Genomic DNA, 57671 nt, shown 5'->3' on the forward strand with positions numbered 1-57671 from the left:
CCGCCATCGGGACTCGGGTCGCCGTGGAGACCGGGCGGGCCGGGGCCTGGGGGCAGCTTGTGCAGGCGCTTGGGGTGGGGCCCAGTGGGATGGCTGTGCATGATGTGGGGCGGGTGCCGCCGCAGGGGGCCTCGGCCGGGAGTCCCGTGCTCGTGGTGCGGGACTGCGGGATGCGGCCGCCTCGGGGGCGGGTCGTGGCGGGGCCCTGGCAGTCGGTGCTGACGGTGCTGCCCTATCTCAGTCCTGTCGCTCCCCGGCTGATGCGGCAGGCCCGGCTTGTGGGGGTACAGCGGGTTTCGCCTGATGAAGCCACGCTGATCGGGCGGGAGCTGGGACTGCCGGGCGGGGACGTGGATTCGCTGCCGACCCTCGCCGACGGCGTGACGCTGTGGTGCGCCGATCGCGATCGGCAGTACGTGATGACGCAGGCCACCGATGCCGAGACCGGATTGTTGGGTGCCGCCCGGCGGATGGACTGAGGCCGGGCGGAGGCCGACTTCGCGGTGAAATCAGCGCGCTCCATCCCCCGTTGGGTGATTTGTCCGTCACGGTGTGGCGTACGCGGATCAGTTTCGGGCGGGGCGTGACGCAATGGACAGCGTGGGCGGGGTGGGCTGCCCTGCCGTGCCGGTGGTTTTGGTGATTAGTCTGGGGCAGGGCGCGACGCCAGAAACCCGCGAGCGGGTCGTGCGCGTCCTCAACGGGGAGAGCCAGGCGGATCGGACGACAGGAACGGTCGCCCCCCACCACGGCACGAGGGTGCTCGACCACACCAGGAGGCATTGTGAACAGCGATCGGGACGAGATCCGCGGGGGCTGGGACTCACCCGTCGATGATCAGTCCGACGCGGAGTCCGCCGCCGAGACGACGGGCGAGTTCACCATCGACTATGCGCCGCCCGCCTGGTATACGCAGAACGCTTCGGGTAGCGCCGGGGAGACGCCTTCTGTGTCGGGGGCGTCGGGGGCGTCGGTGGCGTCGGCGGGTTCCACTCCGCCTGTCTCTACGCCGCCTGTATCTACGCCGCCTGTATCTGCTCCGGCGGTGTCGGCCCCGCCGGTAACGCCTCCGGTCGGTTCGGATGGTGCCGGGTCCGACTCCACTGCGGATGTTCCGTCCGCTCCGGCCATGCCTTCCTTCGCTGCGCCGCCCGCCCCCATCGCCCCGCCCTCGGGGCCCGTTCCACCTGTGCACGCGGCTCCGGCTGAGCCTGCCGAGGCGCCGGCGGAAGCGTCCTCCAACTCCGTTCCCGGCGTGGTGCCGAAGCTGCCGGTGGGCAGTGGGTTCCATCCGGCGGCTCGCGGTGAGGAGACTGGAGAGACAGGACAGAGGGCGAAGACGGAGGAGGCGGAGGAGACGGACTCCGAGACCGTTTCTTCCGTGGCGTCCGGCGGTGGGGCCACCGACTGGAGCGCCGCTCTTGCCGGGCCCGCCGCCTCCGTCCACGTGACCGGTGTCGTACCGAAGAACGAGGTTGACGCCCTCGCCGAAGCCAAGTCCGAAGCGGATGCGGAAACGCATGCGGCCGCGGATGCGGATGCGGATGCGGAGACTCAGGCTGAGTCTGAGGCTGAGGCTGAGGAGGCGGCGTCTGGTTCTGGCTCCGGTGGCTTGTCTGAGGTTGGTTCGGAGGAGCCTGAGGGTGACGCTGAGGTCGCCGAGCCTGATTCGGGGAGTGGTGACCTTGAGAGTGGGGCCACCATGCGGTTCTCCGCCCGGGCCCTCCAGCGGGAGATCGAGGAGCGTGCCGCAGCCTCGGCGCCGGAGCCGGAGTCAGAGCCGGAGCCGGAGTCAGAGCCCAAGGCTGTGGCCGAGGCCGAGTCCGACGTAGTGGCCGCTGATGAGGCGCGTGACGAGGAGCCGGTCGCCTCCGCGTCCGCCGTCGTGGAGGAAGACGCGCCTCAGGACGCCGTGCCCACCGCCGCGGCCGCCGCCGATGACGTGCAGGACTCCGTGCCGGCCTCCTGGGCTCCGCCGCCCGCGCCGCAGAGCGGAATTCCGCCGTTGCCGCCCGCCTACCAGCCCGCGGCTCCGGCCTCGGCGCCGCAGTGGCCCGCGCCGACGCAGGGTGCCCCGGCCGCGCAGCCGGTGCAGGCCGCGCCCACCTCTGCCCCTGCCCCTGCCCCCGAACCCGTACAGGCGCAGACTCCGCCGCCCGCGGCGGTGCCACAGCAGGCTCCCGTCCCGCCACAGCCGCAGCCTCACGCGCCGGTTCAGCCGCAGCCGCCGGCTCCGCAGGGCGGCGGTTACGGATTCCCGCAGGCGGCGCCCGGTGCGCCCTTCACGCCCGCGCAGCCCCTCGCGCCTGCTCCCGCGCCCGCGCCCGCGCCGATGCCCGCCCCCGTGTCCACGTCCGTGTCCGATGCTCCGGCCGCGCCCGATGCTCCGGCCCCGCAGGCCGCGTACGGGTTCCCGCAGCAGGGAGCCTCCGCTCCCGCCGCGGCCAACGCCCCTGCCCCCCAGGGCGCTTACGGTTTCCCGCAGCAGGGGGCGCCTGCTCCCGCCGCGCCCGGCGCCCCTGCCCCGCCGGCCGCGTACGGCTTCCCGCAGCAGGGGACGCCTGCTCCCGCTCCGCCCAATTCGCCCGCGCAGGAAGGTGGTTACGGCTTCCCGCAGCCGCCCGCCCCTCACGGGCAGCAGCCGATCCCGGGCCAGCAGCCGCAGGCACCGCAGCCTCACGCTCAGCCGCAGCCGCCCGTTCAGGCCCAGCCGCAGCCCCAGAGCCAGCAGCCCGCCCCGCAGCCGCTGCCTCCCGTCGCCACCCAGCCTCAACCGCAGGCACCGCAGCAGGGCCAGCCGGGGCAGCCGCCCGCCGACCCCCGTGCCGGTGCCGCCTGGCCCCAGCCCCTCCAGCACGATCAGCGGGAGCGCACCAACCCGGGAGCCCCCCTCGGCTACACCGCCGCCGTGGAGCTCTCCTCCGACCGGTTGCTGCGCAACACCAAGCCGAAGACCAAGAGCAGCCGGCCCACGGGCGGAGGTTCGCGGTTCAAGCTCGGCGGCAAGAAGGAAGAGGCCGAACGGCAGCGGAAGTTGGAGCTGATCCGGACGCCGGTCCTCTCCTGCTACCGGATCGCCGTCATCAGCCTCAAGGGCGGCGTGGGCAAGACGACCACGACCACCGCACTCGGTTCGACGCTGGCCACCGAGCGGCAGGACAAGATCCTCGCCATCGACGCCAACCCCGACGCCGGTACGCTCGGGCGGCGCGTGCGACGCGAGACCGGGGCCACCATCCGCGACCTCGTCCAGGCGATCCCGTACCTCAACTCGTACATGGACATCCGGCGGTTCACCTCGCAGGCGTCCTCCGGGCTGGAGATCATCGCCAACGACGTCGACCCGGCCGTGTCGACCACGTTCAACGACGAGGACTACCGGCGCGCGATCGACGTGCTCGGGAAGCAGTATCCGATCATCCTGACGGACTCCGGTACGGGTCTGCTGTACAGCGCCATGCGCGGGGTTCTCGACCTCGCCGACCAGCTGATCATCATCTCGACGCCGTCCGTGGACGGGGCGAGCAGTGCGTCGACGACGCTGGACTGGCTGTCCGCGCACGGGTACGCCGATCTGGTCTCGCGGTCGATCACCGTCATCTCCGGTGTGCGCGAGACCGGCAAGATGATCAAGGTCGATGACATCGTGTCGCACTTCGAGACGCGGTGCCGGGGTGTGGTCGTCGTCCCCTTCGACGAGCATCTGGCCGCCGGTGCGGAGGTCGATCTCGACATGATGCGGCCGAAGGTGCGGGAGGCGTACTTCAACCTCTCCGCGATGGTCGCCGAGGACTTCGTGCGGGCTCAGCAGCAGCAGGGGCTGTGGACGTCGGACGGGAATCCGCCGCCGCACATGGCTCCGCCGCTGCCGGGGCAGGTGCCGTACGGGGGGCAGCAGCAGGGGCAGCACGCACAGCAGCAGCCGTACGCTCCTTCGCAGCCGCAGGGTCAGCCGCAGCCGCCCCAGCAGCCGCAGCCGCAGCCGCCTCAGCAACAAGTGCCGCAGCAGCCGGGAGCTCCGCAGGCCTGGCAACCGCAGCAGCCCCAGGGCTATCCGCAGCCGCCCCAGGCTCCCCACCAGCCGCAGGGCCAACAGCAGGCCGCCCCCCAGCCGGTGCAGCCCGGCGCCCCCTTCCAGCCGGGGGCCCCGTTCCAAGCACCGCAGCCCCCTCAGCAGCCGCAACCGCAACCGCAACCTCAGCCGCCCCAGCAGTAAGTTCCGCAGAACCCCCAGCGGGCCCGCGCCGTTCCTCGGCGCGGGCCCGCTCGCGTTCCCGCCCCGTCAACCGCCGCCCCCGCCCCACCTGCCCCTCCCCTCACCGCCACGCGCCCACCAGCCACGCGTCAGAGGTCTTGACCAATGCGGGTGAAATAGCGGTCAACTTGTTATTTCCGCAGGCCACATGGGGTTCACCTGCCGTTGACTCGCCCAGACCGGCGCTGGTAGACACACACATCAATCCGCTGACGTCCCTTGATCAATCAGCGTTCAACCAGCCATCCCTGCGCGAGCGATGACGCGAGGTCACCGACCTATGGACATGGACATGGACACACAAGATCAGCACGGCAGACCAGCAGCCACCGCGACACCACCGTCCGCCCCACGGCGACCCCGCCGAAGCCGTCGCCGCCTGGGCCCCCTCCTCGCCGCCGGCGCCGCCGCCCTCACCCTCACGGCCGGTCTCGCCACGCCTCTCAACCCGGCCCCGCAGCAAGCCGAGGCCAGGGAGAAGGCCAAGACCAAGGCCAAAGACGACGGAAGCAAGAAGGTTCTCACCGTCGCCGTGGCGCAGAGCGTCGACTCGCTCAGCCCGTTCCTCGCCCAGCGGCTGCTCAGCACCAGCCTGCACCGCCTCACGTACGAGTACCTGACGAACTACGACGCGAAGAACAACCGTGCGATCGACGGCTTCGCCACCGACTGGAAGCCGTCCGCCGACAAGCTGACCTGGACGTACACGATCCGGGACGACTCCAAGTGGTCGGACGGGAAGAAGGCGACCGCCGAGGACGCCGCGTGGACGTTCAACAAGGTGATGTCCAAGGAGGGCACCGCCACCGCGAACTCCAACTTCGTCACCAACTTCAAGAAGGTGACCGCGCCGAGCCCCACCAAGCTGGTCATCGAGCTGAAGAAACCGCAGGCCACCATGGCCGCGCTCGACGTGCCGATCGTTCCCAAGCACATCTGGGAGAAGGTCGACGACATCTCGAAGTTCAACAACGACAAGGACTTCCCGGTCGTCGGCAACGGCCCGTTCATCCTGACGGACTACAAGGTCGACCAGTACGTACGGTTCAAGGCCAACAAGGACTTCTGGCGCGGCCCGCCCAAGTTCGACGAGCTGGTCTTTAGGACGTACAAGGACCAGGACGCGGCGGTCTCCGCCCTCAGGAAGGGCGAGGTGTCCTTCGTCGCGGGGCAGCCGGCGCTCACCCCGGCGCAGGCGAACTCGCTGAAGAGCGCGGAGAACGTCAAGGTCAACGAAGGGCCGGGCCGCCGCTTCTTCGCCATCGCCACCAACCCGGGCGCGCGGACGAAGGACGGCGAGAAGTTCGGTGACGGCCATCCTGCCCTGCTCGACAAGCGGGTCCGGCAGGCGCTGTTCCTCTCCGTCGACCGTGAGGCGATCGTCGACAAGGTGTTCCAGGGCAACGCCGTCGAGGGCGCGGGCTACATCCCGCCCCGCTTCTCCGACTACGCCTGGAAGCCCTCCGCCGACCAGGAGACGACGTACGACCCGAAGAAGGCCGCCCGGCTCCTCGACGAGGCGGGCTACAAGAAGAACGGGGACGGCAAGCGCGTCGGCAAGGACGGCAAGCCGTTGGACCTGCGCATCCTGTGCCACGCCACCGACCCCAACGACAAGGCGGTGGGCAAGTATCTGAAGGAGTGGTGGGGGGATCTCGGGATCGGGCTCACGGTCAACTGCCTCGATGACGTGTCCGTGCCCTGGTACGCGGGTGAGTACGATCTCGCGTTCGACGGCTGGTCCGTCAACCCCGACCCGGACTTCGTGCTCGGCATCCACACCTGCGCCGCGCTGCCGGTGAAGGCCAAGGAGAGCGCCGCCACCGACAACTTCATCTGCGACAAGAAGTACGACGAGCTCTACGCCAAGCAGCTCGCCGAGTACGACCCGGCCAAGCGGGCCGACATCGTCAAGCAGATGCAGTCGTGGCTGTACGACTCCGGGTACATGAACGTCCTCGCGTACCCGAACGCCGTCGAGGCCTACCGCACCGACCAGATCAAGTCCATCACCACCATGCCGACGGCCGCCGGGAACATCTACGGCCAGGACGGATATTGGAGCTGGTGGTCGGCCGTCCCCGCGGAGGGGAAGAGTTCCTCCAAGGACGGCGGCTCGACCGGTGTCATCATCGGTATCGCCGCTGCCGCGGTGGTGCTCGTGGGCGGCGGAGTCCTGTTCGCCCTGCGCCGCCGTTCGACCGCAGAGGACCGCGAGTAACGCATGACCGCTGACAGCAACCCCGCTCTGCTCGACACCGAGGGCCCACCGGGCCCAGGGGCCGACGGCGACCCGGCGAAGGCCGGGCCGGCGTCGGCCCGCGGGCCACGGGCCCGCAACACCCGCGCCTATCTCCTCTATGTGGCGGGCAAGCTCGGCGGCGCGATCGTGTCGCTGTTCGCCGTGCTCGTCACCAGCTTCTTCCTCTTCCGGCTCATCCCCGGAGACCCCGTCAAGCAGATGACGGGCGGCCAGCGCGTCTCGGCCGAGCAGCTGGCCGCGATGCGCCAGGAATTCGGCCTCGACAAGCCCGTGGCGGCCCAGTTCTGGGACTACACGGGCAAGGTGCTGAGCGGCGACTTCGGTACGTCGTACCAGTTCCACGCCCCCGTGATGGAGAAGATCACGGAGGCGCTGCCCGCGACGCTGCTGCTCACCGGAACGGCGTACGTGCTCTACACGCTGATCGGCATCTGGCTGGGCACGCGCACGGCGTGGCGCAACGGCAAGCTGGGCGACCGCCTCAACACCGGGCTCGCGCTCACGCTGTACTCCGTGCCGTCGTTCTGGCTCGGGCTGCTCCTGATCATCACCTTCGCGGTGGGCATCGGGCCGATCCCCGGGATGTTCCCCACGGGTGGCCTGGAGTCGGGCGGCGAGACAGGCTTCGCGTACGTCATCGACGTGGCGCACCACATGGTCCTTCCGGTGATCACGCTGGTCGCCGTCGGGTACGCGCAGACGCTGCTCGTCATGCGGTCCTCGCTCCTCGACGAGATGGGCGGCGACTATCTGACGACGGCGCGGGCCAAGGGGCTCCGCGACGATCTCGTACGCCGCCGGCACGCCGTGCCGAACGCGATGCTGCCGACCGTCACCCTGATGTTCGTCAACCTCGGCACGGTGGTGGCGGGCGCGATCCTCGTCGAGACCGTCTTCTCCTGGCCGGGGCTCGGCGGGCTCTTCTACCAGGCGCTGAGCGTGCCGGACCTGCCGCTGGTGCAGGGGCTGTTCTTCGTCTTCTCGGTCGCGGTGATCCTGATGAACACGCTGGCCGACGTGATCTATCCGCTGCTCGATCCCCGGGTGGGCCGATGACGACCGAATCCGCACCGACTCCCCCGCCCGCGCCGGCCCCTCCCGTTGTATCCGCCGCGCCCGGTGGGAGCGCGCGGTCGCTCGCGTGGGCGCGCAGGCGGCACTCCATGGCCCGGTTCTGGCGGGAGTACCGCACGCACCGGGCCGGACTCTTCGGCCTGGCCGTGCTCGTCCTGATCGCGCTCGCCGCGGTCTTCGCCCCGCTGCTCGTCGGGTCGGACGCGCAGAGCGTGACCGACGCGCCGGGCAAGCCGATGGAGTCGCCGAGCGTCGAATTCCCGTTCGGGACCGACCAGTTCGGGCGTGACCTGCTGGGCCTGCTGGTGTGGGGCGCGCGCATCTCGCTCTCCGTGGGGCTGCTCGCCGCTGTCCTGTCCGTGGCCATCGGCACCCTGGTGGGCATCACGGCGGGGCACTTCAAGGGCTGGTACGCCACCGTCATCATGCGGATCACCGACTGGTTCCTGGTGATGCCGACGCTGGTGCTCGCCATCGCGCTGGCCGCCGTGATGTCCGGCACGATCTGGACGATCATCCTGGCGATCGGCGTGACGACCTGGCCGACCACGGCGCGGCTGGTCCGGGCGCAGACCCTCGCCGTCGAGTCGCGGCCGTACATCGAACGGGCGCAGGCGCTCGGCGGCGGCCACGGCCACATCATGGCCCGGCACGTGCTGCCGAACGTCATGCCGCTGGTCCTCGCGCAGACCACCCTCGTGATCTCCAACGCGATCCTCACCGAGGCCACGCTCGCCTTCCTCGGCCTCGGCGACCCGACGAGCGTGTCGTGGGGCGGTCTGCTCCAGGACGCGCGCGAGGCGGGCGCGGTCAGCGCGGGCCACTGGTGGTACCTCGCCCCGCCCGGCCTCGCCATCGCGATCGTCGCGCTCGCGTTCACGCTGTGCGGGCGTGCCGTGGAATCCGTGCTCAACCCCAGGCTGGGGGCCACCCGTTGAACGACGTAGTGAAGACCGACAGGCATCAGGCCGAGGGGCACCGGCTCCTCGACGTGCGCGACCTCGAAGTGACGTACGCGAACGGCGCGGCCGCCGTCCGCGGCGTGCACCTCTCCGTCGACGCGGGCCAGAAGCTGGGCGTCGCGGGCGAGTCGGGCTGCGGCAAGTCGACACTCGCACTGGCCCTGCTGCGGCTGCTGCCCGCGGGCACGAAGGTGTCCGGCGAGATCCTGCTCGACGGCGAGGACGTGCTGGCCATGAAGTGGGGCCGGGTGCGCGCCGTGCGCTGGGCGGGCGCCTCGATCGTGTTCCAGGGCGCGATGCACTCGCTGAACGCCGTGCACCGCGTCGGCGACCAGATCGCCGAGCCGATCCTGCTGCACAAGAAGGCGACGCAGGCGGGGGCCAGGAAGAAGGCCGGCGAACTGCTCGAACACGTGGGGCTGCCCGCCGCCCGCGCGGACGCCTACCCGCACGAGCTGTCCGGCGGCCAGCGCCAGCGCGTCATGATCGCCATGGCGCTGGCCTGCGATCCCCGCCTGATCATCGCGGACGAGCCGACCACCGCGCTCGACGTGATGATCCAGGCCCAGATCCTGCGCCTGATCGAACAGCTGGTGTCCGAGCAGGGCCTCGGCCTGGTGATGATCAGCCATGACCTGGCGGTGCTCTCCGACACCTGCGACCGGCTCGCGGTGATGTACGCGGGCCGCGTCGTCGAGGAGGGCCCCGCCTCCCAGGTCTACGAGAACGCCCGGCACCCCTACGGCAAGGCCCTCTCCGCGGCCTTCCCCCGGATCGGCGACCCGGCGTCCCGGTTCGCGCCGCGCGGCCTGCCCGGCGACCCGCCCGACCCTTCGGCGCTCCCCACGGGCTGTACGTTCCATCCGCGCTGCACGGTCGCGCTGGACTCCTGCGCGACGGAGGACCAGGCCCTGCGGGAGGCCGGCCCGCACCACCGGGCGGCCTGCGTCCACGCGGGCGCCCCGCTCCCCGCGCAGCCCACGTCGGCGCCGGCGACGGCGGAGCGCGCGCCGTGACCCAGAGCAGATCCGACAAGGAGCCGCGCATGAACACCCCCGAGCCGGGCGGCGGGCCGCTGCTGTCCGCCGCAGATCTGCACATCGCCTTCCCCGGCCGCAGGGGCGCGCCCACCGCGCGGGCGGTGGACGGCGTCGACCTCGACATCAAGGGCGGCGAGATCGTCGCCCTGGTCGGCGAGTCGGGCTGCGGCAAGACGACACTGGCCCGTTCCCTGCTCGGCCTGGTGCCGCCGACCTCCGGCAGGGTGACGTTCGCCGGGCAGCCGCTGGAGTACTCGGCGCGCTCCCTCAAGGCGTACCGCAAGCGCGTCCAGCTGGTCCTCCAGGACCCGAGCGGTTCGCTCAACCCCCGGCACACGGTGTACGAGGCCGTGGCCGAAGGGCTGCGCATCCACGGGTACGCGGGCGACGAGCGGGCCTCGGTCGCCGAGGCGCTCTCGCGGGCCGGCCTGCGCCCGCCGGAGCGCTTCTTCCTGCGCTATCCGCACGAGCTGTCGGGCGGCCAGCGTCAGCGGGTCGTCATCGCGGGCGCGCTGGTCCTGGAGCCCGAACTCATCGTCGCCGACGAGCCGGTGGCGTCCCTGGACGCGTCCGTGCGCGGTGAGATCCTCGCGCTGCTGCTGCGCCTGCGGGACGAACTGGGGCTGTCGGCACTGGTGGTGACGCACGATCTGGGTCTCGCGTGGAACATCGCGGACCGCGTGGCGGTGATGTACCTGGGCCGCGTCGTCGAGACGGGAACGGTGGAGGAGGTGCTGACGGCACCACAACATCCCTACACGCAGGCCCTGTTGTCGGTGCTCCCGGAAGCCCCCGGAGAGCCGGTGGTCCTCACCGGCGAGCCCCCGGACCCGTCCCGCATCCCGGGGGGCTGCCGATTTCATGCCCGATGCCAGGTACTTGCCTCCGGGGAGGCGGAGCGGGCGGGGGTGGCGGACCGGTGCCGCGGGGAGGACCTGGCGGTGCTGTCGGGGCGCGGCGAGACGCAGGTGGCTTGCCACTGGGCTCGGGAGCGGGTTGTGGAGGGGGCGCCTTAGGGCGGGGCTTGCCGCCGCGCCCCTTCAGGGGCGCGGGGAACTGCGCGAGCGACCACGACGAACCGGCAGCCGCGCGGAGCCCCGCACCGCCCACGGCGACTAGGAGGCGCCCGCCGCCGCCTCGATCAGCTCCCGCGACTTCTTCACGTCATCCGCGATCGCGACAAGCAGCGCCTCGACGGAGTCGAACTTCGCCTGCCCCCGCACGAAGGCCAGGAAGTCCACCGCGACATGCAGGCCGTACAGATCCAGACCGACACGGTCGATCGCGTACGCCTCGACGGTCCGCTCCGTGCCGTCGAACTGCGGGTTCGTGCCGACGGAGATCGCCGCCGGCATCGCCTCGCCCTCGACGTGCAGCCAGCCGGCGTAGACGCCGTCGGCGGGGATGGCGGTGTGCGGCAGCGTCTCCACGTTGGCGGTGGGGAAACCCAGCTCGCGCCCGCGCTGGGCGCCGCGCACGACGACGCCCTCGACGCGGTGCGGGCGGCCGAGGATCTCCGCGGCGCCCGTCATGTCGCCCTCGGCCACCAGGCTCCGGGTCAGGGTCGAGGAGAAGGGGCGGCCACCACCGGCCTCGCCGGTCACGTACAGGTCGATGACGTCGACTTCGTAGTCGTACGTCCGTCCGAGCTCGGCGAGCAGGTCGACGTTGCCCGCGGCCTTGTGGCCGAAGCGGAAGTTGGGGCCCTCGACGACGACGCGTGCGTGGAGCTTGTCGACGAGGACCTTCACGACGAAGTCGGCGGGCGAGAGCTTCGAGAACTCGGTGGTGAAGGGCAGGATCAGGACCGCGTCCACGCCGAGGTCGGCCATCAGCTCGGCGCGCCGGTGGTGCGGGGCGAGCAGCGGTGGATGGCTGCCGGGGCGCACGACCTCGCTGGGGTGCGGGTCGAAGGTGACGACCACGGCGGGCACACCGAGCTCCCGGGCGCGCTCCACGGCGCGGCCGATGATCAGCTGGTGACCGCGGTGCACGCCGTCGTAGGAACCGATGGTGACGACGCTGCGCCCCCAGTCCTGGGGGATGTCCTCCAAGCCACGCCAGCGCTGCACTTCTTTGCTCCTCGCCGAACCCGTGTACGTCCGTTACGTCTGTACGTTCCCATTGCCGATTGCGCAGGTCTAAGACTGCCATGCCGAGGATCCCCGCCTCGCATCGGTGTCTCCCGGGGGAGGGTGGCGGGGGTCACTTCACTTCCGGCTAGGCCGGCACCGGCGCGCCGCCCGCGAGGTTCGTCAGCGTCCGGGAGGCGCTCGGGCCGACCAGGGCGGCCCACTCCTGCGGGGCGTCGCGCAGCCAGCCGGTCACCAGGGCGGCGAAGCCGGGGTCGGAGCGGGCCAGTTCGACCAGGCACCGGTCGAAGCGGGAGGCGCCCTCCGGGGTGCGGCCGAGGAGCAGCCCGGTGCGGTGGACGCGCTCACGGGTCGCGGCCCCGCCCAGCTCGGCGGCGCCGCGGGCCACGGACCGCAGGACGTTCTCCAGGACCGCCGGGTCGCGCTCCTGGCCGAGCAGGACGTCGAGCAGGTCGCTCCGCAGGGCCCGCGAGGCGGCGGTGCCCGGGGCGGCGAGTACGGGCGCGAGGGCCACCCGGACCTCCGGGGGACGGCTGTACAGCAGCCCGGCGACCAGAGGGAAGAGGACGGTGCGCGCATCGGACCCCTGTTCGATCCGCCGGTCGATGTACGCGGCGGCGGGCCCGGCGGCCTCGGGGCGGGCCTCCAGGGCGTCGCGCACCAGGGTGGCGACGCGGTGCGCGAGGGAGGGCGGGGTCGCGTCGGCCAGGCAGCGCAGCACCTCACCGGATGCGTCGTCGCCCGGGCCCGGCTGGTGCAGACGGGCGGTGAAGGCGGCGAGCACCTGCTCGGGGTGGGTGGCCAGGGCCTCGGCAGGCGCGCTCGCGGGCAGCGCCGGGTCCCCGGCGGCGAAGCGTCGCAGCGCCCGGGGCAGGTACCGGGAGCGGGTCTGCGGGTCACGGACGAGCAGCGCGAGCGCGGCGCCGTGCAGGGCGTCGTCGTCCGTGTGGACGAGCAGGGCGAGGGCGGCGTGCCGCAGGTGGGCGCGGTCGGCGTCGGCGGTGGTGTGCGGGGCGGCTCGCAGGCCTTGGGAGGCGGCGGCCGCGCGCCGGCCGGGCCGCTCGTCGTGCGCCCAGCGGCCGACGGCGCGGCAGACCGCGGAGGGCTCTTCCTCGGCGAGGGCGGCGAGCAGTTCGTCGGCGCGGGCGTGGCCGCAGTCGACGAGGGCTTCGGTCAGGTCGTCGATGGCGTGGTGCCGGTGGGTGTGGAGCAGCGCTTGCGCGGCGGAGGCGACGGTGGCGTCGGGCGCGGCCTCCAGCGGCCGCTCGTCGGTGAACCAGCGGACGAGGTGCGGCTGTACGCCCGCGGGGTCGGCGGCGAGGAGTCCGGCGACGGCGTCGAGGCAGCGGCCCGGCGTCCCCGGTGGCCCGTCGTGCACGACGAGCCGCCGCAGCAACGCGAACCGCCGGGCCTCCCCCAGCGGCAGCCCCAGCCAGAAGGCGGGCCCGAACAGGCCGCGCTCGGCGAGAGCTTCGAGCACCGGGAGGTAGGGCTCGGCGTCGGGCACGCGCGCCAGCGTCCCCCGCAGCAGCTGCGTGGCCCACCACCGGGCATCGACCACCGCGTCGGCCACGGCACCCGACCCGGCGTCGGCCACCGCACGGGTCACCGCACCAGGCCCCGCGTCAGCCCCCGCACCCGGCCCGGCGTCGGCCACCGCACCGGTCACGGCACCCGTCACCGCACCCGTCGGCCCCGCCTCGGTCACCGCACCCGGCCCCGCGTCAGCCACCCCACCCGGCCCGGCGTCAGTCACCGCACGGGTCACCGCACCCGGCCCCGCGTCAGCCACCCCACCCGTCACCCGACCCCACCCCGCCTCGGTCACCGCACCCGCCACCCCACCCAGCCCCGCGTCAGCCCCCGCACCGGTCACCCCACCCGACCCCGCACCCGTCGGCCCACCCAGCCCCGCGTCGGTCACCGCACGGGACACCGCACCCGCCACCCGACCCAGCCCCGCCTCGGTCACCGCACCGGTCACCCCACCCGTCGGCCCCGCCTCGGTCACCGCACCCGCCACCCCACCCAGCCCCGCGTCAGCCCCCGCACCGGTCACCCCACCCGTCACCGCACCCGTCGGCCCCGCCTCGGTCACCGCACCAGGCCCCGCGTCAGCCCCCGCACCGGTCACCCCACCCGCCACCCCACCCGGCTCCGCATCCACCTCCCCGTCCGCCACCGCCCCCCGCGTGAGGTCGGGCAGCGCGTCCGTCAAGTTCCGTAGGCGCTCGGCCAGTTCCGCCGGGCCGTGCTGGCGGGGCAGTGACAGCAGGGCCTCGATCACGGGGCCGATGCGGTGGCGCGGCACCGGGGCCGGGCAGGCGGGGGCGGGGTCACGGCGGCGCTGCTCCGGGACCATCGGGGAGCGGGCCGTGCCCCGGTGCCGGTGGACCAGGGAGGCCAGCGCGTCGTCCACGTCGAGGTGCGTGCCCTGTAGCCAGTCGGCCACCTCCTCGTGCGCGAAGCGGTAGCCCGTGCCCGCCGGTACGAGCAGGCCCTCCGTCAGCACGGCCGACGCCCATCCCGCGCAGCCGGGGGAACCGGGGAGCGCGCCCCACGGGAAGACGTCCTCGAAGGAGGCCCGGTCCAGCTCTCCCTGCCCGGGCGCCAGGCAGCGCCGCGCCGCCTCGTGGACCCGTCCGGACACCTTCGCGGCGAGGCGGCGCACGGCGGTGCCGCGCAGTCCGTTCGTCGCGGCGAGCCGCACGGCGACCCGCAGGCACATCAGGTCCAGGTAGGCGGCGAAGACCTCGTCCCGCCCGGGTGTGCCCGGCGGCGGCGCGTCGGGGCGGGCCGCCCGCACCTCGTAGAGCAGCCGCAGTGTCAGCGGATGCCGCGCGTCGGCCTGGGCGAGCGCCCCGTCCGGGATGCCGTACCGCGCGCGGACCTGACGCGCCTGCGGCTCGGACAGATCGCCGAGGCGTACGCACGCGGGAAAACCGGAGGAGGCGTCCGCCCCTGTCGTCGTCCCATGGAGCAACGCCCCGTCGAAGTACGCCCCCGCCTGCTCCCAGTGCTCCACCCGGCAGGCGACGACAAGGCGCGTGCCCGTGTCCCCCAGCCAGGCCGCCGTGGCGTCGCTCCACTCGGCGAGGCGCTGTGCGAGCGCGGGCGGCATCTCCTCGGGCCCGTCGAGCAGCAACAGCAGCGGCCGCCCCACGTCCCGTACGAGCCGAGCCACGCGCCCCGCCGAGACGCCCCCGGGGCCCTCGCCGCCCGGCGCCTCCCGCGAGGCGGCCAGGATCCGTCCCGCCCGGCCGATGGCCCGCTCGACGGCGTCGGCGACGGACGCGTCCGTGCCCCGCAGATCGGCGCCGCGCAGCCACAGCGTCGGCGCGGGCTCGGCGCCCCGGGCCCGCCGGGCGGCGAGCGCGGCCAGTTCCGTCGTACGCCCCGTGCCGGGGTCCCCGACCAGGCCGAGCACGCGGGCCGGGCCGTCGAGGAAGGTGCTGAACTCCCTGGTCACATCCGGCCGTTCGACCGGCTCCAGGTGGGCCGCGCCCGGTCCGTCGGAGCCCGCCGAGGTGGCCGTCAGGTGCAGCACGCCCGCCAGATTAAGGTCGTGGCCGTACGCGGGGACGGTCGCGGCATTGCGGGCGATCAGCTCGGCGAGCGGCCCGCCGGGATCGGTGGCGGCCGCCTTCCGCAGCGGAATCGCGAAACCGGGCGGCCGGTGGGTGAACGGCGCGTCGTCCGGTGGGCGGGGGCCCGGGTCCTGGGGCCGCAGCGCCGTGCCGAGGACGGCGAGGACCGCGCCGGACGCGGCGTCCACGACGGGTCCGCCCGCGGCCCCGCCACCGAGCCGCAGGGCGTCGGCGCCTTCCGTGCCGATCGCCAGCTCCAGGGCGGCGCCGATCAGGTGCGAGCGGTCGGCGGCGGTGTACGTCACCGGGGAGCAGCCGAGGACGCGGGCCTCGCGCCAGCCGAGCGCGGCGATCCGCACATAGGCGCCGGTCGCGACGGAGTCCCGCACGGCCAGGGGCAGGGGCCGCAGTGCGAGGCCCTCGGTGCGCACGAGCGCCAGACCGGCGCCGGGCAGCGCCACGACGGCCTCGGAAGGCACCACGCAGGTACGCCCGTCCGGCGCGTGCAGGGCGATCCGCGTGAGGCCGTCGACGGCCTCGTGACCGGTGATGACCGTGCCGTGCTCGTCGGCGGCGAATCCCGTGCCCCGCGGGCGCCCCGTCAGGTCGCACACCCGCACGAGGGCCCGATCCGGCGGCATGTGACCGCCCCGCTTCCCCGCGCCCGCGGCGTCCCCGGCGCCCTCGGCCCGCGGACCCCGTCCCGCCATGCTCGAACCTCCCGGCTGTTCCCCGTCCTTCGACCGTAGGTCGGCGGTGATCAGCGGAACAGAACGCGGTGCGAACGCGCCCCCTTCCGCTCCCTCGGTTCACTCCGAGCGCCTGCCCGAAGGGGTGAATCGGGGCGGTGAGATGGAAACACCTTGAGTGGGGGGACCGTGGGGGATCGTGGAGCGGCGTACCGGAGTCCGCCGCTCCACGACGAAGCGGGATGCGGGATGCGGGATGCGGGATGCGGGATGCGGGATGCGCGATGCAGGACGCGGGATGCGGGACGTGGCGTACGCGCCGCGAGACGCGAACCGGTCCCGCTCAGGCGAAGACGGCCAGGCTCTTGGCCTTGCCCCGCGACTCCTCCGCGAGGACCAGGAAGCGGCCCTCCGCGTCGAAGACGGCGACGGCGCCCACACCCGCGTACTCCTCGGGCATGTCGATCCTCACGCCGTTGAGCAGCAGCCGGCCGCGCTTGTCGTCGACGTCCCAGCGCGGGAAGGCCCGGCTCGCGGCCTCGGCCACCGGCATCACCGTCAGCTCCTCCTGGAGCTGGTCCAGGGTCTTGGCCGCGTCCAGCTTGTACGGGCCGACGCGGGTGCGGCGCAGGGCGGTCAGATGGCCGCCGACGCCGAGGTCCGCGCCGAGGTCGCGGGCGAGCGCCCGGATGTACGTCCCGGAGGAGCAGACGACCGAGACGACCAGGTCGAGGACGGGGGTGCCGTCCTCGGCGACGGCGTCGCGGACGTCGTACACGGTGAAGGCGGAGATCGTCACCGGCCGGGCCGGGATCTCGAAGTCCTCGCCCTTGCGGGCGCGCGCGTACGACCGCTTGCCGTCGATCTTGATGGCGCTGACCTTCGAGGGCACCTGCATGATGTCGCCGGAGAGCTTGGCGATGCCCGCGTCGATCGCCTCACGGGTCACCTTCGAGGCGTCGGCGGACGAGGTGATCTCGCCCTCGGCGTCGTCGGTGAGCGTGTTCTGCCCGAGGCGGATGGTGCCCAGATACTCCTTCTCGGTCAGCGCCAGATGGCCGAGGAGCTTGGTGGCGCGCTCCACGCCGAGCACGAGGACGCCCGTCGCCATGGGGTCCAGGGTGCCCGCGTGGCCGACGCGGCGGGTCTTGGCGATCCCGCGCATCTTGGCCACCACGTCGTGCGAAGTGAAGCCGGACGGCTTGTCGACGATGACAAGTCCGTCCGGCGTGGTGGTGCTGCTCTTGCTCATGCGCGGGCGTCGCCGTCCGTCTCGTCCGTGTCGTCCGCTTCCTCGTCGGACTCGGGCTTCTTGTACGGGTCGGCGTCGCCGGCGAACTTCGCGCCCGCGGAGACCTCCCGCACCTTCTCGTCCGACATCCGGGCCTTGTCGAGGAGGTCCTCGATGGCCCGGGCGTTGTCCGGCAGGGCGTCCGCGACGAAGGACAGGGTCGGCGTGAACTTCACGCCCGCGGCCTGGCCGACCGCCGAGCGGAGGACACCCTTGGCGCTCTCCAGGCCCGCCGCCGCGGCGGCGCGGTCCTCGTCGTCGCCGTAGACCGTGTAGAAGACCGTCGCCTCCCGCAGGTCGCCGGTCACCCGGGTGTCCGTGATCGTCACGTGCGTCCCGAGCCGCGGGTCCTTGATCCCGCGCTGCAGCTTCTTGGCAACCACCTCTCGAATGAGGTCCGCCAGCCTTTTCGCTCGCGCGTTGTCGGCCACTGCTCCGTCTCCCTTATCCCCGGGCATTCCCTGGGCTTGTCTTGCTGTTGTTCAGTCGTCGTCGCCGTGCAGCCGCCGCCGTACCGACAGCAGCTCCACTTCGGGCCGGGCGGCGACGAGGCGCTCGCACCGGTCCAGTACGTCCGTGAGATGGCCCCAGTCACCCGCCACCGCGGCGAGGCCGATCTCGGCCCTGCGGTGCAGATTCTGACCGCCCACCTCCGCCACGCTCACCGCGTACTTCCGCTGGAGCTCGGCGACGATCGGGCGGACGACGGAGCGTTTCTCCTTCAGCGAATGTACGTCGCCGAGGAGCAGATCGAAGGACAGAGTCCCCACATACATGTGTATCCGGATGTCCCGCCGGTACGGGTTCGGTGCCCCGCCAACCACTTGGCAGGGACACAAGAACCGTACACGGAACGGCCGGGGCCGATCGACGGGATTTCCCCGTCGACCGGCCCCGACACCCACCGTGCGGTTCGGACTGCCGTGAGGCAGCCGATCAGCCGCGCGGCTTCTCGCGCATCTCGTACGTCGCGATGACGTCGTCGACCTTGATGTCGTTGAAGTTGCCGAGGTTGATACCGCCCTCGAAGCCTTCGCGGATCTCGGTGACGTCGTCCTTGAAGCGGCGCAGACCCTCGATGTTGAGGCTCTCCGCGATGACCTTGCCGTCGCGGAGCAGTCGGGCCTTGGTGTTGCGCTTGACCTCGCCGGAGCGGATGAGCACACCCGCGATGTTGCCGAGCTTGGACGAGCGGAAGACCTCGCGGATCTCCGCGGTGCCGAGCTCGACCTCCTCGTACTCCGGCTTGAGCATGCCCTTGAGGGCCGCCTCGATCTCCTCGATGGCCTGGTAGATCACCGAGTAGTAGCGGACGTCGACGCCCTCGCGCTCCGCCATCTGCGCGGCACGGCCGGCCGCGCGGACGTTGAAGCCGATGACGATGGCGTCGGAGCCCATCGCCAGGTCGATGTCCGACTCGGTGACCGCACCCACACCGCGGTGCAGGACGCGGATGTCGACCTCTTCGCCGACGTCCAGCTGGAGCAGCGAGGACTCAAGAGCCTCCACCGAACCGGACGCGTCACCCTTGATGATGATGTTGAGGTCCTGGACCAGGCCCGCCTTGAGCACCTGGTCGAGGTCCTCGAGGGAGACGCGGCGGGTGCGCTTGGCGAACGCGGCGTTGCGCTCACGGGCGGCACGCTTCTCGGCGATCTGACGGGCCGTACGGTCCTCGTCGACGACCAGGAAGTTGTCGCCCGCGCCCGGGACGTTGGTGAGACCGAGCACGAGGACCGGAGTCGACGGGGTCGCCTCCTCCACGTTCTCGCCCTTGTCGTCGAGCATCGCGCGGACTCGGCCGTAGGCGTCACCGGCGACCATCGTGTCGCCGACGCGGAGGGTACCGCGCTGGACGAGGACGGTCGCGACGGCGCCGCGGCCCTTGTCGAGGTGGGCCTCGATGGCGATGCCCTGCGCGTCCTGCTCCGGGTTGGCCCGCAGGTCGAGCGAGGCGTCCGCGGTGAGGACCACGGCTTCGAGCAGCTGCTCGATGTTGAGGCCCTGGCGCGCGGAGATGTCGACGAACATCGTGTCGCCGCCGTACTCCTCGGCCACCAGACCGAACTCGGTGAGCTGTCCGCGCACCTTGGTCGGGTCGGCACCCTCGACGTCGATCTTGTTGACCGCGACCACGATCGGCACGTCGGCCGCCTTGGCGTGGTTCAGCGCCTCGATCGTCTGCGGCATCACACCGTCGTTCGCCGCGACCACGAGGATCGCGATGTCGGTGGACTTCGCACCACGGGCACGCATGGCGGTGAACGCCTCGTGACCGGGGGTGTCGATGAAGGTGATGGCGCGCTCTTCACCGTTGACCTCGGTGGCGACCTGGTACGCACCGATGTGCTGCGTAATACCGCCGGCCTCGCCCGCGACGACGTTCGTCTTGCGGATCGCGTCAAGGAGGCGGGTCTTACCGTGGTCGACGTGACCCATGACGGTCACGACCGGCGGACGGGAGACGAGCATGTCCTCGCCGCCCTCGTCCTCGCCGAACTCGATGGAGAACGACTCCAGGAGCTCGCGGTCCTCCTCCTCCGGGCTGACGATCTCCAGGACGAAGTTCATCTCGTCCGCGAGGAGCCTCAGCGTCTCGTCGGAGACGGACTGCGTGGCGGTGACCATCTCGCCGAGGTTCATCATCACGCCGACGAGCGACGCCGGGTTGGCGTTGATCTTCTCGGCGAAGTCGGTCAGCGAGGCACCGCGCGACAGGCGGACGGTCTGTCCGTTGCCGCGAGGCAGCATGACGCCGCCCACCGACGGGGCCTGCATGGCCTCGTACTCCTGGCGCCTCTGCCGCTTCGACTTGCGGCCACGACGGGCGGGCCCGCCGGGACGGCCGAACGCACCCTGCGTGCCACCACGGGCACCGGGACCACCGGGACGACCGGGACGACCGCCGAAGCTGGGACGACCGCCGAAGCCGCCGCCACCACCCGGACGACCGGCACCGCCGCCACCGGGACCGCCGGCGAAACCGCCGCCGCCACCGGGACCGGCGGGACGACCCGCGAAGCCGCCGCCACCGGGACGGCCGCCGCCGCCACCGCCGGGACGACCGCCGCCGCCGGGACCACGGCCACCGCCGGGACGCGGGCTGGCAGCGGGACGCTGCGGCATCATGCCCGGGTTCGGACGGTTACCGCCGCCGGGGCCACCGCCGGGACGGGGTGCCTGCGGGCGCGGCATGCCGCCCGGGGTCGGACGGGCGCCGCCCTGACCCTGCGGACGGGGAGCGCCGCCGGGACCGGCCTGGCCCTGCGGGCGCGGGGCGCCACCAGGACCGCCGGGGCCACCCTGGCCGCCAGGCCCACCGGGGCCGGGACGCGCGCCGCCCGGACGGGGCGCCTGCGGGCGCGCCATACCGGTGGAGCCACCAGAGGTGAACGGGTTGTTGCCCGGACGCGGACCCGCGGGACGGGCACCGCCGGGACGCGGGGCGCCCTGGCCGCCGGGGCGCGGAGCACCCTGGCGCTCGCCGCGCTCGCCGCGGCCCTGACCACCCTGACCGGGGGCCGGACGGCCACCGGGCTTCGGGGCACCCTGGCCGGGACGGGCGCCGGGGCGCGGGCCGGACGGGGCAGCCGCAGCCGCGGGGGCGGCCGGAGCGGCCGGCGGAGCGGTGAACTCCGGGGCGGACGGCGCCGGGGAGGCCGGGCCGGCTTGGGAGCCGGGGGCTTCGGGCCGGGCGTCGGGCGCGGACCCGGGGTCGCCGGGGAGGCCGCGGGCTTCTCGGCCGCGGGCTTGGGGGCCGGCGGCTTCGGCACGGCCGGACCCGGACGGGCGGCCTGCGCGGGAGAGGGAGACGCCTGCCCGGAGGGGGCCGGCGGCTTGGGGGCGGCCTGCTTGCGCGGCGCGCCGGGCTTGGCGGCGCCGGACTTGCCGTTGCCACCGCCCTGGTTCAATGCGTCAGTCAGTTTGCGCACGACCGGCGCCTCGATCGTCGAGGACGCCGAACGTACGAATTCACCGAGTTCTTGGAGCTTGGCCATGACGACCTTGCTCTCGACTCCGAACTCCTTGGCGAGTTCGTATACCCGGACCTTAGCCACTTCGCTCCTTTTAGGTCCGGGTTACGCCGGACCGTCGCTACTTCATGGGCGTACTCATCGCGTGCTCATCGAGTGCTCATCGCAATCTCGACCTACTTCCAACTCGCGGAATACCAAGGCCGCACGGGGTTCCGTGCGACCACGTCTTACGGTGTTGCCTGCTCGGCAACTGTCTCGACAGCTCGGCGCAGCGCCTCGGTGCCGAACGGTCCCTGGGCTCGAAAGGCCCTGGGAAACGCCCGGCGGCGGACCGCCAGGTCCAGACAGACCGGGGCGGGGTGCACGTACGCACCCCGGCCGGGCAGCGTACCGCTTGGGTCGGGGACGCATTCGCCCTCGATCGCCACGATGCGCAGCAGATCACTCTTGGCCGCTCGCTCCCGGCATCCCACACAGGTGCGTTCAGGGTGTGCGCGGGCATGCGTCCGGCCAGACACGCTTAAGTCTACCTCCCCGTACCGACCTCACCCCCTTGGGGCAAAAATCGAACGGCTACTCGTCCCATACTGTCGTGATCCAAGCGGTGAGCGCCCGGATTTATTCCCGCGGCCGCCTCCGGAGGTGGTCCCCCACCTCGCGAAGAGGGCCGCGGCGCCGCCCCTGCTACCGCTCGGGCTGCTCGGTGTCGGGCCTGATGTCGATGCGCCAGCCCGTGAGCCGCGCGGCCAGGCGGGCGTTCTGCCCCTCCTTGCCGATGGCCAGCGAGAGCTGGTAGTCCGGCACGGTCACCCGGGCCGAGCGGGCGGCGAGGTCGACGATCTCGACCTTGCTGACGCGGGCCGGGGAGAGCGCGTGGGCGACCATGTCCGCCGGGTCGTCCGACCAGTCGACGATGTCGATCTTCTCGCCGTTGAGCTCGGCCATGACGTTGCGGACCCGGCTGCCCATCGGGCCGATGCAGGCGCCCTTGGCGTTGAGCCCCGAGCGCGTCGAGCGCACGGCGATCTTGGTGCGGTGGCCGGCCTCGCGGGCGATGGCCGAGATCTCGACGGAACCGTCGGCGATCTCGGGCACCTCCAGCGCGAAGAGCTTCTTTACCAGGTTCGGGTGGGTGCGCGAGAGCGTCACGGACGGGCCGCGGACACCCTTGGCCACCCGGACGACGTACGAACGAAGGCGCATCCCGTGCGGGTACTCCTCGCCGGGGACCTGCTCCTGCACCGGCAGGATGGCCTCCAGCTTGCCGATGTCGACCAGGACGTTCTTCGGGTCGCGGCCCTGCTGGACCACGCCGGTGACGATGTCGCCCTCGCGCCCGGCGTACTCACCGAGCGTCGCGTCGTCCTGGGCGTCGCGCAGACGCTGGAGGATGACCTGCTTGGCGGTCGTCGCGGCGATGCGGCCGAAGTCGGACGGGGTGTCGTCGAACTCCTTGGCCTCCTGGCCCTCTTCGAGATCCGCCGGGTCCTCCGTCGCCCACACCGTGACGTGGCCGCTCTCGCGGTCCAGCTTCACACGGGCACGACGGAAGCTTCCCTCGGTGCGGTGGTAGGCGATGAGGAGGGCCGACTCGATCGCCTCGACGAGCAGGTCGAAGGAGATCTCCTTCTCCCGAACCAGACCCCGCAGGGCACTCATGTCGATGTCCACGGCTACGCCTCCTCCTCTTCCTTCATGTCCTTCTTGTCCTTGCTGTCCTTGCGGTTGAACTCGACCTGCACGCGCGCCTTGTCGATCTCCGCGAAGGCGATCCGGCGGGACGTGGCCTTGCGGCCCTTCACGCCGGGCACTTCGAGGTCGAGGCCCTCGTCGTCCACGGCGAGGATGCGGGCGGTCAGCTCGTCGCCCTCGGTGAGCTGGAACTTCACCAGGCGGTCCACGGCACGCACGTAGTGACGGTGCTCGGTCAGCGCGCGCTCGGCACCGGGGGATCCGACCTCCAGGTCGTACTCACCCTCGCCCATCGCGTCGGTCTCGTCGAGCTTCGCGGAGAGCAGGCGGCTCACTTCCGCGATCTGGTCAAGGTCCACGCCGTCGTCGGAGTCGATGACGACTCTCAGCACTCGCTTGCGTCCGACCGAGGCCACTTCGATCTCTTCGAGATCCAGGTCCTGGGAGCTGACGAGCGGTTCCAGTAGTTGCCGCAGCCTCTCGCTCTGGGTGGTGCTCATCCGGGTGACTCCTCGGCCGCGTGTGCTGTTGTGGGTGCGTTGCAAGTCTGCGTGTCACATCTGCGTGTCAGCTCAAAGGGTATCCGGTCCCAGGGGGTGTTACGCCCACCTGCGGGGCCCTGTGCCGCTTCGTCCCGAGCCGCTCACCCGTACGGAGACCGTCCGAAGGTACGGTGATCACAGGGCCCGCGCCCACTTCTTCCTTCTCGTTCGCGCCTTTTGGCCGACCTTTCCCGAGGACGTCTGCCGTGCCGTCGTATCTCACCGCTCCCCGGCCCGGCCCGGGGCCGGGCCGCAGGAGCCTGCTCGCCGGGGCCGCCGGCGTCGCGTCCGCGGCGCTGCTCACGGGCTGTACGGACTCCGCCGGCTCCGACGGGCACCCCTCCGCGGCGCGCCGTCTGCGCGCCCGGGCCGCGCAGGACAGTGCGGAACTGCTCGGGCGGTACGACGCCGTGCTCGCCGCCCACCCCTCGCTCGCCGGGCGGCTCGCGCCGCTGCGGGCGGAGGTGAGGAAGCACGCGGAGGCGTTCGGGGACAGCGGTGCTCCGACCTCCGCGTCGGCGTCGGCCGCCGGCTCCGCGCGTCATCGCCGTCGGCGTCATCGCCGTCGTCGCCGTCTGTCCCGGCTGATCCCCAGAAGGCCGTGAGCGGCCTCGCCAAGGCCGAGCGGGAACTGGCCGACCGGCGGGGAGCGGCCCTGGTCGACGCCCCGGCCGCGGAGGCCAGGCTGCTCGCCTCGGTGGCCGCGGCCGGGGCGGCGCACGCGTATCTGCTGACGGAGGGGGACAAGTGAGCGACGTCGATGAGGAGCTGAAGGCGCTCCAGGCCGCCCTGAGCGCCGAACACGCGGCCGTGTACGGCTACGGCGTCGTCGGCGGCCGGGTCGGCGAGAAGCGCAGGGACGAGGCGCGCACCGCCTACGACGCGCACCGCGCCCGGCGCGACGAGCTGCGGCGCGCCGTGCGTGACCTCGGCGGCGACCCGCAGCCCGCCGACGCGGCCTACGCGCTGCCCTTCCCGGTGCCGGACACCGCGGCCGCGGTGCGGCTCGCCGCCGAGCTGGAGGACCGGGTCGCCGGGGTCTATTCGGATCTCGTACGCGCCTCTTCGGGCGACCGGCGGAGCGGCGCGGCCCGCGCGCTGCGGGAGGCGGCGGTCCGGGCGGCGCGGTGGCGGGGCGGGAGCGTAGCCTTCCCTGGGCTCGCCGAGCGGACGACACCCGCGTCCACACCGACAACGCCCAAGGCGTAACGCTCAGGAGCTCAGGAAGGGAACACCTCGCGCATGGCTTTCGAACCGCCGCGGCGCCTCGTCACCGCACTCGGCGAGACGGCGCAGGACGGCGACGACTGGCTGGAGAGACTGCCGGAGGCGGTCGAAGAGGCCGTCGCGGCGCGCGAGTTGACCGTCGAGCGGGTTCACGTGCCCGGTGGGCGCAGCAGCCTCGTCCTGATGGTCACGCGGGCCGACGGCACGCCGGCCGTGCTCAAGCTCGTGCCGCCCCGGTCCCGGCCGGAGAGCGAGCGGGCCGCCCTCGCGCACTGGAAGGGTCTTGGCGCCGCCCGGCTGCTCGACCCCGAGTGCTCGGACGGAGCGCTGCTTCTTGAGCGGCTGCACCGTGATGTGTCCGTGCGGTCGCTGCCGGAGGCCAAGGCGCTGTTGGAGGCCGCGGGGACGCTGCGGCGGCTGTGGGCTCCGCCGCCCGCCGGGCACCGTTTCGAGACGGTCGCCGAGCGGACGGGGCGGCAGGCCGAGGCGATGCGGGGTTCCGCCGACGCGGACGCGGATGTGGTGCCGCTGGTCGACGCGGCGCTCGCGGCGCGGGAGGAGTTGCTCGCGGCGGAGGTGGAGCCGCGGCTGCTGCACGGCACCTTCCGGCAGAGCAAGGTCCTTGCGGGGGATCGGGTGCCGTGGCTGGCCGTGGGGCCGGATCCGGTGGCGGGCGACCCCGCGTTCGATCTGGCGCGGCTGGTGCGTGACCGTGTGGAGGATCTGATCGCCTCGCCGTCCGGCGCGTCGATCACGCGGCGGCGCGTGAAGAAGCTGGCGGAGTCCTTGGAGGTCGATCAGGAGCGGCTGCGGGGGTGGACGCTGTTCCGGGCGGTGGAGTCCGGGGTGCGGGCGCTTCGCGTGGGGCGTGCGGATGATGCGGAGCTGTTGTTGGAGTTCGCGGGGTGGCTCTGAGGGGGGCGGTGAGCGGTCGGCTGCGGGCCGTGTGTGGCTGAGCGCGCCGTTCCCCGCGCCCCTTTCAGGGGCTGCGGCCCCGAGCATCGCGAGAACACCGCGGGCCGAATGTGGTCGCTCGCGCCGTTCCCCGCACCCCCTTCGGGCGCGGGGTCCGGCCGGTGCGGGGGAAGCTGCGGGCCGTATGTGGCTGATCGCGCCGTTCCCCGCGCCCCTTTCAGGGGCGCGGCCCCGAGCATCGCGAGAACACCGCGGGCCGAGTGCGGTCGCTCGCGCCGTTCCCCGCACCCCCTTCGGGCGCGGGGTCCGGCCGGTGCGGGGGAAGCTGCGGGCCGTATGTGGCTGATCGCGCCGTTCCCCGCGCCCCTTTCAGGGGCGCGGCCCCGAGCATCGCGAGAACACCGCGGGCCGAATGTGGTCGCTCGCGCCGTTCCCCGCACCCCCTTCGGGCGCGGGGTCCGGTCGGTGCGGGGGAAGCTGCGGGCCGTATGTGGTTGCCCGCGCCGTTCCCCGCGCCCCTTTCAGGGCGCGGGGGCTGGGGCGTCAGGAGGTGAGGCGGGTCACTGCCTCTTCCACTGTGAGTTCTTCGCGTTCGCCCGTGCGGCGGTCCTTCAGTTCTACGATGCCCTCGGCGGAGCGGCGGCCCGCTACCAGGATCTGGGGCACGCCGATCAGTTCCGCGTCGGTGAACTTCACACCCGGGGAGACCCCGGCGCGGTCGTCCACGAGGACCCTCGCGCCCGCGGCGCCCAGCCTCTCGGCTACGTCCAGGGCCAGCTCGGTCTGGAGGGCCTTGCCCGCGGCGACCACGTGGACGTCGGCGGGGGCGACCTCCTTGGGCCAGCACAGGCCCTTGTCGTCGGCGGTCTGCTCGGCGAGGGCCGCCACCGCGCGGGAGACGCCGATGCCGTACGAGCCCATGGTCACGCGGACCGGCTTGCCCTGCTGGCCGAGGACGTCGAGCTGGAAGGTGTCGGCGTACTTGCGGCCCAGCTGGAAGATGTGGCCGATCTCGATGGCGCGGTCCAGCCGCAGGCCGGCGCCGCAGTTCGGGCACGGGTCGCCCTCCTCGACCACGACGACGTCGAGGTAGTCGTCGACCTCGAAGTCACGGCCGCAGACCACCTTCTTGGCGTGGGTGTCCTGCTTGTTGGCGCCCGTGATCCAGGACGTGCCGGGCGCGACGCGCGGGTCGGCGATGTAGCGGACCTTGTCCAGGCCCTGCGGGCCGACGTAGCCGCGTACGAGGTCCTCGCGGCCCTCGAAGTCCTCGGCGGTGACCAGCTCCACCTCGGCGGGGGCCAGGTGCTCGCCGAGCTTGCCGAGGTCGACCTCGCGGTCGCCGGGGACGCCGACGGCCACGATCTCGCCGTCGACCTTGACCAGGAGGTTCTTCAGGGTCGCGGAGGCCGGGACGCCGAGGTGCTCGGCGAGCGTCTCGATGGTCGGGGTGTCGGGGGTGTCCAGCTCCTCGACGGGGCCGTGCGCCGAGCCGTCGACCGGGGCGAGCGCGAAGGTCACGGCCTCGGTGTTGGCGGCGTAGTCACAGGCCGGGCAGTCCGCGAAGGTGTCCTCGCCGGCCGGGGCCGGGGCGAGGAACTCCTCGGACGCCGAGCCGCCCATGGCGCCGGAGACGGCGGACACGATGCGGTAGTCGAGGCCGAGGCGCTCGAAGATCCGCTGGTAGGCGCCGCGGTGCAGCGCGTACGCCTCGGCGAGGCCCTCGTCCGTGGTGTCGAAGGAGTACGAGTCCTTCATCTGGAACTCACGGCCGCGCAGCACACCGGCGCGCGGGCGGGCCTCGTCGCGGTACTTCGTCTGGATCTGGTAGAGGATCACCGGCAGGTCCTTGTAGGACGAGCACTGGTCCTTGACGACCTGGGTGAAGATCTCCTCGTGGGTGGGGCCGAGGAGGTATTCGGCGCCCTTGCGGTCCTTGAGGCGGAAGAGCAGGTCGCCGTACTCGTCGTAGCGGCCGGACGCCTCGTAGGGCTCCTTGGGCAGGAGGGCCGGGAGCAGCACCTCCTGGCCGCCGATGGCGTCCATCTCCTCGCGGACGACGCGGGCGATGTTCTCGTAGACCTTCTTGCCGAGCGGCAGCCAGGACCAGATGCCGGCGGCGGTGCGGCGGACGTAACCGGCCCGGACGAGCAGCTTGTGGTTGAGCGTCTCCGCGTCCGCCGGGTCATCGCGCAGTGTCTTGACCATCAACCGGGACATGCGCTGGACCTGGGCCATGATGAACTCCTGCTACAAGGGGGTCCCCTCTGCTCGGGCTGGGCCGAGAGCGTGGGGAAGGGTGATGGCTAGGAGGTTATCCGGGGCGTGGGCGCGGGCGGAAATCGGTTCTCGCCCGGACCCCGGCCGGTTCTCGTTCAGACCCGGCGCGGCAGCGGCAGCGGGGCGCCCATCACGGCGTACGGCTTGGCGGCGCTCGGGAACAGGACGCGCCGCGCCAGGTCCGTGTAACCGAGGGAGCGGTACAGGCCGCGGGCCGGGCTCTCGACGTCGATCGCGGAGAGGATCGAGCGGGGCTGGGCGACGCCGTCGGTGATGGTGGTGATCAGTGAGCGGCCGATGCCGCGGTTCTGGTGGCCGGGGTGCACGTGCAGTTCGGTGATGACGAAGGAGTCGTCGAGCCAGCCGTCCAGCTGCCGGCCGCGGAGGTAGGGCTCGACGACCGTGGACCACCAGTGGCGGCGGTCGTTGGGCATGCCGTAGACGAAGCCGACGAGCCGGTCGTCGGGGGTGGTCGCGCCGAACGAGCGGGCCCCGGGGTAGGTGAGATGCCGCAGGACGATCTGGCGCCGTACGGCCACCTCTTCGTCGCTCAGCCCGAAGGCGTGGGCCTGGACGTCCAGCGCTTCGTCCACCCGCGCGGCGAGGTCGAGGGGCCCGATCACGACGTCGTCAGTCATGGGGCGACCCTACTTCGCGTCGCCGCGCTTCTGAACAGGGCGCTCGGGATGGGCGGCGGGCCGGTCCGGGCGTCAGAACAGGACGCTCATGAACGCGCCGACTTCCCTGAACCCCACGCGTCGGTACGCCGCCCGGGCCGCGGTGTTGAAGTCGTTGACGTACAGGCTGACCACGGGGGCGACGTCGGCGAGGGCGTAGCGCAGGACGGCGGCCATGCCGGGGGCGGCGAGGCCGCGGCCGCGGTACTCGGGGGCCACCCAGACGCCCTGGACCTGGCAGGCCCGGGCGGTGACGGCGCCGATCTCGGCCTTGAAGACGACTTTGCCGTCGTCGTCGAGGCGGGCGAACGAGCGTCCGGAGCCGACCAGTTCCGCCACGCGCGCCTGGTAGAGCAGGCCGCCGTCGCCGGCCATTGGGGAGACGCCGACCTCCTCGGTGAACATCGCCACGCACGCCGGCATGATCGTGTCCATCTCGTCCTTGCGGACGCGGCGGACGTAGGGGTCGGGGGCGATGTCATCCGGCAGCCGGTCGGTGACCATCAGGGGCTGCCGGGTGCGGACCTCGCGGGCGGGGCCCCAGGACGGTTCGAGGAGCCGCCACAGCTGAGCGGTGGCGGTCGCGGGGCCGACGATGGAGGAACAGCGGCGGCCTGCCCTGCGGGCGCGGTCGGCGAAGCCGCGCACGGCCCGGGGGGTCGCGCAGATGGGGACGAGGTTGGCGCCCGCGTAGCAGAGCGACTCCAGCATGCCGCCCTCGTACCAGCCCCACATCTCGCCACCGAGGCGCCACGGGTCGAGGCCGGCCACCTGGACGCGAGCGGCCACGAAGGCGTTCGCGACCGGCTCGCGGTCGAGCACGGCCATCGCGGCGTCGAGGTCACTCGGTTCGAGGACCCTGGTGGTGGTCTGAGTCAACACGTGCGGGGGCCTCACCATACGGTCTGCTGATCTCCGCACTGTACCTGGCGAGGGCGGCGTGTGCGGGGGGCGCCTTTTCCGTGGGGGTTGGCCTGGGGGCGCCGGTCGGGGGCGGCCTGAGGGCGTCGGTCAGGGGCCGACCCGGGGACGCCGGTCGCGGGCCGGCCTGAGGGCGCCGGTGGGTTTGGTCTGAGGGCGCCGGCCGGGGGCCAGCCCAAGGGCGCCGGTCGGAGGTCGGCCTGAGGGCGCCGCTGGGCTTGGCCTGGGGGCGCCGGTCGGGGGCGGCCTGAGGGCGCCGGTGAGGGGCCGACCCGGGGACGCCGGTCGCGGGCCGGCCTGAGGGCGCCGGTGGGTTTGGTCTGAGGGCGCCGGCCGGGGGCCAGCCCAAGGGCGCCGGTCGGAGGTCGGCCTGAGGGCGCCGCTGGGCTTGGCCTGGGGGCGCCGGTCGGGGGCGGCCTGAGGGCGCCGGTGAGGGGCCGACCCGGGGACGCCGGTCGCGGGCCGGCCTGAGGGCGCCGGTGGGTTTGGTCTGAGGGCGCCGGCCGGGGGCCAGCCCAAGGGCGCCGGTCGGAGGTCGGCCTGAGGGCGCCGCTGGGCTTGGCCTGGGGGCGCCGGTCGGGGGCGGCCTGAGGGCGCCGGTGAGGGGCCGACCCGGGGACGCCGGTCGCGGGCCGGCCTGAGGGCGCCGGTGGGTTTGGTCTGAGGGCGCCGGCCGGGGGCCAGCCCAAGGGCGCCGGTCGGGCGCCGGCCTGAGGGCGCCGGTGAGGGTCGGCCTGAGGGCGCCGGTCGGAGGCCAGCCCACGGGCGCCGGTCGGAGGTCGGCCCCGGGGCGTTCGTGGGGGTCGGCCCCCGGAACATCCGCCAAGATCCCGCCCCCGGGCGCCCATGAGGGGGCGCGGCCCCAGGGCGCCCGCCAAGATCCGCCCCCGGGCGCGCGTGAGGCGCGCGGCCCCGGAACATCCGCCAAGATCCGCCCCCGGGCACCCGTGAGGGGGCGCGGCCCCAGGGCGCCCGCCAAGATCCGCCCCCGGGCGCGCGTCAGGCCGGCCCCGGGTCATCCTCGGGGGCCGGCCTCAGGCGTTCGGCAAGGCCGGCTCGACGTTCTCCGGCAGGGGCGGCCTCGGGGAGGGGGCTCTCCCAGAGGGCGGTGTCTCAGCCCGCCACCGAGATCGTCGGCTCGCCGGAGGCCACGCCGTCCTTCTCCATCTGCTCGGCGATCTTCATCGCCTCGTCGATGAGGGTCTCGACGATCTTCGACTCGGGGACGGTCTTGATGACCTCGCCCTTGACGAAGATCTGGCCCTTGCCGTTGCCGGAGGCGACGCCGAGGTCGGCCTCGCGGGCCTCGCCGGGGCCGTTGACGACGCAGCCCATGACGGCGACGCGCAGCGGCACCTCCATGCCCTCCAGGCCGGCGGTGACCTCCTCGGCCAGCTTGTAGACGTCGACCTGGGCGCGGCCGCAGGACGGGCAGGAGACGATCTCCAGGCGGCGCTGGCGGAGGTTGAGGGACTCCAGGATCTGGATGCCGACCTTGATCTCCTCGGCGGGCGGGGCCGACAGCGAGACGCGGATGGTGTCACCGATGCCCTCGGAGAGCAGCGCGCCGAAGGCGACCGCCGACTTGATCGTGCCCTGGAAGGCGGGGCCGGCCTCGGTGACGCCGAGGTGCAGGGGGTAGTCGCACTGGGCGGCGAGCTGGCGGTAGGCGTTGACCATGACGACCGGGTCGTTGTGCTTGACCGAGATCTTGATGTCCCGGAAGTCGTGCTCCTCGAAGAGGGACGCCTCCCACAGGGCGGACTCGACCAGTGCCTCGGGGGTGGCCTTGCCGTACTTCTTCAGCAGGCGCGCGTCCAGGGAGCCGGCGTTGACACCGATACGGATCGGCGTGCCCGCGTCCTTGGCGGCCTTCGCGATCTCCTTGACCTTGTCGTCGAACTGCTTGATGTTGCCGGGGTTGACCCGGACGGCCGCGCAGCCCGCGTCGATCGCCGCGAAGACGTACTTCGGCTGGAAGTGGATGTCCGCGATCACGGGGATCTGCGACTTCCGGGCGATCGTCGCCAGCGCGTCCGCGTCGTCCTGCGTCGGACAGGCGACGCGTACGATCTGGCAGCCCGAGGCCGTCAGCTCCGCGATCTGCTGGAGGGTGGCGCCGATGTCGGACGTCCGCGTCGTCGTCATCGACTGCACCGAGACCGGTGCGTCCCCGCCCACGGCCACCGAACCGACCTGGATCTTGCGGCTGACCCGGCGGTCGGCGAGCTTGGTCGGAACGGACGGGATTCCGAGCGATACGGCAGTCATCTGGCGAGCATCCCCAAGAGTGTGGATCACAAGAGTGTGGTCACAAGAGTGTGGATCGAGGTCCCGAGATCAGCGGGCTCCAGGATCCGAGATTACGGCACCCCGCGGGGCCCGGGCACATCACGCCCCGAACACCACCCGATGGAGCGCGGCCCGGCACCTACCGTGCCGGGCCGCTGTGAACCTCACCGCGTCAGGAGATTCTCACGGGGTTCACGACATCCGCGATGAGCACCAGGATCGTGAAGCAGATGAAGATCCCCGCCACCACATAGGCGACCGGCATCAGCTTCGCCACGTCGAAGGGGCCCGGGTCGGGGCGGCGCAGGACCTTCGCCGTGTTGCGGCGCACGGACTCCCACAGGGCGCCCGCGATGTGGCCGCCGTCCAGCGGGAGCAGCGGCAGCATGTTGAAGAGGAAGAGCGAGAGGTTGAAGCCCGCGATGAGGAACAGCATCATCGCGATCTGGTTCTGCGGCGGGATGTCCAGGGTGAAGACGTCGCCGCCGACGCGGGCCGCGCCCACCACGCCCATGGGCGAGTCCTGCTTGCGCTCACCGTCGCCGAAGGCCGCGTCCCACAGGTCGGGGATCTTGGACGGCAGGGCGATGATCGACTCGACGCCGTTCTCCATCATGTCGCCCATGCGCTCCACGGAGTCGCCGAAGGACTGCTGGACGATGCCGGTGGCGGGGGTGAAGCCGAGGAAGCCCGCGTAGACGTATGTGCCCTCGACGTACGCGCCGTCGCCGTCGGTCTTGGTGACCTGGTTCTTGATGAGGTCGGCGTGCAGGTCCAGGCGCTTGCCGTCGCGCTCGACCGTGAGGGTGGCCGGGCCGATGGTCTCGCGGATCTTGGTCTGGAGCGTGGACCAGTCGTCGACGGACTGCCCCTGGAAGGCGACGATCTTGTCGCCCGGCTTCAGGCCCGCCGCCTTGGCGGGCGCGGCCTTGTCGCCCTTCTCGCACTTGGTGCGGTTCTCGCTCTGCTGGATGACGCAGTCCGAGACCTTGCTGACCTGGGTCGTCTGGCTGCTGATGCCGAACGTCATCATCACGCCGAGGAAGATCGCCACGGCGAGGACCAGGTTCATGAAGGGGCCCGCGAACATCACGATCACGCGCTTCCACGGCTTGCGCGTGTAGAACAGGCGGCTCTCGTCGCCGGGCCCCAGCTCCTCGAAGGCCGCCGAGCGGGCGTCCTCGATCATGCCGCGCCAGGGGGACGTCGAGCGTGCCTCTATGCGGCCGTCCGCGCCCGGCGGGAACATGCCGATCATGCGGATGTAGCCGCCGAGGGGGATCGCCTTGATGCCGTACTCGGTGTCGCCCTTCTTGCGCGAGAACAGGGTCGGGCCGAAGCCGACCATGTACTGCGGCACGCGGATGCCGAACATCTTGGCGGTCGACAGGTGCCCCAGCTCGTGCCAGGCGATCGAGAAGAGCAGCCCGATCACGAAGACGACTATCCCGAGGATCATCATCAAGGTCGTCATGCACGAGCCTCCGCGGTCGTCTGTGCTGCCAGTTCGCGTGCCCGGGCGCGCGCCCAGGTCTCCGCTTCGAGGACGTCCGCGACGGTCAGGGAAGTTCCCCCCGGGGGTGTGCCGTGTTCGTCCACGACTCTCGTCACCGTCTCCATGATGCCGTTGAAGGGCAGCGCGCCCTTGAGGAACGCGTCCACGCACTCCTCGTTGGCGGCATTGAACACCGCCGGGGCCGTGCCCGCGAGCGCTCCGACGTGCCGGGCCAGTCGCACCGACGGGAAAGCGTCGTCGTCGAGCGGGAAGAACTCCCAGCTCGACGCCTTGGTCCAGTCGAAGGCGGGCGCCGCGTCGGGCACCCGCTCGGGCCAGCCGATGCCGATGGCGATCGGGCCACGCATGTCCGGCGGGGTCGCCTGGGCGAGGGTGGAGCCGTCGGTGAACTCCACCATGGAGTGCACGTACGACTGCGGGTGGACGACGACCTCGATGCGGTCGAAGGGGATGTCGTAGAGGAGGTGCGCCTCGATGACCTCCAGGCCCTTGTTGACCAGCGTCGCGGAGTTGACCGTGATCACCGGCCCCATGGCCCACGTGGGGTGCGCGAGCGCGTCCTCGGGGGTGACGTGCGCGAGATCGGCTTTCGTACGTCCGCGGAAGGGGCCGCCGGAGGCGGTGACGACGAGTTTGCGTACGTCCGCGCGGGTGCCGGCGGCGAGCGCCTGGAAGAGGGCCGCGTGCTCGGAGTCGACCGGGATGATCTGGCCGGGCTTGGCGATCGCCTTGACGAGCGGGCCGCCGACGATCAGCGATTCCTTGTTGGCGAGCGCGAGGGTGCGGCCCGCTTCGAGGGCGGCGAGCGTCGGCGCGAGGCCGATGGAGCCGGTGATGCCGTTGAGGACCGTGTGGCAGGCGGAGGCGGCGAGCTGGGTCGCGGCGTCCGGTCCGGCCAGGATCTCGGGGAGCGGCTCCCCCGCCTCGTACTGCCCCTGGAGGGCTTCGCGCAGCGCCGGTACGACGTCCTCGCGGGCGACCGCGACGGTCCGCACCCGCAGCCGGCGTGCCTGCTCGGCGAGGAGGCCGACGCGGCCGCCCGCGGCGGAGAGCGCGGTGACGCGGAAGCGGTCGGGGTTGCGCAGGACGAGGTCGATGGCCTGGGTGCCGATCGAACCCGTGGACCCGAGGATGACGATGTCCCGCGGGCCGGCCCCGTCCGTCATGGAGACGGGGTCGAAGACGAGATGCGGGTCGGCGAGGGGGGATGGGCTGTCGCTCATGCCCCCCATTGTGGCCGCACGAACTCTCCGCCCGGACCCCGCGGGGCGCCTGAAGGCCCTGCGGGCCGAACTCCGTCACATCCGTCACGTCCGTCACGCCGTCGCGTCCGGCTGTTCGACTGCGCCGTGCACGTTGAAGAGGTAGTCGACGGACTCCTCCTTGATGGCGTCCATCAGCGCGGTGAACAGGTCGAAGCCCTCGCGCTGGCACTCGACGAGGGGGTCGCCGCCGAGGTAGGAGCGCATCCAGATGCCCTCCTGGAGGTAGTCCATCTCATACAGGTGTTCGCGCCACTTCCGGTCGAGGACCGCGAGCAGCACGCGGCGCTCCAGGTCGCGCAGGACGTCCTCGCCGAGTTCGCGCTCGCGTTCGGCGTAGCGCGCGTGGATGTCCTGTCGCAGGGCGTACGCGGCACGGCGCTCGGCCGGGGTCATTTCGGCCTGGATGACACCGACGCTCAGCCCGAGGAACCGGTAGGCGCGGCCCATCCACCGGGCGTCGCGCGCGGCCAGATAGTCGTTGACCGTGACGAGGTGGACGCCCTGGCCCGTCGGTGCGTTCAGGTAGGCGGGCAGGACGGCGTCGGAGGGCCGCTCGACGTGCCGGTCCGCTCATCGTGGGCGGGGTCCAACCGCCCGGCAAGCGGACCGGTTTTCGGGCGAGGCGGAATGTGCGTCGGGGGATTGTTCAGCGAATGGGGCGGTGGACGTTGTCGCGTGTGGAGGGGCCCGGCGCCGCTTCCGCGATCCAGGCTCCGTCGCCGGAGGGGTCGATGATCCCCGATTCCAGCCAGGTGTAGGTGCCGGAGAGGACGCCCTTGACCACCTTGCGGTCCAGTTCGTCGGTGTTGGTCCACAGTCGGGCGAAGAGTTCCTCCACGCGGATGCGGGACTGGCGGCAGAAGACGTCGGCCAGTTGGTACGCCTCGCGGCCGTGGTCCTCGGTGGTCCGCAGGAGTTCGGCGCGTACGCAGGCCGCGCTCATCGCGAAGAGTTCGGCTCCGATGTCGACGATCCGGCCGAGGAAACCCTGCTTGGTCTCCATCTTCCCCTGCCAGCGGGACATGGCGTAGAAGGTGGAGCGGGCCAGCTTGCGGGCGCCGCGCTCGACGTAGCGCAGGTGGCCGGAGAGGTCCGCGTGGCCGGGCGGGTGGAACTCGGCGTACGAGCGCGGGAGCCGGCCGGGGCCCGCGACCAGTTTCGGCAGCCAGCGGGCGTAGAAGCCGCCGGCCCGTGCGCCCGCCTTCGCCTTGTCGGAGAGGGTCTTTTCGGGGTCGATGAGGTCGCCGGCGACCTTCAGGTGGGCGTCGACGGCCTCGCGGGCGATCAGCAGGTGCATGATCTCCGTGGAGCCCTCGAAGATGCGGTTGATGCGCAGGTCCCGCAGGATCTGCTCGGCGGGCACGGCGCGCTCGCCGCGGGCCGCGAGGGACTCGGCGGTCTCGAAGCCGCGGCCGCCGCGGATCTGGACCAGTTCGTCGGCCATCAGCCAGGCCATCTCGGAGCCGTACAGCTTGGCGAGGGCGGCCTCGATGCGGATGTCGTTGCGGTCCTCGTCGGCCATCTGCGAGGAGAGGTCGAGGACGGCTTCGAGCGCGAAGGTGGTCGCCGCGATGAAGGAGATCTTCGCGCCGACCGCCTCGTGGTGCGCGACCGGCTTGCCCCACTGCTCACGGGCGCCCGACCACTCGCGGGCGATCTTCAGGCACCACTTGCCCGCGCCGACGCACATGGCGGGCAGGGAGAGCCGTCCGGTGTTGAGGGTGGTGAGGGCGATCTTCAGTCCCGCGCCTTCCGGGCCGATGCGGTTCGCGGCCGGGACCCGCACCTGGTGGAAGCGGGTGACGCCGTTCTCCAGGCCGCGCAGGCCCATGAAGGCGTTGCGGTTCTCGACGGTGACGCCCTCGGAGTCCGCCTCGACGACGAAGGCCGTGATGCCGCCCTTGTGGCCCTCGGACTTCGGTACACGTGCCATCACCACCAGCAGGTCCGCGACGACGCCGTTGGTGGTCCACAGCTTCACGCCGTCCAGTACGTAGTGATCGTCCCCGTCGGGCACGGCCAGGGTGGCGAGCCGCGCCGGGTCCGAGCCGACGTCCGGTTCGGTCAGCAGGAACGCCGTGATGTCGGTGGTGGCGCAGCGCGGCAGGAAGGCGTCCTTCTGCTCCTGCGTGCCGAAGATCTTCAGCGGCTGCGGGACGCCGATCGACTGGTGCGCGGAGAGCAGCGCGCCGATCGCGGGGCTCGCGGAGCCGACGAGGGCGAGGGCCTTGTTGTAGTACACCTGCGTGAGGCCGAGCCCGCCGTACTTCGTGTCGATCTTCATGCCGAGGGCGCCGAGTTCCTTGAGGCCCTTGATGGTCTCGTCGGGAATGCGCGCCTCGCGCTCGATGCGGGCCGAGTCGATCCTCGTCTCGCAGAACTCCCGGAGCCTGGCGAGGAACTCCTCGCCGCGCACGGCGTCCTCGGCCGGGGGCATCGGATGCGGGTGGATCAGGTCGAGCCGGAAGCGCCCGAGGAAGAGTTCCTTGGCGAAGCTGGGCTTGCGCCAGTCCTGCTCGCGGGCGGCCTCGGCGACCTGCCGGGCCTCGCGTTCGCTCACGGACGGTTTGGGGGTTGGTGCGGTCATGAGGAGCTCACCTCGCCGCGCAGAAGGGTCGGGTACGGGCTTCGGTTACTGCCTGGTGCTACTGGATCGTTGGTACCCCATTCGTCCCGGACCCACCAGTCCTCGCGCAGCGTTCGTACGAGACGCGTCCGGCGTACGCACGAGAACGGCCGGAGCCCCCGCACAGTGGGCTCCGGCCGTTGTCCTCGGTGACGCGGCGTCTTCGTGGCGTCTTACAGGGCGAGGCCCGTCAGCACCATGACCCGCTCGTAGGTGTAGTCCTCCATCGCGTAGCGGACGCCCTCGCGGCCGACGCCGGACTGCTTGACGCCGCCGTACGGCATCTGGTCGGCGCGGTAGGACGGGGCGTCGCCGATGACCACGCCGCCGACCTCCAGGGCGCGGTGCGCGCGGAAGGCGGTCTGCAGGTCGTGCGTGAAGACGCCCGCCTGGAGGCCGTACTTGGAGTCGTTGACGGCGGCGAACGCCTCGGCCTCGCCGTCCACCTTCTTGACGGTGAGGACCGGTCCGAAGACCTCCTCGCAGGCGATGGTCACGTCGGCCGGTACGTCGGCGAGGACGGTCGGCGCGTAGGTGGCGCCGTCGCGCTTGCCGCCGGTGAGCAGCTGCGCGCCCGCCTTGACGGCCTCGTCGACCCAGGACTCCACACGCTTGGCGGCGTCCTCGTTGACCAGCGGGCCGACGTCGGTCTTCGGGTCGGAGGGGTCGCCGGTGACCTGGGCCTCGACGGCCTTGACGACGCGCGGCACCAGCCGGTCGTACACGGACGCGTCGGCGATGACCCGCTGCACGGAGATGCAGGACTGGCCGCCCTGGTAGTTCGAGAAGGTCGCGATGCGCGAGGCGGCCCAGTCCAGGTCCTCGTCGGAGGAGAAGTCGTCGAGGATGACGGCCGCGCCGTTGCCGCCCAGCTCCAGGGTGCAGTGCTTGCGCGGCACCGAGTCCATGATCGCGTAGCCGACCTTGTCGGAGCCGGTGAAGGAGATGACCGGCATCCGCTCGTCCTGGACGAGGGCGGGCATCTTGTCGTTGGCGACCGGCAGGACCGACCAGGAGCCAGCGGGCAGGTCCGTCTCGGCGAGCAGCTCGCCCAGGATCAGGCCGGACAGCGGGGTCGCCGGAGCGGGCTTCAGGATGATCGGCGCGCCGACCGCGATGGCCGGGGCGACCTTGTGCGCGCAGAGGTTCAGCGGGAAGTTGAACGGCGCGATGCCGAGGACGACGCCCTTGGGGAAGCGGCGGGTCAGGGCGAGGCGGCCCTGGCCGCCGGCGTCGGTGTCCAGGCGCTGGGCCTCGCCGCCGTTGAAGCGGCGGGCCTCCTCCGCGGCGAACCGGAAGACGGATACCGCGCGGCCGACCTCGCCGCGGGCCCACTTGATCGGCTTGCCGTTCTCGGCGGAGATGAGCTGCGCGATCTCCTCCGTGCGCTCGACGAGCCTGCGGCTCACGTGGTCGAGGGCGGCGGCGCGGGCGTGGGCCGGGGTCGCGGCGAACTCGTCGCGCACGGCGTACGCGGCGGCGACGGCCTCCTCGACCTGGGCGTCGGTCGGGACGGCCGCCTTGGCGACGAGCCGCCCGTCCCAGGGCGAGGTGACGTCGAACGTGGTCTCGCCGGTGGTCTGGCGACCGGCGAGCCAGAAGGCGTGGATGGAAGTCATGTGAATTCCCGGCCCTTCCGCGGAGGTGTGTCTGGGGGGTTCGTGGTACGTCCCTCACGGTAGGGGGAGGTGGAGTTCTTGACGTTTGTCCGGCGCGGAGTACTGGGCGAGGGGCTCGCGCCGCTTTGTACGGGGCGGGGTTTTCGTGCGGGGCGGGCTTGTGCGGGGCGGGGCCTGTGCGGGGCGGCTTGTGCGGGGTGGGGGCCTGTGCGGGCGGCGGCCTGTGCGGGGTGGGGGGCCTGTGCGGGCGGCGGCCTGTGCGGGGTGGGGGGCCTGTGCGGGGTGGCCTGGGCCGCGCCCGGGGACGCTGCGCGGCCTGTGCGGGAGCGTCTTGGCTTAGCGCGCCGTTCCCCGCGCCCCCTTCAGGGGCGCCCCAGCACGCAGGACCAACCCGCGCGGGGCGACCTGGGCCTCACCCCAGGGACGCTGCGCGGCCCGTGCGGGAGCGTCTTGGCTTAGCGCGCCGTTCCCCGCGCCCCCTTCAGGGGCGCCCCAGCACGCAGGACCAACCCGCGCGGGGCAGCCTGGGCCTCACCCCGGGGACGCTGCGCGGCCTGTGCGGGAGCGTCGTGGCTGAGCGCGCCGTTCCCCGCGCCCCCTTCAGGGGGCGCCCCAGCACGCAGGACCAACCCGCGCGGGGCGACCTGGGCCTCACCCTCAGGGACGCTGCGCGGCCCGTGCGGGAGCGTCGTGGCTGAACGCGCCGTTCCCCGCGTCCCTTCAGGGCGGGCGTCCTGCCCCGAAGGGGCGCGGCCTCAGTCCGTTCCCGTTGATGTCGCCTTCAGGGACAGCCACAGCTCCATGCGGACGTCCGGGTCGTCCAGGGAGCGGCCGAGGATCTCCTCCACCCGGCGCATGCGGTACCGCAGTGTGTGCCGGTGGACGCCGAGGTCCGCTGCCGCCGCGTCCCACTGGCCGTGTCGGGAGAGCCAGGCGCGCAGTGAGGCGACGAGGTCGCCGCGGCCGGTCGCGTCGTGCTCGTGCAGCGCCCGCAGCAGCCCGTCCGCGAAGGCCCGCACCGCGTCGTCCGCGAGCAGCGGGAGCACGGACCCGGCGGCCAGTTCCTCGTGCTCGACCAGGGCCCGGCCGCGGCGCCGCGCGACGGACAGCGCCTGCTCGGCCTGCTTGTACGCGGTGGCCGCGGCGATCGGCCCGGCCGGTGCGGACAGGCCCATCACCAGCTCCGCCTCCTCGCCGGACGCCGTGGCCTCGCGCCCCGCGGTGCCCCGACCGGCCTCCAGGGCCGCGGCGTACTGCGCGCAGGCCCGTACCCCGGCGCCGCCGTCCACGACGAGCAGCACCAGCCGCTCCCCGTACGGGACCACGAGCAGCGCCTCGCCGGAGCGCGCCGCGGCGGCCTCGACGACGTCCACGAGGCCGCTGAGCGGATCGCCGCCGCCCGAGGCGTCGGCCACCACGGCGAGCACCGCGGCCGGAGCCGGGGTCGCGGCCTGTGCCGGAGCGCCGGCCTTGTCGCCGCTCTCCTCGGTGCCCGCCGCCGCGCCCGCCCGCACCCGGGCCGCCGACGCGGAGGCCACCTCGGCGACGACGAGCCGGAAGGGGGCGTCCAGGAGGCTGCCGTAGAGGTCCCCGGCGACGGTCCGCGCGTGGTCGGGCTCCCCGGCGAGCAGCATCCGCAGCACGGCGGCGCCGATCCGCTGTTCGGCGGCGTGCAGCGAACGCGACCGCTCGGTGGTGAGCGTCAGGAGCGCGATCGCGGAGTGCACCGCGTACCGCTCGGCGGTGCCGAGGGTGGACGCCGTGCCGACCGCGAGCGCGGCGCGCGGCCTGCGGCCGGTGCCGAGGGAGTGCAGCTCCACGCGGTCCTCGGCGCCCGCGACGACCGAGCTGGCGGGCGCGGGCCGCTCCCTCAGGCGTTCGACGTCGGCGGTGAGCCGGGCGGCCCGGCGGGTGGCCCACTCCGGTGCGGTGGCGACGACGGCGCCGGACGCGTCGTACAGCGCGGCCCAGCCGTCGACCTGTCCGGCGAGCGCGAGCAGCAGGCCTTCGGGCCCGTCGCTCAGCGCCTGTCTGGTCAGCTCGCGCTGGGCGGAGAACCCGGCGGTCACCGCGCGGTACTGCTCCTCCGCGATGGCGGCGGAGACGGCCTTGCTGATGGCGAGGAACGGTGTGCGCCGCGGCACCTCGATGAGCGGGAACTCCGCCTCGGTGGCGGCGTCCAGGAGGGCTTTGGGGATGTCGGGGTAGTGGACGCCGACGGCGAAGCCGAGGCCCACGACGCCGGCGCCCGCGAGCCGTTTCACGTAGCGCCGCATGGCCTGCGGGTCCTCCGCGTCCAGTTTGAGCGCGGTGATCAGGAGCAGTTCGCCGCCCTCCATGTAGGGCACGGGGTCGGCGAGTTCACTGGCGTGCGCCCAGCGCACGGGGGTGTCCAGGCGCTCCTCGCCCGCACGCACGGTCAGCTTGAGCGCGGAGTGGTGGACGAGCGAGGCGAGCGTGGGCGGCATGGGACCTTCAGGTCTGCGGCAGGAGAGGCGGGCGGGTTTCCCGGCGGTCGGTCCCCGGGCCGGAGTCTCGGGGTCACAAGAGACCCTGCGGCCTGGGGCCTGGAGCCCGAGGCCCGAGACCCGGTGACCCGGGTGCCGGGAGTGGATCTTTTGGCCGGTCCGTATGAACGACCTGTGTCGATTCTGCCTCACCGTACGGTGTGGACAAGACCGGTCGCATCCCGGAACCAGGCCCGGGGACGGGGCGCCGTCAGCCGCGCAGATCCACCAGCAGCGGCGGCGCGTACTCCCCTCGTACGTCGGTGAGCGACAGCACCGCGTGCCCCGGCGGCACGCCGTGCGCCAGTTCCGACGCCGACCAGCGCTCGCGCTCGACCTGGCGGACGGTGACGGCGTCCCTGGTCACCGCCTTGCCGGTGGCGAGCTTGCGCAGGGCGTGCAGGGCGCGGGTCAGCGGCTGGTCCGCGAAGACCGCGTGCTCGGCGACCTCGCGGGTCTCGATCCACGCCTTGCCCCACGCCTCCGCGAAGCGTCTGCCGTCCCACGTCGAGATGCCGGAGAACGCCATACGGCAGCCGACGGTGGCGTACAGCGGTCCTTGCAGCGGTTCGGGTACGTCGCTCACGGTCCGCAGGGCGAGCACCACTCCCGCTCTCACCGACCGCAGGCGCTGCATGCCGGTGACCGTCTCGTGGGTGAGGGTGCGGGTGGCGTCGTCGAGCACCAGGCAGATGAAGTGCTCGCGGTCGCCGCGGGTGTGCGCCACGGCGTTGAACTGGGCGAGGAGGAGGCGGGTGATCAGCCGTGCCGCCTCCGCGTGGCCGCGCTCGGGCAGCTCGACGCGGACGCGCATCGGGTGGTGCACCACGGCACGCAGGGAGAAGGCGCTGTCGCTGCCCGCGCCGAAGAAGTCGGCGAACGCGGGACGGTCGAGGAGGGCGAGCCGGTCGGCGAGGGCCGGGCCGGGGTCGGTGGCGCTGCCCTGCTGGCGGACGCGCGCGTCGAGTTCGCGGCGCATCACGGCGTGCTCCTGCGAGTGGAGTGCCTGGCGCAGGTCCGCCACGGCCGCCGGTACCCCTTCGAGCAGCTCCCGCAGGACGGGGACCGAGGGGAAACGTCCGTGCGCGGCCCAGTAGGGGCCGAGCACCTGGGCCAGCGTAGTGGCCGCGCGGCGGCTGTCCATCGTCGGGAGGTCACCGACGAGCCCCTCGGCCAGGAAGGACGCCGCCTCGTCGGGGTCCGTGGTGCTCGCGTACAGGTCGAGGTCGTGCGGCGAGGCGGGGTCGCCGAGCTTGACGACGACGTCGTACGCGTCGTCCGCGCCGAGGGGGGTACCGGCCGCGCACACCGCGACCACCGCGCAGCTCCCGGTGAGCGCCTGGAGGGAGAGGGACTCGACCACCGGCCGGATGAGCCGTTCGGTCTTGCCGGTTCCGGAGGGGCCCACCGCGAGAAGCGAGGTGCCGAGCACGGCGGGGTCCAGGGCGAGGCCCACGCCGCGGCGCTCCCAGGGGTTGCGGGCCTCGGCGGCGCACCGCCCGATCCTGACCTGGCCCACGAGCAGGTCGTGGAGGGCGAGGCGGGAGGGGAGGTCCCTGGCGCCGGAAGGGTGCGTCCAGGCCGCCCCGCCCTGGCGCAGCACCGTCTCGGTGAACGAGGCGAGCCGGCCGGGGCTCTGCTGCGCCGCGGTCCACTCGCGCCGCACCCGGACGCAGTCCACGTCGTTCATGCGGCCGCCGAGCACCTCGGCGCTGAGCACGTCGGCCGCCTCGTGCCGGCCCGCCCCCGCAGCTCGGGCCACTGGGCCCGGCCCGTCGGGGCGGGCGTGGGCGGGGGCGGGGGCAGTCGCGGGTCGTGCCGCCGCCGGGCGAGGTACGTCCGCAGGAGGCCCCACCAGTCGCCGAGCCGCGCGAACGGCCACACGGCCGCCACGGTGATCAGCGTGTACAGGCCGTACGTGACGAACCCGCTCTCGAAGATTTCGTAGCCGCCGGTGCAGAGCACGAGCAGGGACATCAGGGGGGTGACGACGGGCAGCGCGTCCCAGGAGACGAGCGGGAAGGCCTCCGGCCATACGAACGCCAGCACGATCAGCGCACCGAGCGCGGCCCGCAGCGCGCGCACCGGCTGCCTCTGCCGGGCGATCACGTGCCGCAGCGCCTCGGCCCAGTTACCGAGGCGGCCGAGGCCGTACACCAGCACTCCGAAGAACGCGCCGGCCACCACCTGGAGGGCTTCCCCGCCCTGCCACACCCTCGGCCGGAGGGTGCCCGGCTCATAGAACCAGCCGTTCGGCACGACCAGCCTGACCAACGCCGTCTGATAGGGGAGGTCCCACTGCCGCCACAGGAACCAGAGGAACAGCCCGAGCACCAGCGTGATCGTCAGCCCGGCCAGCAGCGCGCGGTCCATCCGGCGCCCGTCCTGGCCCTCCGGGGGCGGTGGAACGTACCGGAACCGCCAGACCCCGGGGGCGGCCGCCGGGCGCGGCGCGTCCAGCCAGCCGGCGACGTCCGAGGCGGCCTCGGGGGGGCGGCGGGGCACCGGCGGGGCCGCGGACGGGCTGGGCGGCAGGCCGACGCCCGGGGCCGGGGGGCTGTCCGGCCTGCGCGGCACGGGCGTCACATGCGTGCCGTGCACGTCCTGCGTACCGTCGGAATCCATGATCCTTGCCCCCTGGCCTGCCGCTCTCCTGGTTCGCGGGCCAATCTAGTGCCATGGCAAGGGGAGTTCACCGGGTACGCGCCCAGGTACCTGTGGGTGCGGCTCAGCGGAGTTCCTGAACGCGGATGAGGTTGCCCGCGGGGTCGCGGAAGGCGCAGTCGCGGATGCCGTACGGCTGCTCGATCGGCTCCTGGGCGACCTCGGCGCCGTCCGCCCGGACCTTCTCGAAGGTGCCGTCGAGGTCCCGGGTGGCCAGCAGGATCCAGCCGTAGGTGCCCTTGGCCATCATCTCGGCGATGGTGCGCCGCTCGTCCTCGGTGATGCCGGGGTCGGCGGCGGGCGGCGCCAGGAGGATGGACGTGCCGGGCTGCCCGACGGGGCCGACGGTGATCCAGCGCATCGCCCCCTCCCCCACATCGCCGCGGACTTCCATGCCGAGGGTGTCGCGGTAGAAGGCCAGGGAGGCGTCCGGGTCGTCGTGCGGGAGGGCCGTGGTGTGAATGGTGAGGTCCATGACGATCAGGCTAGGCAGCGCTCCCGGCCCGCGCTTGTCGATTCCTGACCGATGGCGGTCCCGATGTGCTGATGGCGGCTCCTGTCCGGCCGCGGGGCCCTGCTATGTCCATCACGGACAACCGCCGCGCCGAACAACTCCCCCGTGGAGCATGCCCGCGTCCCCGCCTCGCCCCTAACCTGCGAAGAAAGCAGAGATACGCCCGGAAGACGGCGTCCCGGACGCTCCTCGTGGCCGCCGGCGTCCCGCGGTCACCGATCCACCCAAGACCCCACCCCCAGGAGTCCCCCATGAGCGCACTTCCGCAGGAGCGTCGCCTCGTCACCGCCATCCCCGGTCCGAAGTCGCAGGAGCTTCAGGCCCGCCGCACCGCCGTGGTGGCCGGTGGCGTGGGCTCCGTGCTGCCCGTCTTCACCGCCCGCGCGGGCGGCGGCATCATCGAGGACGTCGACGGCAACCGGCTGATCGACTTCGGCTCCGGCATCGCCGTGACGTCCGTCGGCGCCTCCGCCGAGGCCGTGGTGCGCCGGGCCTCCGCCCAGCTCCAGGACTTCACGCACACCTGTTTCATGGTCACGCCGTACGAGGGTTACGTGGCCGTCGCCGAGGCGCTCGCCGAGCTGACGCCGGGCGACCACGAGAAGAAGTCGGCGCTGTTCAACTCCGGTGCCGAGGCCGTCGAGAACGCCGTCAAGATCGCCCGCGCGTACACCAAGCGTCAGGCCGTCGTCGTCTTCGACCACGGCTACCACGGCCGTACGAACCTCACGATGGCGCTGACCGCCAAGAACATGCCGTACAAGCACGGCTTCGGCCCGTTCGCCCCCGAGGTCTACCGCGTCCCGGTCGCGTACGGCTACCGCTGGCCGACCGGCGCCGAGAACGCCGGTCCCGAGGCCGCCAAGCAGGCCATCGACCAGATCACCAAGCAGGTCGGCGCGGAGAACGTCGCCGCGATCATCATCGAGCCGGTGCTCGGCGAGGGCGGCTTCATCGAGCCCGCCAAGGGCTTCCTGCCCGAGATCGTGAAGTTCGCCAACGACAACGGCATCGTCTTCGTGGCGGACGAGATCCAGTCCGGCTTCTGCCGCACCGGCCAGTGGTTCGCCTGTGAGGACGAGGGCATCGTCCCGGACCTGATCACCACGGCCAAGGGCATCGCGGGCGGCCTGCCGCTCGCCGCCGTCACGGGCCGCGCGGAGATCATGGACGCCCCGCACGCGGGCGGCCTCGGCGGCACCTACGGCGGCAACCCGGTGGCCTGCGCCGGTGCGCTCGGCGCCATCGAGACCATGAAGGAGCTCGACCTCAACGCCAAGGCGAAGAGCATCGAGGCCACCATGAAGGCCCGCCTGGGCGCCATGGCCGAGAAGTTCGACATCATCGGCGACATCCGTGGCCGCGGCGCGATGATCGCCATCGAGCTGGTCAAGGACCGTACGACCAAGGAGCCGAACCCGGAGGCCACCGCGGCCCTGGCCAAGGCCTGCCACGCGGAGGGCCTGCTGGTCCTGACTTGCGGCACGTACGGCAACGTCCTGCGCTTCCTGCCGCCGCTGGTCATCGGCGACGACCTGCTGAACGAGGGCCTGGACATCATCGAGGGCGCCTTCGCGGGCGTCTGAGTCCACTGGGCCTCGTGCGGTGACCGTGGGGGCATGTGAAGAAGGTGTGCGGGCCCCATGACAGGTTGCCGATGTGCCTGTCGGCCCGCCACCGCCTTGCCGTACGGTTTCCGCAGATGAGAGAGACACCCCGCCCACAGGGGACTGTGGGCGACACCAGGGCGGAGCCTCCCCAGCCCCGTCTTGGTCGTGCCTTCGCGCACGCACCTGGAGCTTCCGGCTCCGGAACTCCTCACCGATCGGATGGCCGCCCGCCCCAAACCCCCCGGGGCGCGCGGCGACCCGGTCCTTTCGGCCGCCTCGGAACCACCCCCCCTGTTCCGAGGCGGCCGCCTCTTTTCCGCCCGCTCTCCCTGTGCTGCGCCCTGTGCGCGCTGCTGTTCGCGCTCCTCACCTGGCAGATCGTCGCCGTCGGCCCGCTGCGGCGCGCCGACGAGCGGGCCGGGCGGGCGACCGTGGGCAGCCCTTTCCCGGAGCGCGCCGCGGAGTTCCTCGCCGACCTCGGCAACCTCTGCGTCGCCGTGCCGGTCCTCGGGGTCGTCCTCGCGTACACCGTTTGGCACAGCCGCCGGGCCGGGGTGTCCAACTGGTGGCCGGCGCCGCTGGCCGCCGCCGTCACCATGGCCGCGGTGCCCGCGCTCGTCGTGCCGCTCAAGGCGGCCGTGGACCGGCCGGGGCCGCCGGGCATGGCCGGGCACGACGGCTTCTATCCCTCGGGGCACGCGGCGACGGCCGCCGTCGCCTATGGAGCGGCCGCGCTGCTGGTGCTGCCGCTGCTGCGGCGCGCGTACGGCCGACGTGTACTGCTCATCGGCTGCGTCGTGGTGAACGTGGCCGTCGGCTTCGGTCTCGTGCGGCGCGGATACCACTGGCCGCTGGACGTGGTGGCTTCCTGGCTGCTGTGCGGGATGCTGCTGATGGCCATGGCGGCGGTGGTCGGGCGGTACGGGTGGTACGGGAGGGAGCGGGGCCGGGAGTAGCGGCCCTCGGCCTCCTCCGGGCGTGGCGTACGCGCACACGGCTCCGGCGTCACTCCCCGCGCACCTGGCGCTCCAGCCCCTCCTCCCCCTCCCGCGCCAGCCCCGCGGCCGCCTCGTGCATGGCCAGTTCGAGCAGCGCCGGGTCGGTCAGCGTGCCGTGGCCGTCCGGCGGGATCAGCCAGCGGACGCCGCCGTTCACCCGCCCGGGGTAGGGCACGACGATCCAGGTGCCGCGGCCCGCGCCGCGTACGCCCGTGCCCAGCCAGCGGGCGGCCGTGCCCGCGGGCACGAAGAAGCCCGTGCGCGCGTCCCCGAAGTCGGCGAGCACCGGGCCGGGGCGGTCGACGCAGCGGGACAGCACGTCGAGCGTGGGGCAGCCCAGCTCACCGGGGAGGATCAGCACGTCCCAGCGGCGGCCCGCCGGCAGGAGCGCGACCCCGAACGGATTGCGCTCCCACTCCCAGCGGCAGGCGTCCGGGTCCGGCGCCACCGACACGAGCCACTCGACCGCCGACTGCGCCCTGGGGCCGCCCGCGCCACCCGTGCCATTCATGCCACCCGTGCCGCCCATGCCGCCCGTATCACCCGAGCCACCCGTGCCTGTCATTGGCTGGACCTCCTTTTCCCCGTGTAACGACCGCGCGTGTCACAGGTGAGAGGGATCCGGGGGCCGGGCATTACGCGTGATCGGCCACCTGGCGGTGGTGCGGCGGCACTTCGGGCGGCGGGGGCGTACGCCGGTTCAACTGTTCCGCTGTTCAGCTGTTCAGCTGTTCAGCTGTTCAGCTGTCGAAGCCGAGGCCCAGCTTGTCCATCGTCTTCAGCCAGAGGTTCCGCTTGCCGCCGTTGGCGTCGGACCGGGCGAGCGACCACTTGGTCAGCGCGACGCCCGTCCAGGCGAACGGCTCCGGCGGGAACGGCAGCGGCTTCGTGCGGACCATCTCCAGGCCCGTTCGCTCCGTGCGCTCCCCGGAGAGCAGGTCCAGCATCACGTCGGCCCCGAACCGCGTGGCCCCGACACCGAGCCCGGTGTATCCGGCCGCGTAGGCGACGCGGCCCTTGTGCGCCGTGCCGAAGAACGCCGAGAAGCGCGAGCAGGTGTCGATCGCGCCGCCCCACGCGTGCGTGAAGCGGACCCCCTCCAGCTGCGGGAAGCAGGTGAAGAAGTGCCCGGCGAGCTTCGCGTACGTCTCGGGGCGGTGGTCGTACTCGGCGCGGACCTTCCCGCCGAACGGGTAGATCGCGTCGTAACCGCCCCACAGGATGCGGTTGTCGGCGGAGAGCCGGAAGTAGTGGAACTGGTTCGCGCTGTCGCCGAGCCCCTGCCGGTTGCGCCAGCCGATCGCGGCGAGCTGGTCGTCGCTCAGCGGCTCGGTCATCAGCGCGTAGTCGTAGACCGGCACGGTGTACGCGCGGACGCGCTTGACCAGCGACGGGAAAATGTTCGTGGCGAGCGCCACCTGGCCGGCGAAGACCCGGCCGTACGGCGTGCGGACGGCCATCCCGGCGCCGGCGGAGGCCAGCTCCAGGGCGGGCGTGTGTTCGTAGATGCGTACGCCCTTCTCCAGGCAGGCCCGCTTCAGGCCCCACGCCAGCTTCGCCGGGTGCAGCATGGCGACGCCGTCGCGGTCCCAGAGGCCGCCGAGGAAGGTGGGCGAGTCGACCTGCTCGCGCACGGCGTCCGCGTCGAGGAGTTCGGAGTTCCCGGCGAGGCCGTGGGCCGCCATCTCCTCGTACATCTCGCGCAGTTCGGCCACTTGGTGCGGCTCGGTGGCGACGTCGATCTCGCCGGTGCGCTCGAAGTCGCAGTCGATGGAGTAGCGCTTGACGGCCGCCTCGATCTCGTCGAGGTTGCGGGCGCCGAGCTCCTCCAGCTTCTCGATCTCGCCGGGCCAGCGGGACAGGCCGTTGGCGATGCCGTGCGTCAGGGAGGCGGCGCAGAAGCCGCCGTTGCGGCCGGAAGCGGCCCAGCCCGCCTCGCGGCCCTCGACGAGGACCACCTCGCGGTGCGGGTCGCGCTCCTTGGCCAGGAGCGCGGTCCACAGGCCGCTGTAGCCGCCGCCGACGACGAGCAGGTCGCACCGGTCGTCGCCGGTGAGGGCGGGCTCGGGGGCGGGCCTGCCCGGGTCGTCCAGCCAGTACGGGACCGGCTGGGCCTCGGAGAGGGACTTGGTCCAACGGGTCATGGCGCTTGGGGCCATGATTTCCACTCCTTCAGAGAACAGTAGAGGCGCTGCGGGACTGGCTGCCTGAAGCGCTATTTCGCTTGCTTGTTGCGGCGTTTGCCGACGAGCATTCCGGCGAGCACCAGGATCACGGCCACGAGGAACATCGCCGTACCGATCACATTGATCTGAACGGGCGTGCCCCGCTGTGCCGATCCCCAGACGAACATGGGGAATGTCACGGTCGAGCCCGCGTTGAAATTCGTGATGATGAAATCGTCGAAGGAGAGCGCGAAGGCGAGCAGCGCGCCCGCCGCGATGCCCGGTGCGGCGATCGGCAGCGTGACCCTCAGGAAGGTCTGCACGGGACCGGCGTAGAGGTCCTGCGCGGCCTGTTCCAGGCGGGGGTCCATTGACATGACGCGCGCCTTGACGGCGGTCACCACGAAGCTGAGGCAGAACATGATGTGGGCGATGAGGACCGTCCAGAAGCCCAGCTGCGCGCCCATGTTGAGGAAGAGCGTGAGCAGCGAGGCGGCCATGACGACCTCGGGCATCGCCATCGGCAGGAAGATCAGCGAGTTGATCGCGCCGCGCGCCCGGAAGCGGTAGCGCACCAGCGCGAAGGCGATCATCGTGCCGAGTACGGTCGCGCCGATCGTCGCCCAGGTGGCGATCTGGAGGCTCAGTGAGAGCGACCCGCACATGTCGGCGACGCCGCACGGGTCCTGCCAGGCGTCCGTCGAGAACTCCTGCCAGGAGTAATTGAAGCGCCCCTTCGGCTTGTTGAAGGAGAAGACCGTCACGACGACGTTCGGCAGGAGCAGATAGGCGAGCGTCAGCAGGCCCGCGATGACGACGAGATTGCGCCGCAGCCAGCGTACAAAGGCCATCAGACCAAGTCCTCCGTCCCCGACTTGCGGATGTAGAAGGTCACCATGAAGAGGATGGCGGCCATGAGGATGAAGGAGAGGGCCGCCGCCGTCGGATAGTCCAGGACGCGCAGGAACTGCGTCTGGATGACGTTGCCGACCATGCGGGTGTCGGTCGAGCCGAGCAGGTCCGCGTTGACGTAGTCGCCCGCCGCCGGGATGAAGGTCAGCAGCGTGCCGGAGACGACGCCCGGCATGGAGAGCGGGAACGTCACCTTGCGGAAGGTGGTCGACGGCTTGGCGTACAGGTCGCCGGCGGCCTCGTGGAGCCGCCCGTCGATGCGCTCCAGCGAGGTGTAGAGCGGCAGGATCATGAACGGCAGGAAGTTGTACGTGAGTCCGCAGATCACCGCGAGCGGTGTCGCGAGGACCCGGTCGCCCGCCGTGACGCCGAGCCAGCTGGTGACGTCCAGGACGTGCAGGGAGTTCAGGGCGCCCACGACGGGGCCGCCGTCCGCGAGGATCGTCTTCCACGCCAGCGTACGGATGAGGAAGCTGGTGAAGAACGGCGCGATGACCAGGACGAGGATGATGCCCCGCCAGCGGCCCGCGCGGAACGCGATGAGGTACGCGAGCGGGTAGCCGAGCAGCAGGCACAGGATCGTGGCGGCGCCGGCGTAGAGCACCGAGCGCAGGAACTGCGGCCAGTAGTCGGTGAGCGCGTCCCAGTACGTGGCGAAGTGCCAGGTGACCTTGAAGCCTTCTTCGAGGGAACCCGTCTGGACGGATGTCGAGGCCTGGTAGACCAGCGGCAGCGCGAAGAAGACGACGAGCCAGAGCAGGCCGGGGAGCAGCAGCCAGTAGGGGACGAGGCGGCCGCGTTTGCGGGGCTCGCGGGGCGCGGGACCCTCGGGCCCTTTTGTGGGTGGCGCTTCGGTGAGAGTCGTCGTCATGCGGAGGCGTCCTCCTCGACCTTGGAGGCGCCCGCCTCGATGTCCTGGGCGGCGTCGAGGGCGAAGGTGTGCGCGGGGTTCCAGTGCAGGACGACCTCGGCGCCCGGGGTGAGGCGGCCGTCGCGCTCGATGTTCTGCGCGTACACCTCGAAGGAGGGGCAGACCGGGCTGTGCACGACGTACTGCGTGGAGACGCCGATGAAGCTGCTGTCGGCTATCCGGCCCGTGATGCGGTTGCGCCCCTCGGGAATCCGCCCCGCGTCGTCGGCGTGCGCGAGGGAGATCTTCTCGGGGCGTACCCCGACCAGGACCTTGGCGCCGGCCGTGGTGGGGCCGGTACAGCGGGCGGTGGGCAGCGTCAGCTTGCAGTCGCCGGCCTTGACGACGAGGTCGTCGCCGCTCTTCGCGGCGCCCCCTTGGACCTCGGCCTCGATGAAGTTGGAGGTGCCGAGGAAGTTGGCGACGAACGTGGTGCGCGGGTTCTCGTAGAGGTCGGCGGGTGCGCCGAGCTGTTCGACGCGGCCGCCGTTCATCACGGCCACGGTGTCGGCCATCGTCATGGCCTCCTCCTGGTCGTGCGTGACGTGTACGAAGGTGATGCCGACCTCGGTCTGGATGCGCTTGAGCTCCAGCTGCATCTGGCGGCGCAGCTTGAGGTCGAGGGCGCCGAGCGGCTCGTCGAGGAGGAGCACCTTGGGGTGGTTGATCAACGCGCGGGCCACGGCGACGCGCTGCTGCTGGCCGCCGGAGAGCTGGTGCGGCTTCTTGCGCGCCTGCTCGCCGAGCTGGACGAGGTCGAGCATTTCGCCGACCTGGCCCTTCACGGACTTGATGCCGCGCCGGCGCAGGCCGAAGGCGACGTTCTCGAAGATGTCCAGGTGCGGGAAGAGCGCGTACGACTGGAAGACGGTGTTCACGGGCCGCTTGTACGGCGGCAGGGACGTGACGTCCTGGTCGCCGAGGTGGACGGTGCCTGAGCTGGGTTCCTCCAGGCCCGCGATCATGCGCAGCGTGGTGGTCTTCCCGCAGCCGGAGGCGCCGAGCAGCGCGAAGAAGGAGCCCTGCGGCACGGTGAGGTCGAGCGGGTGCACGGCGGTGAAGGAGCCGTACGTCTTGCTGATCCCGGTGAGACGGACGTCGCCGCGGGTTTCTTTGGCAGTGGTCATAGGTGGGTCCAGGAGAAGTAGAGGGGGAACGGAGGCGCCCCTGAAAGGGGCGCGGGGAACTGCGCGACCAGCCACAACGGACCCGCAGCTTCTAGTGGCCGCAGCCCAGCGCGGCGGCACCGCGCTACACGCCGGTCAGCTTCGCGAACTTCTCTTCGTACGCGGTCTCTTCCTTCGGTGTCAGCGACCGGAACGCGCGTGACTTCTCCTTCATCTCCTTGTCGGGGATGATCAACGGGTTCGACGCCGCGTCCTTGTCGATCTTCGCGAGCTCGCCCCGCACCCCGTCCGCCGGACACACGTAGTTGATGTACGCAGCGAGGCGCGCCGCGGGCTCCGGCTCGTAGTAGTAGTCGATGAGGCGCTCGGCGTTGCTCTTGTGCCGTGCCTTGTTGGGGACCAGCAGGTTGTCCGTGGACGTGATGTAGCCCTGGTCCGGGATGTGGAAGTCGATGTCCGGGTTGTCGGCCTGCAACTGCACGATGTCGCCGGCCCAGCCGAGGCAGGCGGCGATGTCGCCCTTGGCGAGGTCCGAGGTGTAGTCGTTGCCGGTGAAGCGGCGGACCTGCTTCCTGTCGACGGCCTTCTGGAGGCGGGCGATGGCCGCGTCGAAGTCGTCGTCGGTGAAGTCCCCGGGGTCCTTGCCCATGTCGATGAGCGTCATGCCGACGGTGTCGCGCATCTCGGAGAGGAACCCGACCCGGCCCTTCAGCTTGGGGTCCTCAAGGAGCTGCGACACCGAGGTGATCTTCTTCCCGCCGGTCGCCTTCTTGTTGTACGCGATGACGGTGGAGATGCCGGTCCAGGGGTACGAGTAGGCCCGGCCCGGGTCCCAGTCGGGGTCGCGGAACTGGGTCGACAGGTTGGTGTACGCGTGCGGCAGGTTGGCCGGGTCCAGTTTCTGGACCCACCCGAAACGGATCAGCCGTGCGGCGAGCCAGTCCGTGACGCAGATGAGGTCGCGTCCGGTCTCCTGGCCCGCGGCGAGCTGCGGCTTGATCTTCCCGAAGAACTCGACGTTGTCGTTGATGTCCTCGGTGTACTTGACGCTGATCCCGGTACGTTTCGTGAACGCCTCCAGGGTCGGCCGCCTGTTCTCGTCCTTCTCGTCGACGTCCATGTACTCGGTCCAGTTGGAGAAGGTGATCCGCTTCTCCTTGGCCGAGTGGTCGTCGGACGAGACCTCGCCCTGGCTCTTGCCGGCCGCGGGGATGCCGCAGGCGCTCAGGGCACCGAGTCCACCGACGGCGAGCGCGCCGCCGGTGGAAGCACGCAGCAGGGAACGGCGGGTCAGAGATCCCCTGCCGCTCCGCAGACTGCGGTGCATGGCCGCCAGTTGGGCCGGGGACAGCGGGTCGGGCTCGTACTGCTCCATGCGCGTGGTTGCCCTTTCGGGAGGAAGGCGGCCGCTGGTCGGGCGGCCTGTGACGACGTGGCGACGTGGCCGGCTACGCGGCCACGTGCCTACCGGTCCCCGAAGATCGTGCGGTGCCAGTACTTGCGGACCACCGCGGTGTTGTCGAACATGACGTGCTTGACCTGCGTGTATTCCTCGAAAGAGTACGTGGACATGTCCTTTCCGTAGCCCGACGCCTTGTAGCCGCCGTGCGGCATCTCGCTGAGGATCGGGATGTGGTCGTTGACCCACACGCACCCGGCCTTGATCTCGCGGGTCGCGCGGTTGGCGCGGAACACGTCGCGGCTCCAGGCGGAGGCGGCGAGTCCGTAGGGGGTGTCGTTGGCGAGCCGGATGCCCTCGTCGTCGCTGTCGAAGGGCAGGACGACGAGCACGGGCCCGAAGATCTCGGACTGCACGATCTCGCTGTCCTGCGCCGCGTCCGTGATGAGGGTGGGCTTGTAGAAGGCGCCCGGGTGCGTGAGCGCCTCGCCGCCGGTCACCACGCGCGCGTAGGAGCGTGCCCGGTCGACGAAACCGGCGACGCGGTCACGGTGGACGTGCGAGATGAGCGGCCCCATGTCGGTGCTCGCGTCGAACGGGTCGCCGAGCCGCACGCTCTCCATGAGGTCGGCGACGCCCTGCACGAAGGCGTCGTACAGCGGACGCTGGACGTACGCGCGCGTGGCGGCCGTGCAGTCCTGCCCGGAGTTGATGAGCGCTCCGGCGACCGCGCCGTGCACGGCGGCGTCGAGGTCGGCGTCGTCGAAGACCACGAAGGGCGCCTTGCCGCCGAGCTCCAGGTGGAGCCGCTTGACGGTGGCGGTGGCGATCTCGGCGACGCGCTTGCCGACGCCGGTGGACCCGGTGAAGGAGGTCATCGCGACGTCCGGGTGCCCGACGAGATGCTCACCCGCGTCCCGGCCCGCGCCGGAGACGATGTTGACGACGCCGTCCGGGATACCGGCCTCGGTGGCGGCCTGTGCGAAGAGCAGGGAGGTGAAGGGGGTCAGCTCGGCGGGCTTGAGGACGATGGTGTTGCCGGCCGCGATCGCCGGGAGCACCTTCCAGGCGGCCATCTGGAGGGGGTAGTTCCAGGGCGCGATGGACCCGACGACACCGATGGGCTCACGGCGTACGTACGAGGTGTGGTCCCCGGTGTACTCACCGGCCGACTGGCCCTGGAGGTGCCGGGCGGCGCCCGCGAAGAAGGCGGTGTTGTCGACGGTGCCGGGCACGTCGAACTCCAGGCTGAGCTTGATCGGCTTGCCGCACTGCAACGACTCGGCCCGCGCGAACTCCTCGGCACGCTCGGCCAGTACGCCGGCGAAGCGGTGCATGGCGTCGGAGCGCTCACCCGGGGTGGCACCGGCCCAGCCGGGGAACGCCTCGGCGGCGGCCGCGACGGCGGCGTCGACGTCGTCCCTTCCGGCGAGTTCGTACGAGTAGACCTCGTCGGCGGTGGCGGGGTCCACGACTGTGTGGTTCCGGCCGGAGGTCCCCTTGGTCAGGCGCCCGGCGATGTACTGCGCGCCGTCCGCGAAATGGTCCTGCGCCTGGAAGTTGTGCATGACGCTCTCCTCCGCCACCCGCCCCGTCCCGCGGAGGCCGGCGTAGCTCCAGATCGATTTGAGTGCCGATCCTGACAGAGCACTACAGGTCCAACAAGTGATTCCGTTGTTGCCTTTTGGTTACGCGACGGAATCTGTCGACCAGGTGTCGAGTCGTCCCGGAAAACCCAGGACGGAGTGTCAGTGGTGCGTGCCAGACTCGCGTGCATGACGAAGATCGACATCGACAGGGAGACGGAGATCGACGGGAAGACCGAGGGAGAGACCGAGAGGGAGCCCGAGGGGGAGATCGACTCGGTGGAGGCGCTGGTCGGCGCGGTGCGCGCGGGACAGCGGGTGAAGTATCTGCACTTCTGGGGGCACACCCCGCGGCGTGACGGCACGCTGGGCGCGAGCTGTCTGAGCCAGTGGTGGCCCTCGCCGTTCACCGTGGACGGCGTCACATACGCGACCGCGGAGCACTGGATGATGGCGGCCAAGGCCCGCCTCTTCGACGACGCGGACGCCGAGCGCGCGGTCCTCGCGGCGCGGACACCGGCCGAGGCGAAGAACGCGGGGCGTCTGGTGCGGGGCTTCGACGAGGCGAGATGGGCGCGGGAGCGGTTCGGGATCGTGGTCACCGGCAGCGTCCACAAGTTCACCTCGGACCCGGCCCTGCGGGATTTTCTGCTGGGCACGGGGGCGCGGGTGCTGGTGGAGGCGAGCCCGCAGGACCGGGTCTGGGGTGTCGGCCTCACGGCCGACGACCCCCGGATCCAGGACCCGGAGAAGTGGCGGGGCCCGAATCTCCTGGGCTTCGCGTTGATGGGGGCGCGGGGTCGATTGGAGGGGTGAGCCGGGCAGTCGCGGGGGTGGCGAGGCGCTGACCGCGGCCGCGCGCTCGGGCGGGGCGGTCTCGGCCGGGGGCGGCCTCAGCCGGGGTCAGCGGCCGTTGTCGTGGCGCGGGCCGGGGGCTGCCGGGGGCGGTCTCAGCTGGGGGTGGCGGCCGTTGCCACGCGGGCCGACGGCCACCAGGGGCGACCGGGCGCAGCCGGCGGCGGCCTCAGCCCGGGGCGGTGGCCGTTGTCGTCACGCGGGCCAGTGACCACCGGCGGCGGCCTCAGCCGGGGGTGGCGGCCGTCGCCACGCGGGCCGACGGCCACCGGGGGCGATCGAGGGCTGCCGGGGGCGGCCTCAGCCGGGGGCGGTGGTCGTTGTCGTCACGTGGGCCAGTGACCACCGGGGCGGTCTCAGCTGGGGGTGGCGGCCGTTGCCACGCGGGCCGACGGCCACCAGGGGCGACCGGGCGCAGCCGGCGGCGGCCTCAGCCCGGGGCGGTGGTCGTTGTCGTCACGTGGGCCAGTGACCACCGGCGGCGGCCTCAGCCGGGGGTGGCGGCCGTTGTCGTCACGCGGGCCAATGACCACCGGGGCGGTCTCAGCTGGGGGTGGCGGCCGTTGTCGTCACGCGGGCCGGGGGCTCCAGGGAGCGCGTGTCCGTCTCCTCGTCCGCCATCACGATGGTGATCACCAGCAGCGCCGCGCCCAGCGCGATGCCGACCACCCCGCAGATGATCCCCGCCAGGGCCTGCCCCCCGTTCGTCGCCTCGCCACGGCGCGCCTTCCCGCGCCCCACGGCGCCGAAGATCACCGCGAGGATGCCGAGCACGATCGCCAGCGGCCACAGGCAGAACCCGGCGGCCGCGATGATCCCGAGGACCAGTCCGGCGACGCCGATGCCGTTCGCGGGCGCCACCGGCATGGCGGGCCAGCCGTATCCGGGGTACCCCTGACCCGCGTATCCGGGGTTCCCCTGACCGGCGTATCCGGGGTACCCCGGATACCCCTGATACGCCGGGGCATAGGCGTAACCAGAGTGCCCGTGCCCGGGGTAGCCGCCGTGCGCCCCGTAACCCTCGTACGTGTAAGGCAGCTGACCCGGCCCGTCCGGCGACAACGGAGGCGGAGGCACCGGTTCCCCAGGAGCCGCGAAGGGATTACCGGCGGCGCCCGACACCCAGGCCGCCGGGGGCGAAGCCGACGGCACGCCAGGCCCTCCGGGAGGAACCGCAGGACCAGCCCCGACCCCGGCCCCGGCCCCGGAAGGAGCCGCGAAGCCTACCGGCCCGGCCGACGCCGTGAAGCGCATCCGGCCCGCCGGAGCCGCCGGGTCCATCGGACTCCCCGGGCCTGCCGGATCCGCCGGAGCCGCCGGAGCCATCCAATTCGCCGGGCCTGCCGGAGCAGCCGGACCCACCGGAGCAGCAGGGGCAGCAGGAGCAGCAGGAGCCATCCGACCCGCCGGGCTTTCGGAATCCGCCGGGCCTGCCGGGCCCTTCATACCCTCCGGATCCGCCATACCTGTCGAACCTGTCGGACCTACCGAACCCACCGACCCCTCCGACCCCGCCCCGCGCGAAGCCCACCGGCGGCGCTTGGTCGGCCGCCTCGTGTCCTCCGGCGGTGGGGCCCACGGGTCCCGTTCCTCCGGTGCGGTGTCGTCCTCGGGGTGGGGA

General features: G+C 72.3%; 38 protein-coding genes and 4 pseudogenes (1 of these 42 running past the window's edge). 13 read left to right on the forward strand and 29 right to left on the reverse strand.

Translation table 11 applies throughout. The annotated features are described in order from the left end of the window. The 7 genes from ACOBQB_RS08980 to ACOBQB_RS09010 all read left to right on the forward strand — a co-directional run. Nucleotides 1–479 carry the 3' portion of a hypothetical protein gene (locus tag ACOBQB_RS08980; protein ID WP_423590193.1) on the forward strand. It extends 289 nt beyond the left edge of the window, so the window shows 479 of its 768 coding nt (coding positions 290–768); the start codon falls outside the window, past its left edge; it ends in the stop codon at nt 477–479. 305 nt (nt 480–784) lie between these two features. Then, nucleotides 785–4216, forward strand: coding sequence for an SCO5717 family growth-regulating ATPase (locus ACOBQB_RS08985; protein WP_423590194.1), 3432 nt, complete (start codon nt 785–787; stop codon nt 4214–4216). Nucleotides 4217–4547: 331 nt separating this feature from the next. Then, on the forward strand, nt 4548–6476 hold the full coding sequence (locus tag ACOBQB_RS08990; protein WP_423590195.1) for an ABC transporter substrate-binding protein: 1929 nt from the start codon (nt 4548–4550) through the stop codon (nt 6474–6476). A gap of 3 nt (nt 6477–6479) precedes the next feature. Next, nucleotides 6480–7574 (forward strand): ABC transporter permease, encoded by a 1095-nt coding sequence (locus tag ACOBQB_RS08995; protein ID WP_423590197.1) that lies wholly within the window; start codon nt 6480–6482, stop codon nt 7572–7574. Next, nucleotides 7571–8530, forward strand: coding sequence for an ABC transporter permease (locus tag ACOBQB_RS09000; RefSeq protein WP_423590200.1), 960 nt, complete (start codon nt 7571–7573; stop codon nt 8528–8530). The genes ACOBQB_RS08995 and ACOBQB_RS09000 overlap by 4 nt, the downstream gene beginning before the upstream one ends. Then, nucleotides 8527–9570, forward strand: coding sequence for an ABC transporter ATP-binding protein (locus tag ACOBQB_RS09005; RefSeq protein WP_423590202.1), 1044 nt, complete (start codon nt 8527–8529; stop codon nt 9568–9570). Before ACOBQB_RS09000 ends, ACOBQB_RS09005 begins: the two co-directional genes overlap by 4 nt. Nucleotides 9571–9599: 29 nt before the next feature. Then, complete coding sequence (locus ACOBQB_RS09010; protein WP_423590502.1) at nt 9600–10610, forward strand: ABC transporter ATP-binding protein; 1011 nt, start codon at nt 9600–9602, stop codon at nt 10608–10610. A 99-nt stretch (nt 10611–10709) separates the two neighbouring features. Here the strand turns inward: ACOBQB_RS09010 and ACOBQB_RS09015 are convergent, their stop codons facing one another. The 9 genes and pseudogenes from ACOBQB_RS09015 to rimP all read right to left on the reverse strand — a co-directional run bounded on the left by ACOBQB_RS09015 (nt 10710) and on the right by rimP (nt 23423). Then, nucleotides 10710–11666 carry a bifunctional riboflavin kinase/FAD synthetase gene (locus tag ACOBQB_RS09015; protein ID WP_423590204.1) on the reverse strand — a complete coding sequence of 319 codons (957 nt, stop codon included), beginning with the start codon at nt 11664–11666 and terminating at the stop codon, nt 10710–10712. A 148-nt stretch (nt 11667–11814) separates the two neighbouring features. Beyond that, the gene (locus ACOBQB_RS09020) at nt 11815–15984 is read right to left on the reverse strand and encodes a serine protease (protein ID WP_423590205.1); all 4170 of its coding nucleotides are present in this window, start codon (nt 15982–15984) and stop codon (nt 11815–11817) included. A gap of 322 nt (nt 15985–16306) precedes the next feature. Further along, nucleotides 16307–17215 carry a tRNA pseudouridine(55) synthase TruB gene (gene truB / locus ACOBQB_RS09025; protein WP_423590207.1) on the reverse strand — a complete coding sequence of 303 codons (909 nt, stop codon included), beginning with the start codon at nt 17213–17215 and terminating at the stop codon, nt 16307–16309. Beyond that, nucleotides 17212–17685: a 30S ribosome-binding factor RbfA gene (gene rbfA / locus ACOBQB_RS09030; protein WP_423590208.1), complete on the reverse strand. Its 474-nt coding sequence runs from the start codon at nt 17683–17685 to the stop codon at nt 17212–17214. Before rbfA ends, truB begins: the two co-directional genes overlap by 4 nt. A gap of 51 nt (nt 17686–17736) precedes the next feature. Continuing rightward, nucleotides 17737–18030 (reverse strand): DUF503 domain-containing protein, encoded by a 294-nt coding sequence (locus ACOBQB_RS09035; RefSeq protein ID WP_127913108.1) that lies wholly within the window; start codon nt 18028–18030, stop codon nt 17737–17739. A 160-nt stretch (nt 18031–18190) separates the two neighbouring features. Continuing rightward, nucleotides 18191–21312, reverse strand: a pseudogene (gene infB / locus ACOBQB_RS09040) (translation initiation factor IF-2). Nucleotides 21313–21458: 146 nt separating this feature from the next. Continuing rightward, a complete protein-coding gene (locus tag ACOBQB_RS09045) occupies nt 21459–21749 on the reverse strand; it encodes a YlxR family protein (protein ID WP_423590210.1) in 291 nt (96 codons plus the stop codon). A gap of 166 nt (nt 21750–21915) precedes the next feature. Next, on the reverse strand, nt 21916–22902 hold the full coding sequence (gene nusA / locus ACOBQB_RS09050; protein WP_423590212.1) for a transcription termination factor NusA: 987 nt from the start codon (nt 22900–22902) through the stop codon (nt 21916–21918). A 2-nt stretch (nt 22903–22904) separates the two neighbouring features. Next, on the reverse strand, nt 22905–23423 hold the full coding sequence (gene rimP, locus ACOBQB_RS09055; protein WP_423590214.1) for a ribosome maturation factor RimP: 519 nt from the start codon (nt 23421–23423) through the stop codon (nt 22905–22907). Nucleotides 23424–23671: 248 nt separating this feature from the next. Between rimP and ACOBQB_RS09060 the strand changes: the two are divergent. From ACOBQB_RS09060 to ACOBQB_RS09070, 3 genes and pseudogenes are all read left to right on the forward strand, one after another. Beyond that, a pseudogene (locus ACOBQB_RS09060) lies at nt 23672–24216 on the forward strand (hypothetical protein). Then, nucleotides 24213–24674, forward strand: a complete 462-nt coding sequence (locus ACOBQB_RS09065; RefSeq protein ID WP_423590215.1) for a ferritin-like domain-containing protein — start codon at nt 24213–24215, stop codon at nt 24672–24674. The pseudogene ACOBQB_RS09060 and the gene ACOBQB_RS09065 overlap by 4 nt, the downstream one beginning before the upstream one ends. 33 nt (nt 24675–24707) lie before the next feature. Further along, nucleotides 24708–25607, forward strand: a complete 900-nt coding sequence (locus ACOBQB_RS09070) for an aminoglycoside phosphotransferase family protein (protein ID WP_423590217.1) — start codon at nt 24708–24710, stop codon at nt 25605–25607. 543 nt (nt 25608–26150) lie between these two features. Here ACOBQB_RS09070 and ACOBQB_RS09075 read toward each other — a convergent pair. From ACOBQB_RS09075 to ACOBQB_RS09130, 12 genes and pseudogenes are all read right to left on the reverse strand, one after another. Beyond that, nucleotides 26151–27845: a proline--tRNA ligase gene (locus tag ACOBQB_RS09075; protein WP_423590219.1), complete on the reverse strand. Its 1695-nt coding sequence runs from the start codon at nt 27843–27845 to the stop codon at nt 26151–26153. A 137-nt stretch (nt 27846–27982) separates the two neighbouring features. Next, complete coding sequence (locus tag ACOBQB_RS09080) at nt 27983–28525, reverse strand: GNAT family N-acetyltransferase (RefSeq protein WP_423590221.1); 543 nt, start codon at nt 28523–28525, stop codon at nt 27983–27985. A gap of 72 nt (nt 28526–28597) precedes the next feature. After that, complete coding sequence (locus ACOBQB_RS09085; RefSeq protein WP_423590222.1) at nt 28598–29446, reverse strand: GNAT family N-acetyltransferase; 849 nt, start codon at nt 29444–29446, stop codon at nt 28598–28600. A gap of 1152 nt (nt 29447–30598) precedes the next feature. Beyond that, nucleotides 30599–31756, reverse strand: a complete 1158-nt coding sequence (ispG, locus tag ACOBQB_RS09090) for a flavodoxin-dependent (E)-4-hydroxy-3-methylbut-2-enyl-diphosphate synthase (RefSeq protein WP_356580379.1) — start codon at nt 31754–31756, stop codon at nt 30599–30601. Nucleotides 31757–31949: 193 nt separating this feature from the next. Next, the gene (locus ACOBQB_RS09095; RefSeq protein WP_423590224.1) at nt 31950–33251 is read right to left on the reverse strand and encodes a M50 family metallopeptidase; all 1302 of its coding nucleotides are present in this window, start codon (nt 33249–33251) and stop codon (nt 31950–31952) included. After that, complete coding sequence (dxr, locus tag ACOBQB_RS09100; RefSeq protein ID WP_423590225.1) at nt 33248–34516, reverse strand: 1-deoxy-D-xylulose-5-phosphate reductoisomerase; 1269 nt, start codon at nt 34514–34516, stop codon at nt 33248–33250. The genes ACOBQB_RS09095 and dxr overlap by 4 nt, the downstream gene beginning before the upstream one ends. A 111-nt stretch (nt 34517–34627) precedes the next feature. Further along, a pseudogene (locus tag ACOBQB_RS09105) lies at nt 34628–35092 on the reverse strand (preprotein translocase subunit SecA); the annotation flags it as partial. A gap of 112 nt (nt 35093–35204) precedes the next feature. Next, a complete protein-coding gene (locus ACOBQB_RS09110) occupies nt 35205–37145 on the reverse strand; it encodes an acyl-CoA dehydrogenase family protein (protein ID WP_423590227.1) in 1941 nt (646 codons plus the stop codon). 212 nt (nt 37146–37357) lie between these two features. Further along, a complete protein-coding gene (locus tag ACOBQB_RS09115; protein WP_423590229.1) occupies nt 37358–38803 on the reverse strand; it encodes an aldehyde dehydrogenase family protein in 1446 nt (481 codons plus the stop codon). A 755-nt stretch (nt 38804–39558) separates the two neighbouring features. After that, a complete protein-coding gene (locus ACOBQB_RS09120; RefSeq protein ID WP_423590230.1) occupies nt 39559–41271 on the reverse strand; it encodes a PucR family transcriptional regulator in 1713 nt (570 codons plus the stop codon). Between the two features lie 250 nt (nt 41272–41521). After that, nucleotides 41522–43935: pseudogene (locus ACOBQB_RS09125) on the reverse strand (ATP/GTP-binding protein). Nucleotides 43936–44038: 103 nt separating this feature from the next. Next, nucleotides 44039–44449 (reverse strand): VOC family protein, encoded by a 411-nt coding sequence (locus ACOBQB_RS09130; RefSeq protein WP_423590231.1) that lies wholly within the window; start codon nt 44447–44449, stop codon nt 44039–44041. Nucleotides 44450–44739: 290 nt separating this feature from the next. Between ACOBQB_RS09130 and gabT the strand changes: the two genes are divergently transcribed. Both gabT and ACOBQB_RS09140 read left to right on the forward strand, forming a co-directional pair. Beyond that, a complete protein-coding gene (gene gabT, locus ACOBQB_RS09135; protein ID WP_423590233.1) occupies nt 44740–46074 on the forward strand; it encodes a 4-aminobutyrate--2-oxoglutarate transaminase in 1335 nt (444 codons plus the stop codon). Between the two features lie 455 nt (nt 46075–46529). Then, nucleotides 46530–47054, forward strand: a complete 525-nt coding sequence (locus tag ACOBQB_RS09140) for a phosphatase PAP2 family protein (RefSeq protein WP_423590235.1) — start codon at nt 46530–46532, stop codon at nt 47052–47054. A 49-nt stretch (nt 47055–47103) separates the two neighbouring features. Here ACOBQB_RS09140 and ACOBQB_RS09145 read toward each other — a convergent pair whose 3' ends face one another. From ACOBQB_RS09145 to ACOBQB_RS09175, 7 genes are all read right to left on the reverse strand, one after another. After that, the gene (locus ACOBQB_RS09145) at nt 47104–47607 is read right to left on the reverse strand and encodes a hypothetical protein (RefSeq protein ID WP_423590504.1); all 504 of its coding nucleotides are present in this window, start codon (nt 47605–47607) and stop codon (nt 47104–47106) included. A 229-nt stretch (nt 47608–47836) separates the two neighbouring features. Then, on the reverse strand, nt 47837–49255 hold the full coding sequence (locus ACOBQB_RS09150; RefSeq protein ID WP_423590237.1) for an NAD(P)/FAD-dependent oxidoreductase: 1419 nt from the start codon (nt 49253–49255) through the stop codon (nt 47837–47839). A gap of 56 nt (nt 49256–49311) precedes the next feature. Next, nucleotides 49312–50112 carry an ABC transporter permease gene (locus ACOBQB_RS09155; RefSeq protein ID WP_423590239.1) on the reverse strand — a complete coding sequence of 267 codons (801 nt, stop codon included), beginning with the start codon at nt 50110–50112 and terminating at the stop codon, nt 49312–49314. Further along, nucleotides 50112–51044, reverse strand: coding sequence for an ABC transporter permease (locus tag ACOBQB_RS09160; RefSeq protein WP_423590241.1), 933 nt, complete (start codon nt 51042–51044; stop codon nt 50112–50114). The genes ACOBQB_RS09155 and ACOBQB_RS09160 overlap by 1 nt, the downstream gene beginning before the upstream one ends. Then, nucleotides 51041–52210, reverse strand: coding sequence for an ABC transporter ATP-binding protein (locus ACOBQB_RS09165; protein ID WP_423590243.1), 1170 nt, complete (start codon nt 52208–52210; stop codon nt 51041–51043). Before ACOBQB_RS09165 ends, ACOBQB_RS09160 begins: the two co-directional genes overlap by 4 nt. A gap of 124 nt (nt 52211–52334) precedes the next feature. Continuing rightward, nucleotides 52335–53585 (reverse strand): polyamine ABC transporter substrate-binding protein, encoded by a 1251-nt coding sequence (locus ACOBQB_RS09170; protein ID WP_423590245.1) that lies wholly within the window; start codon nt 53583–53585, stop codon nt 52335–52337. Between the two features lie 89 nt (nt 53586–53674). Further along, nucleotides 53675–55177 carry a gamma-aminobutyraldehyde dehydrogenase gene (locus ACOBQB_RS09175; RefSeq protein ID WP_423590247.1) on the reverse strand — a complete coding sequence of 501 codons (1503 nt, stop codon included), beginning with the start codon at nt 55175–55177 and terminating at the stop codon, nt 53675–53677. Between the two features lie 207 nt (nt 55178–55384). On the opposite strand from ACOBQB_RS09175, the gene ACOBQB_RS09180 reads away from it, so the two are divergent. Next, complete coding sequence (locus ACOBQB_RS09180) at nt 55385–56011, forward strand: NADAR family protein (protein WP_423590249.1); 627 nt, start codon at nt 55385–55387, stop codon at nt 56009–56011. A 582-nt stretch (nt 56012–56593) separates the two neighbouring features. Here ACOBQB_RS09180 and ACOBQB_RS09185 read toward each other — a convergent pair. Continuing rightward, nucleotides 56594–57127, reverse strand: a complete 534-nt coding sequence (locus ACOBQB_RS09185) for a DUF4190 domain-containing protein (RefSeq protein WP_423590251.1) — start codon at nt 57125–57127, stop codon at nt 56594–56596. Nucleotides 57128–57671 lie beyond the last annotated feature (544 nt).

It is taken from the genome of Streptomyces sp. G5(2025), assembly GCF_049542075.1.
GTDB lineage: Bacteria > Actinomycetota > Actinomycetes > Streptomycetales > Streptomycetaceae > Streptomyces.

Bases quoted from the DNA above. Each gene is read 5' to 3' on its own strand.
- ACOBQB_RS09080 (WP_423590221.1), bottom strand. From the start codon at position 28,525: ATGACTGACGACGTCGTGATCGGGCCCCTCGACCTCGCCGCGCGGGTG.
- ACOBQB_RS09175 (WP_423590247.1), bottom strand. From the start codon at position 55,177: ATGCACAACTTCCAGGCGCAGGACCATTTCGCGGACGGCGCGCAGTAC.
- ACOBQB_RS09010 (WP_423590502.1), top strand. From the start codon at position 9,600: ATGAACACCCCCGAGCCGGGCGGCGGGCCGCTGCTGTCCGCCGCAGAT.
- ACOBQB_RS09075 (WP_423590219.1), bottom strand. From the start codon at position 27,845: ATGGCCCAGGTCCAGCGCATGTCCCGGTTGATGGTCAAGACACTGCGC.
- ACOBQB_RS09180 (WP_423590249.1), top strand. From the start codon at position 55,385: ATGACGAAGATCGACATCGACAGGGAGACGGAGATCGACGGGAAGACC.
- ACOBQB_RS09165 (WP_423590243.1), bottom strand. From the start codon at position 52,210: ATGACCACTGCCAAAGAAACCCGCGGCGACGTCCGTCTCACCGGGATC.
- ACOBQB_RS09110 (WP_423590227.1), bottom strand. From the start codon at position 37,145: ATGACCGCACCAACCCCCAAACCGTCCGTGAGCGAACGCGAGGCCCGG.
- ispG (WP_356580379.1), bottom strand. From the start codon at position 31,756: ATGACTGCCGTATCGCTCGGAATCCCGTCCGTTCCGACCAAGCTCGCC.
- truB (WP_423590207.1), bottom strand. From the start codon at position 17,215: ATGAGCAAGAGCAGCACCACCACGCCGGACGGACTTGTCATCGTCGAC.
- ACOBQB_RS09130 (WP_423590231.1), bottom strand. From the start codon at position 44,449: ATGGACCTCACCATTCACACCACGGCCCTCCCGCACGACGACCCGGAC.
- ACOBQB_RS09070 (WP_423590217.1), top strand. From the start codon at position 24,708: ATGGCTTTCGAACCGCCGCGGCGCCTCGTCACCGCACTCGGCGAGACG.
- ACOBQB_RS09000 (WP_423590200.1), top strand. From the start codon at position 7,571: ATGACGACCGAATCCGCACCGACTCCCCCGCCCGCGCCGGCCCCTCCC.
- ACOBQB_RS09115 (WP_423590229.1), bottom strand. From the start codon at position 38,803: ATGACTTCCATCCACGCCTTCTGGCTCGCCGGTCGCCAGACCACCGGC.
- ACOBQB_RS09020 (WP_423590205.1), bottom strand. From the start codon at position 15,984: ATGGCGGGACGGGGTCCGCGGGCCGAGGGCGCCGGGGACGCCGCGGGC.
- rimP (WP_423590214.1), bottom strand. From the start codon at position 23,423: ATGAGCACCACCCAGAGCGAGAGGCTGCGGCAACTACTGGAACCGCTC.
- ACOBQB_RS09035 (WP_127913108.1), bottom strand. From the start codon at position 18,030: ATGTATGTGGGGACTCTGTCCTTCGATCTGCTCCTCGGCGACGTACAT.
- ACOBQB_RS09155 (WP_423590239.1), bottom strand. From the start codon at position 50,112: ATGGCCTTTGTACGCTGGCTGCGGCGCAATCTCGTCGTCATCGCGGGC.
- dxr (WP_423590225.1), bottom strand. From the start codon at position 34,516: ATGAGCGACAGCCCATCCCCCCTCGCCGACCCGCATCTCGTCTTCGAC.
- ACOBQB_RS09145 (WP_423590504.1), bottom strand. From the start codon at position 47,607: ATGAATGGCACGGGTGGCGCGGGCGGCCCCAGGGCGCAGTCGGCGGTC.
- ACOBQB_RS09170 (WP_423590245.1), bottom strand. From the start codon at position 53,585: ATGGAGCAGTACGAGCCCGACCCGCTGTCCCCGGCCCAACTGGCGGCC.
- ACOBQB_RS09160 (WP_423590241.1), bottom strand. From the start codon at position 51,044: ATGACGACGACTCTCACCGAAGCGCCACCCACAAAAGGGCCCGAGGGT.
- ACOBQB_RS08990 (WP_423590195.1), top strand. From the start codon at position 4,548: ATGGACACACAAGATCAGCACGGCAGACCAGCAGCCACCGCGACACCA.
- ACOBQB_RS09150 (WP_423590237.1), bottom strand. From the start codon at position 49,255: ATGGCCCCAAGCGCCATGACCCGTTGGACCAAGTCCCTCTCCGAGGCC.
- ACOBQB_RS08995 (WP_423590197.1), top strand. From the start codon at position 6,480: ATGACCGCTGACAGCAACCCCGCTCTGCTCGACACCGAGGGCCCACCG.
- ACOBQB_RS09095 (WP_423590224.1), bottom strand. From the start codon at position 33,251: ATGACGACCTTGATGATGATCCTCGGGATAGTCGTCTTCGTGATCGGG.
- ACOBQB_RS09120 (WP_423590230.1), bottom strand. From the start codon at position 41,271: ATGCCGCCCACGCTCGCCTCGCTCGTCCACCACTCCGCGCTCAAGCTG.
- gabT (WP_423590233.1), top strand. From the start codon at position 44,740: ATGAGCGCACTTCCGCAGGAGCGTCGCCTCGTCACCGCCATCCCCGGT.